Consider the following 50948-nt stretch of genomic DNA (forward strand, 5'->3'; position numbering starts at 1 on the left):
ATGGCGGCCTATGAGCCGACCACTCTCCAACTGCCTGCACCCAATCCCGCTGTAGGAGTGAGCCTGCTCGCGATGGCGGTCTGTCAGCCGACCAATCTCCAACTGACCGCAGCCAATCCCATTGTGGGAGCTGGCTTGCCAGCGATGGCGGCCTATGAGCCGACCAATCTCCAACTGCCTGCACCCAATCCCACTGTGGGAGCTGGCTTGCCAGCGAAGAGGCCCGACCAGCCAGTCAACCTCTTTGATCTGTTTAAAAATGTTCCAGATAACCAGAACCTTCCCACAAGGTTTTCAGGTTGCCCGTCGGAAGCGCGATCTCTAGCCTGAGTCTGTCGCTGCCAATTCAGCGACCGGGTCTGCAAGCCCGCCGATAGTTTGTTAGGTACTGATCAGCGCCCCTATAATCGTGGCGCTTTTTAGCAGCCATCGTTTTATGGTGGCTGTGTGCGGGATACCTTTGGGTATGCCGAGGGCCTAACAACTCGGTCTTGCAGACCCGTGCACAGCTGCCACCCGTCATCTGCAAGTGATGGTGGTAGCTCCACTTGAATAGTTAGGAGTTCCACCATGTTCAAACACACCCCAAATCCCCCAGAATCCGAACCCGAAACCACCCCCGAACGGCCAACCGACCCCGTCTCGCCCTACGCCTTCCTCGATTCGCGCAAGCTCCACGACGCAGCCCTGCGTGCGCTCGATCACTACCTCCTGCCCCAGCCTGAAAAACAGCCCAAGCCCGTCAATCAGCCGAGCACAATCTTCACTGTCCTCCCCGAAGTCGATTCCGAGACCCTGCTGACCCATGCCTGTGAAACGCTGGCGTCGGCCAATGTCATGGCCAGTGAGTTGGCGTTTACCCTGAGCGGCCCGACGTGCAGTCAGCTGCTTGGCATTCAGCAGATGATTTCGCTCGCGGAGCTGTCGGTTAACCGCGTCCTCGATCAGGTCGATCCGCAAGGCTGACACGCAACAAAAAGCCCGCTGACCTTCACCGGTTCAGCGGGCTTTTTCGTGCGGCAAAAATTACAAAGTGCCGAACACTTTCTTCGCAAGGCCCGTCGCTGCAGCAGCCGGATTCTTGCGGATGGTTTCTTCCTGTTTGCCGATCATTTCGAACAGGCCATTGAGCGCTTGTTCGGTGACGTAGTTTTCGACGTTGGCGCTCTTTGCATCCACCACGCCGAGGGTCGCAGCCTGGCCGGCGAAGGCGTTGTACTTTTGTGCGACGCCGACTTTGTCGGTGGCTTGTTTGACGATGGGCAGGAACTTGGCGCGGATCTGCTCGCGGCTGGTCTTGTCCAGGTATTGGGTGGCCGAGTCAGTGCCGCCGCTGAGGATGCCCTTGGCGTTGGCCACGGTCATTTTCTTCACGGCGTCGACGAGGATCGGTTGGGCCTGGGTCACGGCGCTTTCTGCGGCCTTGTTCATCGCGGTTTCGAGTTCGTCGACCTGGGCGCCCATGCCGAAGGCTTTCATCTTGCCGGCGACTTTGCCGAGTTTGCCCGGCAGTTCGATTTTCACTTCCGGGTTGTTGCTGAAGCCGCCCGGGGTGCCGAGTTGTTTGACGGCGATTTGCGCGCCTTGGGTCAGGGCGTCCTTGAGGCCGCCGGTGGCGTCTTGTTGCGAGAGGTCGCTGAGCGACAGCGCCAGGGCGCTGGCAGAGATCATCAAGCCCGCGCACAGGCCGGCGAAGCGAAGGGTAGGGCGGAGCATGGCAGCTTCCTTGAAAGACAATTAGCGAATCGCGTCGACGCGGATTTTCAGCGGCTGCGGATCGTTGCCGTCCAGTTGCACGGCGTGGTTTTCGGTGGTGATGAACATCAACTCGCCGTTGACTTCGATGCGCGCGCTGACCGAGTAGCGGTGGCCGGGTTTGACCTGGGCCGGATCGTAACTCAAGTGGAACGGCAGCGGCACCTGGCCTTTGACCGGGCCTTTCTGTTCGTCGATGACCACCGCCGGTGCGTCGGCCAGCGACACGTCCTGCAGGCTCACGCTCAGGGTCGCGCTTGGTGGCAGGGCGATGCGTTGCAGGTAGAACACTTCGCCGTCGAGGCCGACTTTGCCGGCGGGGGTGGTCGACTGGCAGGCGCTCAACAGGGTGGCTGCGGCGAGAAGGGTGAGTTTTTTCATCGGGACCTCTGAGACGGTTGCGCCGGAAGAATCCCGGCGCCGAAGGAAATCTAGCGGATTTTGGTGCCAGCGTCAGTGAACAAACGTAAGGGTTTTCCCAGCCACTGCATTAATTTCTGAAACGACAGCGCGCTTGTGTTGGGCATCGCGGGAGCCAGTTCGACTTGTTCAGGCGAGATCACAAGACGCTGATGGTAGCGGTTTTCAATACCCGTCAGTGCATAGCGTTTACCGGGTATAACGCTGTCAGGATCATATTTCAGATAAAACCCGGAGACTGACTGTTCGTCCTGTTTGACATGCACCAGCTCAACTTCGGGAGACTCTGCTTCATGCAGACTGATGGTGACCGCTTCTTCTGGCGCAACAATTTCGGCTTCTTGAGCCTCGACATATAGAAAACCGATCGGGCTCAGGTGCAGGGTTTGCCGATGGGGAGTGTTGTTGACAGTGACGAAGTAGTCCTGCTCGATCAGCAAGGGTATTTGGTCATGAAGGATCTGCACATTGACTTGGTACCTGACGCCTACATCGCCGTAGTGATGAGGGAAGTCAAATTTCCAGCCGGCGTCGAAGATCGCAGCACGGTGCCAGTCCTTGATGTTAACAGGCGATTGGGAATTGAATACTTTGACGCTGACAATGGTTTCATTGACACCATCGGCAGGCGCATGGAATTCGGGCGGTAGGCGGAAGTCCAGGATTACTGCGCAATTTTCTTCGGTTAACAGGCTCATCTCGATATCCGTATCGTGATTGGTGGAGTGAGCCTATTAATCCATGAATCAACTAACGGGGCCATTGAAGTGCGCGCCCGTTAGTTGTCAGCAAGTTTCAGACTTGTGGTGTATCCGCTGTTTCGGCGGCATCTTCACTGCGATGCAAGGCCACTTGACGAATCGACAGGCGAATCTCCGCCGGCAACACCCGTTTGGCAGCGCCTTCGGCCAGTTCTCCGAGCAGTTCGTGGTAGCTCAGCTTGCCCGCTTCGTCGCGGCGCAGCACGTCGAGGTCGAGCAGGGTCTGGATGAAGTGGCGGAACAGGCTCTTGTCGAAGAACTCCGGGGCGTTCAAACCGTGGAGGATCGACAGGCGCTGGGCCATGACCGTACACAGGTCTTCCAGCTCTTCGGCGCTGATGCTGTTCTGGCCGCTGTTGAGCAGCAGGGACACGGTCATGTAGAAGCGCTGCAGGGTCTGCGCGATGCTCTTCGACAGCAGGGTCAGCAGCACAAAGTGCCGTGAACTTGGCGCCGGACGCATATACACGTCCTTCTCGAAACGCAGCAGGCCTTGCTCGACGAAGGCTTCCAGCCATTGATCGACCACGCCGTCCAGTTCTTCCAGCGACCAGCGAATGAACAGCTCCGCCTGCAGGTACGGATACAGCGCGCGGGTGTAACGCAGGATCTGTTCGCGGCTCATGCGCGAGGTGCTCTGGAAGAAGCTCGCCAGCAGCGCCGGCAAGGCGAAGATGTGCAGCACGTTGTTGCGGTAGTAGGTCATCAGGACGGCGTTCTGCTCGTCCAGATAGAGAATCTTGCCCAGCGCATCGTTTTGCTCGGACAGCAGATCCATGTCCTTCACATGCTCGATCAGCGCGCGACCATCGCCTTCCGGCAGGGTCGTGTGCGGCGAGTAAGGGACTTTGCGCAGCAGCGCCAGATACAGATCCAGCATCCGCTCCATGGCCCGATCGTCCAGTGCCAGGCGGGTGGTCGAGAGCAGCGCCAGCGCCACCAGGTTGACCGGGTTGATCGCCGCTGCTTCGTTCAAGTGCTGCGCGACTTTCTCGCCAAGGCGGTTGGTGGTCTCGTTGAGCCACGCCGGTTTGTACTGCGGGCCGAGTTCCTGCTGGCGCCAGTCTGGCTGTTCGCTGTCGAGGAATTCCGCGAGTTTGATCGGCTCGCCGAAGTTCACCGCGACCTGACCGAAGCGCTGCTTGAGCGCGCCGATGACTTTGAAGATGTCGAAGATCGACTCTTTCTTCTTGCTCGCGCCATGCAGTTCGCCGAGGTAGGTACGACCTTCCAGCACGCGCTCGTAACCGATGTACACCGGCACGAAAACGATCGGCATCCGCGACGAACGCAGGAAGCTGCGCATCGTGATCGCGAGCATCCCGGTTTTCGGTTGCAGCATGCGCCCGGTGCGCGAGCGGCCGCCCTCGACGAAGTACTCGACCGGGAAACCTTTGGTGAACAGGATATGCAGGTATTCGTTGAACACCGAGGTGTACAGCGGATTGCCCTTGAACGTGCGGCGCATGAAGAACGCGCCACCACGGCGCAGCAGGCTGCCGATCACCGGCATGTTCAGGTTGATTCCGGCGGCGATATGCGGCGGAGTCAGGCCGTTGCGAAACAGCAAGTACGACAGCAACAGGTAGTCGATGTGGCTGCGGTGGCATGGCACGTAGATCACTTCGTGACCCTGGGCGACCTTCTGCACGCCTTCGATGTGGTTGACCTTGATCCCGTCGTAGATCTTGTTCCAGAACCAGCTCAGCACCACTTCGAGAAAACGGATCGCGGTGTAGGTGTAGTCCGAGGCGATCTCGTTGCCGTAACGCAGGGCCTGGGCCTTGGCTTTTTCCGGGGAGATGTTCTCGCGCTCGGCTTCGTCGAGGATCGCTTGCTTGACCAAGGGCTGGTTGAGCAGGCCCTTGACCAGGTTACGGCGGTGGGAAATGTCCGGGCCGATGACGGCGGCTTTCAGATTGCGGAAGTGCACGCGCAGGATGCGCTGGGCCATGCGCACGGTGCGTTCGTGGCCCTTGTTGTGTTCGATCAGTTCGCGCAGGTGGATCGGCGCGGAGAACTGCACGCGAGTCTTGCGCCCCAGAACGATGATGCTCAGCAGTCGGCGCAAGCGCCCGGTGACCGCCCAGCTGTCGGCAAACAGCAGCTTCCACGGACTGTTTTCGCTGTCCGGCGACTGTCCCCAGAACACGCTGACCGGAATGATCTGCGCGTCTTCGGCGGCGTTCTGGGTCAGGGCGCTGACCAGGCGGGTCAGGGTCGGCGGTGCGCCGCGCTTGTCCTGACGACCGAGCCAGTCCGGATCCGGCGTCAGATAGAAAAACGCCGCCGGTTCGATCAACGGCCCCACCGACACCGGCAGCACCGGACGCGGCAGACCGGCCTTGCTGCACTCGGTGTCGACCACCGCCAGATCGGTGAGCGAAGGGTTTTGCAGGACGTAGAACACCGGACGACTGCGGTCGAGGTTGAGGGTGAACGACGACTGGTTGATCGTCTCGGAGCGAACCCAGAGGTACAACAGTCGGCGCAAGGTGCCAAACACAAGACGGCGGAACGGGGAACGGGTCATACGGCTTCTGCGTGAGTGAATAAAACCGAGCGTTTGCTCGGGAGGTCGACAGTTTGCCGTATTCACCGAAAATCGGCAAAAAAGCGGCGAAGTAATCTCCTGTTGAGACTTTTTGCGCCTGTCATATACTCGGCAATCTGTCGCCGGGGCCCTTTATGGACGTCGGGCGCAGTCTGACGTTCCGCAAAGGCTTTCCTGCGAAAAGCCTGTTCAATAATAAAAAAGGAGTATGAACAGATGGCAACACGTGAAACCGGCAATGTGAAGTGGTTCAACGACGCCAAGGGCTACGGCTTCATTCAGCGCGACGACGGGGTGGACGTGTTCGTGCACTACCGCGCGATTCGCGGTGAGGGGCATCGCTCGCTGACTGAAGGTCAGCAGGTTGAGTATGCGGTGATTACTGGCGAGAAGGGTTTGCAGGCTGAGGATGTGGTCGGTCTGTAACACAACCCTCCAAAACATCCCAAAACCACTGTGGGAGCGGGCTTGCTCGCGAATGCGTCGTGTCATTCAGCACATGTGTAGCTGATACACCGCATTCGTCGGAACGCCGCCCGGAGCAAGCCCGCTCCCACATTTGGATCTGCGTTGACTGTTGTTACGCGGTTTTCCAGGTGATTTCTTCTTCACCGTCGGCGCTGATGCGAATCCAGCGATCCGCCGTTTCCTCACCTTCTTCCTCGACCCACGTGCCCGGTGCGCAACGCACCTCGACGTTCAGCGCGGCAAAGGCTGCACGGGCGCAGGCGATGTCGTCGTCCCATGGAGTCGCATCGCTTTCCAGGTACAGGCTGTTCCACTTGCCCACGGCTTTCGGCAGCCAGGTCACCGGGATGTTGCCGGCCTTGCACTTGTAGGTCTGGCCTTTCTGTACCCAGTCGCTGCACGGGCCCAGAGCCTCACCGAGCCAGGCGGAAATCGCCTTGTGGTCGACGTCGGCGTCTTTCAGGTAAATCTCGATATCCGGTTGGCGCATGGATGTCCTCACTGCGGGTCTGAAAAATCCATTCGCGGATTTAGCCGGCCCCGGGCACTTGCCCGAGACCAAAAGTTATTGAAGAACGAAATAATCGTAGCGCATCGATACGGTGGTCACGAACGGCTCGGCCTGTTCGATCACGGCGGCGCGGCGTTCGGCACTGGCGCGCCAGCCGTGGGGCGTCATCGCCAGCAGGTTGGCGCGATCCTCGGGCTTGTCCAGCGTCAGTTTGAATTCCAGAGTTTCGCTGTGCGCCAGCGCCATGCCTTCCGGCACCAGGGCCAGATGCTTGTCGTCGGTGTATTCGCGCACTTCGTCGTACAGACGTTCGCGCAGTTCCATCAGGTGGCCGCTGGTCGGGCCGACCTTCATCAGGCCGCCGCCGACGCTGAGCAGGCGCTTGGCTTCTGCCCAGTCCAGAGGGCTGAAAACGCTGGCGAGAAACTGGCAACTGCCCGACGCCAATGGCACGCGGGCCATGCTGGCGATCAACCAGGTTAGCGACGGATTACGTTTGCAGGCGCGTTTCACCGCCTCGCGGGAGATGTCCAGCGCGTAGCCATTGGCATCCGGCAAGGCATCGGCAATCTGCGCGGTGTAGTAACCCTCACCGCAACCGATATCGACCCAGCGTGCCGGCGCATAACCCGCCGCCAGCTCGGCCAGACGCTTGGCCACTGGCGCGTAATGCCCGGCATTCAGGAAGTCGCGGCGCGCCTCGACCATCGCCTGATTGTCGCCAGGGTCACGGCTGTTCTTGTGCTGCACCGGCAACAGATTCAGGTAGCCCTGACGCGCACGGTCGAAGCGGTGGCCTGCGGGGCAGACCACGCCGTTGTCGACGCTGTTCAGCGGTTCACTGCAGATCGGGCACGCGAGCATCAGGCGAGCAACTTGATCAGGGTCTGGTAGTAGATCTCGGTCAGCACGTCGAGATCGGCCGCCAGCACACGCTCGTTGACCTGGTGGATGGTCGCGTTGACGGGGCCCAGTTCAACAACCTGCGTGCCCATGGTCGCGATGAAGCGGCCATCGGAAGTGCCGCCGCTGGTCGATGCCTTGGTCTCGCGGCCGGTGATGTCCTTGATGCTCGACGACACCGCGTCGAGCAGCGCGCCCGGCTCGGTGAGGAACGGCAGGCCGGACAGCGCCCAGTCGATGTGCCAGTCCAGACTGTGTTTGTCGAGGATGTCGGCCACGCGTTTCTGCAGGCCTTCGACGGTGGATTCGGTGGAGAAGCGGAAGTTGAACACCGCCACCAGATCACCCGGGATCACGTTGGTCGCGCCGGTGCCGGAGTTGAGGTTGGAAATCTGGAAACTGGTCGGCGGGAAGAAATCGTTGCCATGATCCCAGTGCTCGGCGGCCAGCTCGGCCAGCGCCGGAGCGGCGAGGTGGATCGGGTTCTTCGCCAGATGCGGGTAGGCCACGTGACCCTGCACACCGCGCACGGTGAGCTTGGCGCCCAGCGAGCCGCGACGACCGTTTTTCACCACGTCACCGACCAGCGTGGTGCTAGACGGTTCGCCGACGATGCACCAGTCCAGACGTTCCTTGCGCGCCACCAGACGTTCCACCACCGCTTTGGTGCCGTGGTGCGCCGGGCCTTCTTCGTCGCTGGTGATCAGGAACGCGACCTTGCCCTTGTGGTTCGGGTAGTCGGCGACAAAGCGCTCGGCGGCGACGGTCATCGACGCCAGGCTGCCTTTCATGTCCGCTGCGCCACGGCCGCAGAGCATGCCGTGTTCATCGATCACCGCGTTGAACGGGTCGATCTGCCAGGCGGTCACCGGACCGGTCGGCACCACGTCGGTGTGGCCGGCGAAGCACAGCACCGGGCCGTCGTCGTTGCCGTGGGTGGCCCAGAAGTTGTCCACGTCCTCGATGCGCATCGGCTCGAGGGTGAAACCGGCATCGCCCAGGCGCTGCATCATCTGCTTCTGGCAATCGGCGTCGACCGGCGTCACGGACGGACGGCGGATCAGGTCGATGGCGAGTTGAAGGGTCGGCGAAAGGTCGGCGTGGGCCGTCATGGAAAACTCCGGAGTCATGAATGTGGGCGCGGACTAACAATGTGGGAGCGAGCCTGCTCGCGAATGCGGTGTATCAGTCAACATAATCGGTGAATGTTACAAAGCCTTCGCGAGCAGGCTCGCTCCCACAGGGATTAGAGGAGTGCCCCGCAAAATGGCGGTTATCTTAAAGCAAAACGGCGACCATTGGCCGCCGTTTAGTGGATCAAAGAGGAATTAGACGACAGGCGCCGGTTCAGGCGCTGTCGCAGGTTTTGGCAGCGACGAGAGGAACGCCATGATCAGCGCGGCCAGGTATGGCAGCGACTGCACCAGCAGCATTGCGACCCAGAAGCGCATGTCGTTGCTCGGAATGCCCTGCACCAGGTAGATCCCCAGCGCCGCGCCCCACAACAGCAGCATGATGAACAGCTCTTCGCGAGCTTCGGAAATCGCCACCCAGAAGCCATGGTTGTCGGCGTTTTTCGGCGTGCGGAAGAACGGAATGCTGCTGGTGAAGAAGCCGTACAACACCGCTTTGGCGATGGTGTGCGACAACGCCAGTCCGGCCAGTGCGGCGCAGAACGCATCCTTGAGGTTCACGCCGACGGCGCGACGGTAGAGGAAGATGATCTTGCCGACCTTGAACACGAACAGCGCCAATGGTGGGATGGCGAAAATCAGCAGCGGCGGATCGACCCGTTGCGGCACGATGATCATCGCCGCCGACCACAACAGCGCGCCGACGGTGAAGAAGATGTTCATGCCGTCCGCGACCCACGGCAACCAGCCCGCGAGGAAGTGGTAACGCTGGCCACGGGTCAGTTCGGTGTCCTTGCCGCGCAGCAGGCTGCGGGTGTGGCGCTTGATGATCTGGATCGCGCCATAGGCCCAGCGGAAACGCTGCTTCTTGAAGTCGATGAAGGTGTCCGGCATCAGACCCTTGCCGTAACTTTCGTGGTAATACGCTGCCGACAGACCTTTCTCGAACACGCGCAGACCCAGCTCGGCGTCTTCACAGATGCACCAGTCGGCCCAGCCCAGCTCTTCCAGAACCGAACGGCGGGTCATGGTCATGGTGCCGTGCTGAATGATCGCGTCGCGGTCGTTACGGGTGACCATGCCGATGTGGAAGAAGCCTTTGTATTCGGCGTAGCAGAGCTTCTTGAAGGTACTTTCGTTCTGGTCGCGATAGTCCTGCGGCGACTGCACCACGGCGATTTTCGGATCGGCGAAGTGCGGCACCATGTGCTTGAGCCAGTTCGGATGCACGCAGTAGTCGGAGTCGATCACCGCGATCACTTCGGCGTCCTTGGCGGTGTGCGGAATCAGGTAGTTCAGCGCACCGCCCTTGAACCCGGCCAGTGGTGATACGTGGAAGAACTTGAAGCGCGGGCCGAGGGTTGCGCAGTAGTCGCGCACCGGCTCCCAGACGGCCGGGTCTTTGGTGTTGTTGTCGATGATCAGGACTTCGTAGTCCGGGTAATCGAGGGCGGCCAGGGCGTCGAGGGTCTGTTTGACCATCTCCGGCGGCTCGTTGTAGCACGGTACGTGGATCGAGACTTTCGGTCTGTAGTCCGAATCGCCCACCACCGGCAGGAATTCACGCCGGCGCTTGTGGGTCCAGACCGCTTCGGCCAGTTCATGCGCTTCGGTCAGCAGCACGATGAACACCCCGAGCGCACCCAGTGCCAGGAGGAAACCCACCGTCAGGCTGAACCACGTGCTGTATTGCTGGCTGTAGTCGTAACCGATCCACACCAGCACCGAACCGCAAAGGAATGCGATAAAGGTCAGGAAGGTGCGGCCACGCTGGCGCAGGGCCGAGCCGTCGATCATCAGCAGGGTCAGCGACAGCAGCGCCAGCACCACCGAACCGATGGCCAGCACGCGCCATTGCGGGATGGCGACGACCGGGCCTTCGAAGTTGAATTTCTGCTGGCGGGCGGCGTTGAACACGCCCCAGTAGGCGCCCACCGAACCTTCGTCACTGGCCTTCCACGGCTGGTCGAACGCTTCGATCACGAAGTAGTTGAAGCCTTGGCGGTTGAGCTTGTTGACCAGTGTGCGCAGGTAGATCGCCTGATCCGCTGGCGACGCATCGGCGCCACCGCGCATGCGCCCGTTGCTCGGCCAGCCGACTTCGGACAGCAGCAGCGGCTTTTTCGGGAACAGCTTTTTCAGGTCACGGGCGCGGTCGAAGACGAACTGTCCGGCCTTGTCCACGGGGATGAATTCCCAGTACGGCAGCACGTGCGCAGCGATCAGGTCAACGTGCTTGGCCAGTTCCGGGTGTTCTTCCCAGACGTGCCACTGCTCGGAGGTGGTCACCGGCACTTTCACCGCCGCGCGCACCCGATCCAGCAGCACGCTCAGTTGCTCGGCAGTGATTTCCTTGCGGAAGATCGCCTCGTTACCGACCACCACACGAACCACGCTGCGCGAGGTGTTGGCCAGTTCGATGGCGCGCTGGATCTCGCGCTCGTTGCGTTCCTGATCGGGGCTGATCCAGATCCCGAGGGTCACGCGCAGACCGAACTCTTCCGCCAGTTTCGGGATGTCCTGCAGCGAACCGTCGACCGAGTAGATGCGGATGTTGTCCGTCAGCTTGCTCATGATCTCCAGGTCACGGCGCATTTCGTCGTCAGTCGGATACTGATCCTTCTGTGGGAATTGGCCCTGCTGGAATGGCGAATAAGAGAAACCGGAGATCTGCTCCGGCCAGTTGGGCGCGGAGACCGGGCGATTGATCAGCGCCCAGAAACCGGTGAACAGGGCGGCGATTGCCAGAACCACCACCAGGTTGAGACCAAATTTACGCGATGACATAGCTATTTCGGGTTCCAAAGGCTGTGGAACGAAGGAACGGATCGGCTTACGCCAAAAGGGCGCGAATCCTACACCGGCAGTTCACTGCTCGTACACCGGGCAGGAAAATGCCTGACATTGGGCAGTCCAACCTGATTTAAGTTCTTTAGTAACAGCTTGTAAGAGAAAACTTTGTTGTTTAGTTATAGCAATTCCCAGTGGCGAGGGAGCTTGCTCCCGCTGGACTGCGAAGCAGGCCGCTTTTCAAGGGCCGCTTCGCGACCCGGCGGGAGCAAGCTCCCTCGCTACAAGGTTCGTGCAAACGGCTGCGTTCACCGTTCATAGCGTCAAAGATGCTCTTGGCCGCCGACGGCCCTATAATGCGCGCCGGTTTTTGGGGTAATGGTCATGAGTACAGAAGATCCGCGGTTTGCAGGCATCGCCCGTTTGTATGGCATCGAGGGCCTTGAGCGCCTGCGTGCGGCCCATGTGGCGATTGTCGGCGTCGGTGGCGTCGGTTCCTGGGCAGCGGAGGCCATGGCCCGTTGCGGCGTCGGCGAGATTTCGCTGTTCGACCTCGACGACGTCTGCGTCAGCAACGCCAACCGCCAGTTGCACGCGCTGGACAGCACCGTCGGCAAGCCCAAGGTCGAGGTGATGGCCGAGCGTCTGCGCGGGATCAACCCGGACTGCACGGTGCACGCGGTGGCGGACTTCGTGACGCGCGACACCATGGCCGAATACATCACGCCGAACATCGATTGCGTGATCGACTGCATCGACGCGGTCAACGCCAAAGCTGCGCTGATCGCCTGGTGCAAACGCCGCAAGATCCAGATCATCACCACCGGCGGTGCGGGTGGGCAGATCGATCCGACGCTGATTCAGGTCTGCGACCTCAACCGCACGTTCAACGACCCGCTGGCCTCGAAAGTGCGTTCGACGTTGCGTCGCGACTATGGCTTCTCGCGTACCGTGACTCGCCATTACAGCGTGCCGTGTGTGTTCTCCACCGAACAACTGCGCTATCCGAAACCGGACGGCAGCATCTGTTTGCAGAAGAGTTTTGTCGGCGACGGGGTGAAGCTCGACTGCGCTGGCGGGTTTGGCGCGGTGATGATGGTCACGGCGACGTTCGGCATGGTCGCGGCGACCAAGGCGGTGGACAAGATTGTGGCGGGTGTGCGGCGGCCAGCGGATCGGGTGAAGCCTCAGGTTTGATTCTGGGGCTGATGGCCTCATCGCGAGCAGGCTCACTCCTACAGGGGGACGCATTCCAATTGTAGGAGTGAGCCTGCTCGCGATGGCTGCGAAGCAGCCGCTTTATTTAGCCAACTCATTCATCCGCTGGAGCACGGCATTCAAGCCATTACTGCGCGACGGCGACAACTGCCGCGAAAGTCCCAGCTGATTGAACCACTCGGGCAAATCCACCTGCCGCAACTCGGCAGCGCTCAAGCCGTTGACCCGCAACAGCAGCAACGCCACCAACCCACGAATCATCCGCGCATCGCTGGCAGCGCTGAACTGCCAGTGACCGTCCTGCAACTCACCCACCAGCCACATTTGGCTCTCACAGCCATGCACCCGGTTGGCTTCGCATTTGTCCGCGTCATCCAGCGGCGGCAGACGATCGCCAAACTGCATCAGCAATCGCGCCCGTTGTTCCCAACCGGCAGCGTTCTGAAAGGTCAACAATGCTTCGGCAGCGGCGAGCGGCAGGCTCATCGCAGCAACTCCAGGGCCTGATCCAGCGCTTCGAAGAAACGCTCCAGATCCTCGGAGTCGTTGTACAGCGCCAGTGACACGCGAATAGCCCCGGCCAGTTCGAAGCTTTTCAGCAACGGCATGGCGCAGTGATGCCCGGCGCGCACGGCGATACCTTGCTCGGTCAGCAAGTGCGCCAGATCGGCGTTGTGCACGCCCTCGACGACGAAACTCGCCAGCGCCAATTGCGGCTTGCCCAGCAGACGAATGCCGTTGCGCGCGGCCAGGCCTTGCAGCAGGTAAGCGTGCAGCGCAGCTTCGTGGGCCGACACCGCGTCCTGATCCAGGCCAGCCAGATAATCGAGGGTTGCGCCGAGGCCGATCACGCTGGCAATCGGCGGCGTGCCCGCCTCGAAACCCAGCGGGGCAGGGCGGAAGCGTGCATCGTGATAGTTGGCTTCCAGCACCATTTCGCCGCCGAACTGCCATGGCTGCAGTTGCTCAAGCGCCTTATTGCGCCCGAACAGCACGCCGAGACCATCGGGGCCGTACAGCTTGTGGCTGGAAAACACATAGAAGTCGCAACCCAGCGCCTGCACGTCGTGGCGACCGTGCACCACACCTTGTGCGCCATCGACCACGGTCAGCGCGTTCTGCGCCCTGGCCATCGCCAGCAGCGCCGGTAACGGTTGCCAGGCACCGAGCACGTTGGACAGCTGACTGACCGCCAGCAAGCGAGTGCGCGGGGTGATCAGACGCACAGCGGCGCCGAGGTCGATCACGCCGTCGGCGTCCAGCGGCAGGATCACCAGTTTCAGCTCGCGACGCTGCGCCAGTTGCTGCCACGGCAGCAGGTTGGCATGATGCTCCAGGGCGCTGATGACAATTTCATCGCCCGGGTGGAAAAGATGTTCCAGGCCATATGCCAGGAGATTCAGCGCACTGGTGGCGCCATGGGTGAAGATGATCTGCCCGCTGTCACCGGCATTCAGCCACTGGGCAACCTTGAGCCGACTGTCTTCGAACGCCTGCGTCGCGTGCGCGCCGGGCAGATGCTGCGCACGGTGCACATTGGCTGCGCCGTTGGCGTAGTAATGCGTTAGTGCGTCGAGCAGGGCCTGGGGTTTTTGCGTGGTGGCGGCGTTGTCCAGATAGGTCTGGTCTTGCCGTTGCAGGGCGGCGATGGCCGGAAAGTCGGCGCGCCAGGGGGAGGGAATCATCATCTGTTCAGCCCTGTGAACTTGGGCGGGGTGTACACAAGACACTGTGGGAGCGAGCCTGCTCGCGAAGCTTTTTGCGACCTCAAGGACGCCTTCGCGAGCAGGCTCGCTCCCACAAGTGCCTGCGGCACTTAGTTGTGAGCGTGCAGCGCTTCGTTCAGCTCGATCGCCGATTTGTGGGTCTTGCACTCCACGGCACCGGTTTCCGAATTGCGACGGAACAGCAGGTCGGTCTGACCGGCCAGCTCGCGCGCCTTTACAACCTTGACCAGATTGTTGTGCTCGTCCAGCAGCGCGACCTTGGTGCCGGCGGTCACGTACAGGCCCGACTCGACGGTGTTGCGGTCGCCCAACGGAATACCGATACCAGCGTTGGCGCCGATCAGGCAGCCTTCGCCGACCTTGATCACGATGTTGCCGCCGCCCGACAGGGTGCCCATGGTCGAGCAGCCGCCGCCCAGGTCCGAACCCTTGCCGACGAATACGCCAGCGGAAACGCGGCCTTCGATCATGCCCGGGCCTTCGGTGCCGGCGTTGAAGTTGATGAAGCCTTCGTGCATTACGGTGGTGCCTTCGCCCACGTAAGCGCCCAGACGCAGACGTGCCGCGTCAGCGATACGCACGCCGGCCGGCACCACGTAGTCGGTCATTTTCGGGAACTTGTCCACCGAGAACACTTCCAGCAGTTCGCCGCGCAGACGCGCTTCCAGTTGCATTTCGGCCAGTTCGCTCAGGTCGATTGCACCCTGGCTGGTCCAGGCCACGTTCGGCAGCAGCGGGAAGATCCCGACCAGGCTTACGCCGTGTGGCTTGACCAGACGATGCGACAGCAGGTGCAGCTTGAGGTACGCCTCAGGCGTCGAGGTCAGCTGTGCGTCTTCGGCCAGCAGGGTGGCGACCAGTGGCTTGTGGCTCTCGGCCAGACGGGTCAGCAGCTTGCCTTGAACGGCGTCGATGCCTTTGACTGCTTCAGCCAGTTGCGCAGCCTGTGCAGTGGTGAAGGTGATGGCCTGGTTGCCTTCGGTGTAACCGAGGATCGGCGCAACAGCGGCGACCAGTTCGGCCGACGGGTTGAGCAGCGGCTGGGCGTAGAACACTTCCAGCCAGGCGCCTTGACGGTTTTGCGTGCCGACACCAAAGGCGATGCTGAACAGAGAGTTGGACATGTGAATACCTCTAGCAATAAGTGACGGGCTGCTTACTTGAGTGCGGCCGCGTAGATGTCTGGCTTGAAGCCAATCAGGGTTCGGTCACCGAGATCGAGCACCGGGCGCTTGATCATCGAGGGTTGAGCGAGCATCAGTTCGATGGCTTTCGACTGGTCGAGATCGGCTTTACGTTCGTCGTCGAGTTTGCGAAAGGTCGTGCCTGCACGGTTCAACACCGTTTGCCAGCCGTGCTCGTCACACCATTGGGTCAGGTGCTCACGGTCGATACCGGCGGTTTTGTAGTCGTGGAAGTCGTAGCTGACAGCGTGTTCATCGAGCCAGGTGCGCGCCTTCTTCATGGTGTCGCAGGCTTTGATGCCGAAAAGGTGCAACGTTTTACTTGAAACGGTCAAGGAATCGCCCCCTTTACAGGTGCTGGAAAAAAATGGTGTCGGATTATGCCATGACCAAAGCGTTTCGTCGGCCACGGTTGTCGTAACGCTGCAAAACCTGTGGGAGCGAGCCTGCTCGCGAAGGGGTCATGACAGGCAATATCTCTGTTGAAGGAGACACCGCATTCGCGAGCAGGCTCGCTCCCACGAGGGCAGTGCGACATAGGTGCAAACGCCAGACGCATCCTAAGCGGCTAATATGGCAGTTCAACGCTGTCGATTGTCTGAGATTTCCGCTTTATGCAAACCGCTTATACCGTCCTGATCCTGCTGATGCTGGTCAGCGTCTCCCGGCTGGTCGGACGGGTCATCCCGCTGCCGCTGCCCCTCGTGCAAATCGCCGCCGGTGCCTTGCTGGCCTGGCCGACACTGGGCCTGCACGTCGCGCTGGACCCCGAATTGTTCCTGTTTCTGTTCCTGCCCCCGCTGCTGTTTTCCGACGGTTGGCGCATGCCCAAACGCGAGTTCTGGCATCTGCGCGGGCCGATCCTGACGCTGGCGGTTGGCCTGGTGCTGTTCACCGTGGTCGGCGCCGGGTACTTCATTCACTGGCTGTTGCCGAGCATTCCGCTGCCGGTGGCCTTCGCGCTGGCCGCCGTGCTCTCGCCGACCGACGCCGTGGCGGTCTCGGCGATCTCGCAGAACCGCTTGCCGACACCGCTGATGCACATCCTGCAAGGCGAGGCGTTGATGAACGATGCCTCGGGTCTGGTGACGTTCAAGTTTGCCTTGGTGGCGGCGGTGACCGGGGTGTTCTCGCTGGCCAATGCCAGCCTGACGTTCGTACTGGTGGCGGTCGGGGGCTTGGCCGTCGGCGTCGCGCTGAGCTGGCTGGTCGGGCGCTTGCGCGCGTGGATGATTACCCGGGGCTGGGACGATCCGGCCACTCACGTGGTGTTCATGTTGCTGCTGCCGTTCGCCGCCTATGTATTGGCCGAGCGACTGGGCGCTTCGGGGATTCTTTCGGCTGTCGCGGCGGGGATGATGCAGAGCTGGCTCGATCTGCTGCCGCGGCAGACCAGCACCCGGCTGCTCAATCGCAGCGTCTGGTCATTGCTCGAGTTTGCCTTCAACGGCCTGATCTTTCTGCTGCTGGGTCTGCAATTGCCGGACATCATCAAGGCCGTGGTCAGCCACGAACCGACGTTGTGGCCGACGCTGCTGTACCGTGGCCTCGACGTGGTGGCGATTTTCCTCGCGCTGGTGCTGTTGCGCTTTATCTGGGTACAGAGCATCTGGCGTCTGTCGGTACTGCTGCGACGGCTGCGCGGCAAGGGCGACCTGACGCAAGTGCCGACCGCGCGATCCTGCTGGTTGCTGACTGTCGGCGGAGTGCGCGGGGCGGTGACGCTGGCCGGTGTGATGTCGGTGCCGATGTTGATGGGTAGCGAGGCGTTCCCCGAGCGCGATCTGCTGATCTTCATCGCCGCCGGGGTGATTCTGTTGTCGCTGATTTGCGCCTGCATCGCCCTGCCGTTGCTGCTGCGTGGCATCGAGAAAAGCCCGGACGACAAGCGCCGCCAGGAAGTGCGCGACGCGTGGCGCAAGACCGCCGAGGCGGCGATCCATGCGCTGGAAACCGAAGAGGTCGGCCCGCAGGATGCGGCGCAGGCCGCGCTCTCGGCGGAACTCAAGGCGCGGATCATGTCCGAGTATCGTCATCAGCTCGACGTGTTCAATGATTCGGCCGAAGCCCAGGCGCTGGCGTTCCAGATGGATCTGCTGGAACGCCGCTTGCGCTTGAAGGCGTTGCGGGCGCAGCGCCTGGAGTTGTATAGCCTCAGTCGTCAGCACCAGATCGGTGATGACGTGTTGCGCGAGGTTTTGGCAGACCTGGATTTAAGCGAAGCGAATCTGGGGCAGATCAAATAGCCCGACACGGACCTGATGCGCTCACTCACTCGCGGGGCAGGGATAAGCGTTCGCCATGAAGATTTTGTCCTTTTCGCTGAGATCCAGATTAATGAAGAGCTGGAAGTCTCCGATGGTCCAGGACTGGCTGATGCGATAGTGCATGATCGACTTTGGATCGTATTCCGAATAAATGCTTTCGTCGGGATTGCCGCGGTCAAAGTACCAGTCGTGCAGGCGTTTGCGCGTCACTCTGGCCTGGGAGTCGTCTTCTTCCGGGTCGGCGGTGATTCCAAATTGTGCATAGATGGCTGGCTTGTCCCAGGGAATGTCTGCCGTGGGATTGGTCTGTTCATGCTCCGCGCCCAGCATGTGACCGAACTCATGCATGACGTTGGCTGCGAAGTAACGTGGCAGACTCGGATGCGGCCACAGTGTCATGGTCGGCTCATCGGGATGTAGCAGAGCATCCGTGCCGATCAGGGAGGAAAAGGTTCCTTCCTGACTGAGTATGCGGATGTCGCCCACTTCACCTTCAACGAAATCGAATTTCAAGTTGATGTGCGGCAACCAGTTGCTGGCAGCGGCAATGGTCGCGTCCTTGAATTCCTGCGTGCCGTTGAGGAAGGCGATGCGAAGAGTGCTGCCGGGAGTCCAGAATTTTGCCGGATTGTTTTTAGCCCACATATTACTGAACCTCCGAAGTGCATTTGATGTTGCGGGAGGTGCGTATGGTTTCGGTTTTTTTGTTTGGCTGAAGCCGGATTGAGTGCATAACTGAACATCCATGTTTTCGTTCGTCATATGTAACTTCTCGGGTTGCTTGTTGTTCCCGGAAAGTCGCTTTGAATGAAGGATGCTAGTTGCTGCGCTTGGGCAGGTAAATTGGATATGTGTACGATTTTATGACGGATTACCGTGCCAACAGAACTGGCACGGTAAAGATGTGATTCAACGTGGGTAAATCAACCGCATGAGCTGTTTGTCTTTATCACTGATTTCGCGATTGATCGGATTCGCCCAATTGCCAAGCGTCAAATTGTTGGGAACAGGATGGTGCATGATGGATTTTCGATCGTATGGCAAGTAAAGCGCGTCGGCATCGTCAAAAGGCGTAAATATATTGTCGTCAACTTCGCCTCGCGACAGTGGATTCATCGGTCTGTTCTGGTAGTAGTTGTAAACATTTTCTTTATTCCAGGGGATTTGCGCCTTGGGGTGCTGGTGTTCGTGCATCGCGCCGAGTGCGTGGCCAAACTCGTGGATGACGACCGTCTCGAAGTCTTCGTGTTCGGGGTCGATGCCAAGGTTCATGGTTGGCGTGTCAGGAAACATATCCAGTGCATCGGTACCCAGAAATGAACTGTTCACCACACCCTCGGTGGCGATTCGGATCTCACCCTCTACGCCTTCAACGAACTCAAACTTCAAACTGATATAAGGAAGCCATTTTCCGGCGGCGGCAATGATTTTATTTTTGTGTTCCTGAGTTGGGTTGTCCATGAAAGCTATTTTTAGAGTGTGTCGGCTTGGCCAAAGTTTGTCGTAGTGTACCAGCGAGCGTTTTTTTCGGCTGTTGTTAAGGGCGCTGGATTTGAGTTCTTTAGCCGGTTTTTGCAGCGTGCAATATTGAAAGTTGTCCATGCTTTGTCTTGCTCCTTGATTTGTCTTTGTGGTTGTTTTGCGCATGCAAAAACCACTGCGCGAGATTAAGCTTCGGGCAGTGTCTGGAATAGTCGTAAAGTGGTTTTAAATGTAACTTGAGAGGTATGTCCGTGCCAGATGACTGGCACGGACATTAAAAACTCAGTGTTGGCGGGTGATGAAGTCGCGGATCCGTTCTGCAGCTTCAACACATTCAGCCAAAGGCGCAACCAGTGCCATGCGCACGCGCCCGGCGCCCGGATTCACGCCGTCGACCTCGCGCGACAGGTACGAGCCTGGCACGACAGTCACATGTTCCTGCTCGAACAGGTCGCGGCAGAATGCGGCATCGTCACCGGCCACGTTCGGCCAGAGGTAGAAGCTGCCGTCCGGACGCTGTACGTCCATCACCGGGCTGAGAATTGCCAGCACTGCGTCGAACTTCTCGCGGTACAGCGCACGGTTGGCGCGTACATGCACTTCGTCATTCCACGCCGCAACGCTGGCCAGTTGGGTTTGCACCGGCATCGCGCAACCGTGGTAGGTGCGGTACAGCAGGAAACCCTTGAGGATATCCGCGTCACCGGCGACGAACCCGGAGCGCAGGCCCGGCAGGTTGGAGCGCTTGGACAGGCTGTGGAACACCACGCAACGCTTGAAGTCCTTGCGGCCCAGTTCGACGCAGGCGCTGAGCAGGCCCGGCGGCGGGGTCTGTTCGTCGAAGTACAGTTCGCTGTAGCACTCGTCGGCGGCGATCACGAAGTCGTATTCGTCGGCCAGGGCGATGAGTTTTTTCAGTACATCAACCGGGATCAGCGCGCCGGTCGGGTTGCCTGGCGAGCACAGGAACAGGATCTGGCAGCGTTTCCAGATGTCTGGCGACACGGCGTCGAAATCCGGGTTGAAGCCGTTTTCGTCCAGGCACGGCAGGTAGTGCGGCTTGGCTCCGGCGAGGAACGCTGCGCCTTCGTAGATCTGATAGAACGGGTTCGGGCTGATCACCAGTGCATCGTCGCCACGGTTGACCACGGTCTGGGTGAAGGCGAACAGCGCTTCGCGGGTACCGTTGACCGGCAGCACATTGCGCGCCGGATCAATCCAGCCGCTCGGCACGCCAAAACGACGTTCGCACCAGCCGGCGATGGCTTCGCGCAGGGCCGGGATGCCGAGGGTGGTCGGATACACCGCCATCTGATCCAGATTGTTCGCCAGCGCTTCGGCGACAAAGCCTGGCGAGCGATGTTTCGGCTCGCCGATCGACAGGGCGATCGGGCGTTTGTCCGGGTTCGGCGTGACCGTGCCAAGCAGCGCGCGGAGTTTTTCGAACGGGTAGGGCTGGAGCTGGTTCAGAGCGTTGTTCATGGGGGGCCTCGTTCAATGTGGGAGCGAGCAAGCCCGCTCCCACAGGGGGGAATTGCTGGATCAAATACTGATGCGCGAAAGCTTGATATCCGGTTCCTGATTGACGCTCAGTTGCTCGACGATTGCGTCCTGCAGGCGACTGCACAGCAGCGGGTCGGAGAGCGGCTGGTTGTGGGCGTCGGTGATGAAGAACACGTCTTCTACGCGTTCGCCCAGGGTCGCAATCTTGGCGTTCTGCAGCGACAGGTCGAACTCGAGGAAGATCCCGCCGATCCGTGCCAGCAGGCCCGGGCGATCCGGTGCCGTCAGTTCCAGCACTGTCACCGGACGCTGGGCGTCGTTGTGGATCGTCACCTGCGGCGCGAAGGCGAAGTGCTTGAGCTGGCGCGGCACCCGGCGCTGGATGATCGTCGGGTAGTCGTCGGGGTTACGCAGGGCGTCGGTCAGGCCGTCGCGAATCTGTTTGACCCGCGCCGGGTTGTCGCCGATCGAGTCGCCGTCGGTGTCGAGCACGATGTAGGTGTCGAGGGTGAACTGGCTGCTCGACGTGATGACCCGGGCGTCGTGAATGTTCAGGTTGAGCTGGTCCATCGCGGCCACGGTTACGGCGAAGAAGTCGTGCTGGTCCGGGGCGTAGATGAAGATCTGCGTGCCGCCCTCGAACTCGCGCTGGGTGGTTTCCTTGATCAGCACCAGCGGACCGCCATCGGCCGGCTGCTGCAGGATCGCGTCACTGTGCCAGGCCACATCGCCGGCTGTGTGACGCAGGAAATAGTCATCGCCCAACTGTGCCCACAACTGCTCGACATCGTCCGGATCAGTGCCACCGCGCACGAGGATGTCCAGCGCCGCACTCTGGGTCTGGCGGATCTGCTCTTCGCGATCCACCGGGTTTTCCAGGCCACGGCGCAGAGCGCGTTTGGTCTCGGTGTAGAGCTGGCGCAGCAGGCTGGCGCGCCACGAATTCCAAAGCGTCGGGTTGGTCGCGTTGATGTCGGCCACGGTAAGCACATACAGGTAATCCAGACGGGTTTCGTCGCTGACGATCTGCGCGAAGTCGTGGATCACCTGTGGATCGGACAGATCCTTGCGCTGCGCGGTGGTCGACATCACCAGATGGTTCTGCACCAGCCAGACGATCAGGCGGCTGTCCCACAGCGGCAACTGATGGCGCTGGCAGAACGCTTCGGCATCGACCGCGCCGATGTCGGAGTGGTCGCCATGCCGGCCCTTGCCGATGTCGTGATACAGGCCGGCCATGTAGATCAGTTCGGGCTTGGGCAGTTTGGCCATTAGCTTGGCGGCCAACGGGAATTTTTCCGACACCTGGGTGTACTGCAACTTACGCAGGTGCTTGATCAGGTTCAGCGTGTGCGCATCGACCGTATAGATGTGGAACAGGTCGTGCTGCATCTGCCCGACGATGAAACCGAACTCCGGCAGATAGCGCCCGAGGATGCCGTAACGGTTCATCCGGCGCAGGTTGCGGTGTACACCGATCTTGCACTTGAACAGCTCGATGAACAGGCTGGTGTTGCGGATATCGTTGCGGAAGTTGTCGTCGATCAGGTGCCGGTTCTCGCGCAGCAGACGAATGGTGTCGGCGCGCACGCCTTTGATTTCCGGCTGCTGGGCCATCAGCACGAAGATCTCGAGCATGGCGAACGGCGTGCGGCGGAACACGTTGTCGTTGCGTGCTTCGATGTAGCCGTCGTGCAGCTGGAAGCGCGAGTTGATCGGCTGCGGCGGTGCTTCGTCTTCCGGGGCGAGGATGACTTCCTCGAAGTGCTGGATGATCAGGTCGCTGAGCTGGGCGATGCTCATGACCACGCGGAAGTACTGCTGCATGAAGTTTTCGACGGCCTGTTTGGCGTCGTCGCCTTCAAAACCGAGCAGGCCGGCGATGGTCCGTTGATGATCGAACAAGAGGCGGTCTTCCGAGCGCCCGGCGAGCATGTGCAGGGCGTAACGCACTTTCCAGAGGAATTCCTGGGACGACGCCAACAGGGCGTTTTCGCTCTCGACCAGGAAACCTTCACCGGCGAGGGCGCGCAGGTTCAGGGTGCCGTACTGACGCCGGGCCACCCACAGAATCGTCTGGATATCCCGCAGGCCGCCGGGCGAGCCTTTGACGTTGGGTTCCAGGTTGTATTCGGTGTCGTTGTATTTGTGGTGACGGGCCTTTTGCTCGGCGCGTTTGGCCAGGAAAAACTCCTTGGCCGGCCACATGTGCGCGGTGCTGGTGACATCGAGCATGCGCTGGCGCAGGCGTTCGGGGCCGCAGATGGTGCGGCTTTCCATCAGGTTGGTGACCACCGTCAGGTCGGCGCGGGCCTCTTCGGCGCATTCGTCGACCGAGCGTACGCTCTGACCGACTTCCAGGCCGATGTCCCACAGCAGCGTCAGAAAACGCTCGATGGAATCGCGGAAGACTTCGTGATCGGCGCTGTCCAGCAGGATCAGCAGGTCGATGTCGGAATAGGGGTGCAACTCACCCCGGCCGTAGCCGCCGACCGCGACCAGCGCGATGTCGGCGTCTTCGCTCCAGTTGAACTGCTCCCAGGCTTTTTGCAGGATGTTGTCGACGAACCACGCACGGTCTTCGATCAGTCGGCGGATGTCGCGGCCGCTGCGAAAACGCGTGTCGAGGACCTCGCGCGCCTGGCGGATCGCCTTCTTGAACGCCGCGATGGGACTCGCTTTCAGGGCCAGTTCCGCCTGGAACTGGCCGCGGTCGAAGAGTTCGGGATCCACCTGCGGCATCGATTGGCTTTCCTTCTATAAGGCTGGAAACGTTCTTAGGATCAGGCCGAGACGCGCGGGATGGTGTCGTCGGCGCGCAGGGTGAAAATCTCGTAGCCGGTGTCGGTCACCAGCAGGGTGTGTTCCCACTGCGCCGAGAGTTTGCGGTCCTTGGTGATCGCGGTCCAGCCGTCGCCCAGTACCTTGGTGTCGGCCTTGCCCTGGTTGATCATCGGTTCGATGGTGAAGGTCATACCGGCCTTCAGTTCCATGCCGGTGCCGGCGCGACCGTAATGCAGGATCTGCGGCTCTTCGTGGAACACCTTGCCGATGCCGTGGCCGCAGAACTCGCGAACCACCGAGAAACCGTTCTTTTCCGCGTGCTTCTGGATGATCTCACCGATGTCGCCGAGGCGGCAGCCAGGTTTGACGATTTCGATCGCCTTGTACATGCATTCCTGAGTGACCTGCGACAGGCGTTCGGCCCAGACCGGCACTTCGCCAACGTGGAACATGCGGCTGGTGTCGCCGTGGTAGCCGTCCTTGATCACGGTGACGTCGATGTTCAGCGTGTCGCCATTCTTCAGCGGCTTGTCATTCGGAATGCCGTGGCAGACGACGTGATTGATCGAGGTACAGATCGACTTCGGGTAGCCCTTGTAGTTGAGCGGGGCAGGGATGGCCTGCTGCACGTTGACGATGTAGTCGTGGCAGATCTGGTTCAGTTGATCGGTGGTCACGCCCGGTTTGACGTGTTCGGCAATCATTTCCAGCACATCGGCGGCCAGTTTGCCGGCGACACGCATGCCAGCGATGTCCTCGGGGGTTTTGAGGTTGACGGTCATACAGGCTCTCTCTGCGCTCGGCGGCGCTTGCTGATACGGATAGGGTGGCAGGTGTGGGATTTGCGACCCTGAAAAACGCGATTCTACCAGACGAAAGGAGCAAATCCGCGCCTGCGTGCGTCGCGTCTGTCTATACAATGGTGCGCTTGAAGGCGATTCCAAGGGGGCTGCGCCCATGTCCCTGGTGCGATTGCAGATTCCGGGTTCCGTTTCTGTGCACCCTATGGTATAAAATGCGCCGCTTTCCGGGGATACCCCGAAAAGCTTAAATCCACACACGTGTCGACACGATGACCTGGGTGCTTTTGGCTTTATGCCACTGGTTGGTCATTGGGATACGTGGAGGCCAAACCCGACTTATTAAGGAACTATCATGTCCCAAGTCAACATGCGCGATATGCTGAAGGCCGGTGTGCACTTCGGTCACCAAACCCGTTACTGGAATCCGAAAATGGGCAAGTACATTTTCGGCGCGCGTAACAAGATTCACATCATCAACCTTGAAAAAACCCTGCCAATGTTCAACGAAGCTCTGACTTTCGTAGAGCGTCTGGCCCAGGGCAAAAACAAGATTCTGTTCGTCGGCACCAAGCGTTCCGCTGGCAAGATCGTTGCTGAAGAAGCAGCACGTTGCGGTTCGCCGTACGTCGATCACCGCTGGTTGGGCGGCATGCTGACCAACTTCAAAACCATTCGTGCTTCCATCAAGCGTCTGCGTGACCTTGAAGTTCAAGCCGAAGACGGTACTTTCGCCAAGCTGACCAAGAAAGAAGCGCTGATGCGCTCCCGTGACCTGGAAAAGCTGGATCGTTCGCTGGGCGGCATCAAGGACATGGGCGGTCTGCCAGACGCACTGTTCGTGATCGACGTTGACCACGAGCGCATCGCGATCACCGAAGCCAACAAGCTGGGCATCCCGGTCATCGGCGTTGTCGATACCAACAGCAGCCCGGAAGGCGTTGACTACATCATCCCAGGCAACGATGACGCAATCCGCGCTATCCAGCTGTACATGGGTTCGATGGCTGACGCAGTGATCCGTGGTCGCAACAATGTTGCTGGCGGCACTGTTGAATTCGCAGCTGAAGAAACTCAGGCTGCAGCTGAGTAATCGACGCCCTGGCGTTGACTCAGTAAGCAAAAAGGGGGCTTGGCCCCCTTTTTGCCACCTCGAAAACCGTTTGTTGGCGCCCACTTGTGGCAGCGCACCTCCTGCATTTGTAACGTGCAGCAGCTACAAGGTGTTTCGGGAAGAATTGAACGCCCGTTCGATCGGGTGGAATGGTTGAAAACCTATCCAAGAGGAATTTGAAAATGGCAGCAATTACTGCAGCGTTGGTTAAAGAACTGCGCGAGCGTACCGGCGAAGGCATGATGGACTGCAAGAAAGCCCTGGAAAAGGCTGACGGCGACATCGAAAAAGCCATTGATGACATGCGTGCTTCGGGCGCGATCAAGGCTGCGAAAAAGGCTGGCAACGTTGCCGCTGAAGGCGCAATCGCAATCAAGGACGACGGTAAAGCTGCCGTTATCCTGGAAGTGAACTCGCAGACCGACTTCCTGGCTCTGCAAGACGACTTCAAAAACTTCGTCGCTGCCAGCGTTGAAAAAGCTTTCGCTGACAAGCTGACCGACGCTGCTCCGCTGATCGCTTCGCAAGAAGCTGCTCGCGAAGCACTGGTTGCCAAAGTAGGCGAGAACGTCAACATCCGTCGTCTGGCCCGTATCGAAGGTGACGTTGTCGGTTCTTACCTGCACGGCAACAAGATCGGCGTGGTTGTGGCTCTGAAAGGCGGTGACGTCGAGCTGGCCAAAGACATCGCGATGCACGTAGCTGCCAGCAACCCTGAGTTCCTGCTGCCTTCGCAAGTTTCGGCTGAAGCGATCGAGCGTGAAAAAGCTGTGTTCCTGCAGCTGAACGAAGAGAAGATCAAAGGCAAGCCAGAAAACATTGTTGAGAACATGGTCAAAGGCCGTATCAGCAAGTTCCTGGCAGAAGCAAGCCTGGTTGAGCAGGCGTTCGTCAAGAACCCTGAAATCAAGGTTGGCGAGCTGGCCAAGAAAGGCGGCGCAGAAATCGTTTCCTTCACCTACTTCAAAGTAGGCGAAGGCATCGAGAAGCCGGTCGACAACTTCGCTGAAGAAGTTGCTGCCCAGCTGGCTGCCGCCAAGCAATAAGACGGTTTTTCAACTGTCGCCCGAAAGAGGCTGCCCGCTCACGCGCGCAGCCTCTTTTCAGATGGGGTTACCATTTTTTAATTGGTTTCCACTGGGAACTGACTTACAAAGCCAGGTTCCGATGGCGCTGAAGCAGCGCCAAGCTAGAGTGAACGGCAGCTGTAAAACAGCTTGCACAGAATTTTTTAAATACGCCGCAGGAGAGATTCGCAATGGCTCAGCAGGGCAGTGGTTATCAGGCTCGCTATAAACGCATTCTACTCAAGCTTAGCGGCGAGGCCCTGATGGGCTCGGAAGAGTTCGGGATCGATCCAAAAGTGCTGGATCGGATGGCGCTGGAAGTCGGCCAACTGGTCGGCATCGGCGTACAGGTCGGTCTGGTGATCGGCGGTGGCAACCTGTTCCGTGGCGAGGCCTTGAGCAAGGCTGGCATGGATCGGGTGACAGGCGACCACATGGGCATGCTGGCCACTGTGATGAACGCCCTGGCCATGCGCGATGCGCTGGAACGTGCCAATATCTCGGCCATCGTGATGTCGGCCATTTCCATGGTTGGCGTGACCGATCACTATGATCGCCGCAAAGCCATGCGCCACCTGAACTCCAAGGACGTGGTGATCTTCGCCGCCGGTACCGGTAATCCGTTCTTTACCACGGATTCGGCAGCCTGCCTGCGTGCCATCGAAATCGATGCGGACGTCGTGCTGAAAGCGACCAAGGTTGATGGCGTTTACACCGCAGACCCGTTCAAAGACCCGCATGCCGAGAAGTTCGATCATCTGACTTATGATGAAGTGCTGGATCGCAAGCTGGGTGTAATGGATCTGACTGCTATCTGCCTGTGCCGCGATCACAAGATGCCGCTGCGCGTATTCAACATGAACAAGCCCGGCGCCCTGCTGAACATTGTGCACGGCGGCGCTGAAGGGACTTTGATCGAGGAAGGCCAACAATGATCAACGAAATCAAGAAAGACGCCCAAGCGCGTATGCAGAAATCCCTGGAATCTCTGAACCACGCGTTCGGCCAGATTCGTACCGGCAAGGCTCACCCGAGCATCCTCGGCAGCGTCATGGTGCCTTACTACGGCACTGACACTCCGCTGAGCAGCGTCGCCAACGTCACCGTGAAAGATTCGCGTACCCTGCAAGTCGTGGCCTTCGAGCGCAACATGCTCGCTGCCGTCGACAAGGCGATCCAGAGCGCCGGTCTGAACCTCAATCCGACCAACCTGGGTGAATTGCTTTTGATCCCGATGCCTGCCCTCACCGAGGAAACGCGCAAGGGCTTCACCAAGCAGGCCCGTAGCGCAGCGGAAGACGCGCGCGTTGCCGTGCGCAACATTCGTCGTGACGCATTGGGTGAGCTTAAAAAGCTGGTCAAGGACAAGGAAATCAGTGAAGACGAAGAGCGTCGTGCCATCGCTGATATCGATAAGCTGACCAAGGAATCCGAGGCCCAGATCACCAAGGCCACGGACGAGAAAGAAAAAGACCTGATGGCCGTATAAGGGTCGAGCTTTTAATGGACAAGACCAAGCAGTCTGCGCCGTCCGCGGTGCCGCGCCATGTCGCGATCATCATGGATGGCAATAATCGCTGGGCGAAAAAACGCTTTATGCCGGGTGTCGCCGGGCATAAGGCTGGCGTGGATGCTGTGCGGGCAGTGATCGAGGTGTGTGCCGAGGCCAAGGTCGAAGTGCTCACCCTGTTCGCCTTTTCCAGTGAAAACTGGCAGCGCCCGGCCGATGAAGTCAGTGCCTTGATGGATCTGTTCTTCAAGGCGCTGCGTCGTGAGGCCAAGCGTCTGAACGACAACAACATCAGCTTGCGCATCATTGGCGATCGCTCGCGTTTCCATCCTGAGCTTCAGGCAGCGATGCGCGAAGCCGAGGCCATGACCGCTGGTGCCAACCGCTTCATTCTGCAGATCGCCGCCAACTACGGCGGTCAGTGGGATATTGCCCAGGCTGCGCAGCGTCTGGCGCGTGAAGTCCAGGCCGGGCATCTGCGTCCGGAAGACATCACACCGGATCTGCTGCAAACCTGTCTGGCCACCGGCGACCTGCCGTTGCCGGACCTGTGCATCCGCACCGGTGGCGAGCACCGCATCAGCAACTTCCTGCTGTGGCAACTGGCGTATGCCGAGTTGTACTTCTCCGACCTGTTCTGGCCGGACTTCAAACACGAAGCCATGCGCATCGCGCTGGCCGATTTCGCTTCGCGCCAGCGTCGCTTCGGTAAAACGAGCGAACAGGTCGAAGCTGGAGCCCGGGTTTAATGCTTAAACAACGAATCATCACTGCGCTGATCCTGCTGCCGATCGCTTTGTGCGGGTTTTTCCTGCTCGAAGGCTCCGGTTTTGCGCTGTTCATCGGTCTGGTCGTAAGCCTGGGCGCCTGGGAATGGGCACGCCTGGCGGGCTTTACCGCGCAGTCGTTCCGTGTCGGCTTTGCCGCTGTCGTCGCGCTGATGCTGTTCGTCATGTACGTCCTGCCGGGCCTCGCCCCTTGGGTGTTGGGCGCTTCGGTGTTGTGGTGGGCGGTGGCGACGTACCTGGTGCTGACGTACCCGCGCTCGAGCGAGCACTGGTCTACGGCGGCCACCAAACTGGTGATCGGCTTGCTGATCCTGTTGCCGGCCTGGCAAGGGCTGGTGCAGATCAAACAGTACCCGCTGGGTAACTGGCTGATCATGGCGGTGATGGTGCTGGTCTGGGGTGCCGACATCGGTGCTTACTTCTCCGGCCGTGCTTTCGGCAAGCGCAAGCTGGCGCCGCAAGTCAGCCCGGGTAAGAGCTGGGAAGGCGTTTATGGTGGTCTGGCGCTGAGTCTGGTGATCACCGCGATCGTCGGCCTGGTGCGTGACTGGACCGTGGCCGAACTGCTCAAGGGCTTGATCGGCGCTGCGTTGATCGTGTTCATTTCGGTGGTGGGCGACCTAACCGAAAGTATGTTCAAGCGCCAGTCCGGCATCAAGGACAGCAGCAACCTGCTGCCCGGTCATGGCGGTGTGCTTGATCGCATCGACAGCCTGACCGCTGCGATCCCGATTTTTGCCGTACTGCTGTGGATGGCTGCACCGTGAGCCGCCCGCAACAGATCACTGTTCTGGGGGCTACCGGTTCGATTGGCCTGAGCACCCTCGACGTTATCGCTCGGCATCCCGAGCGTTATCAGGTTTTCGCCCTGAGCGGTTTCACGCGCCTGAGCGAGTTGCTCGCCTTGTGCGTTCGCCATGTGCCTCAATTCGCGGTAGTGCCTGAAGTGGCGGCGGCGCGTGGTCTGCAGGACGACTTGCGGGCTGCCGGTCTGTCCACTCGTGTATTGGTCGGCGAGGAGGGCCTGTGCCAGGTTGCCTCCGCCCCTGAAGTCGATGCTGTGATGGCGGCCATTGTCGGCGCCGCGGGCCTGCGCCCGACGCTGGCGGCGGTGCAGGCCGGGAAGAAAATTCTCCTGGCCAACAAAGAGGCGCTGGTGATGTCTGGCGCGCTGTTCATGCAGGCCGTGCACAAGAGCGGTTCGGTGTTGCTGCCGATCGACAGCGAACACAACGCGATCTTCCAGTGCATGCCGCAGGATTTTGCCCGTGGACTGGGTGCGGTCGGCGTGCGGCGGATTCTGCTGACGGCTTCGGGCGGTCCTTTCCGGCAGACGCCGATGAGCGAGCTGGCGCATGTTTCGCCTGATCAGGCGTGTGCGCACCCGAACTGGTCGATGGGTCGCAAGATTTCGGTGGACTCGGCCAGCATGATGAACAAGGGCCTGGAGTTGATCGAGGCCTGCTGGCTGTTCGATGCCAAGCCGTCGCAGGTGGAGGTGGTGATTCATCCGCAGAGTGTGATTCACTCGCTGGTCGACTATGTGGATGGCTCGGTATTGGCACAGTTGGGCAACCCTGACATGCGCACGCCGATTGCCAACGCATTGGCCTGGCCTGAACGGATCGACTCGGGTGTGGCGCCGCTGGATCTGTTTGCCGTTGCGCGCCTGGATTTCGAGGCGCCGGACGAACAGCGCTTCCCTTGTCTGCGCCTGGCGCGGCAGGCGGCGGAGGCTGGCAACAGTGCGCCGGCCATGCTCAATGCGGCCAACGAAGTGGCAGTCGCGGCGTTTCTCGACGGACGCGTTGGTTATCTGGAAATCGCGAGTATTATCGACGACGTGCTGAACCTCGAGCCAGTGGTTGCGCTTGAGGATCTGGATGCGGTGTTTACCGCAGACGCGAAAGCGCGGATTCTGGCCGAACAATGGCTTGATCGTCACGGCCGATAGCCGTTGCAGAACCATGGCTTCACGCGGCACTGAACAGGATTGCGGAGAAAGTAGATGAGCGCGCTCTATATGATTGCCGGCACCCTGATCGCTTTGGGTGTACTGGTCACCTTTCACGAATTCGGCCACTTCTGGGTCGCGCGTCGCTGTGGCGTCAAGGTTCTGCGTTTTTCCGTTGGCTTCGGCATGCCGTTGTTGCGCTGGCACGACAAGCAGGGCACCGAATTTGTCGTCGCCGCGATTCCGCTGGGTGGCTACGTCAAAATGCTCGATGAGCGTGAGGGCGAAGTACCGGCCGATCAGCTTCATCAATCCTTCAATCGCAAATCGGTTCGCCAGCGCATCGCCATTGTCGCGGCGGGACCGATCGCCAACTTCCTGCTGGCCCTGGTGTTTTTCTGGGTGCTGGCGATGCTCGGCAGTGAACAGATCCGTCCGGTCATCGGTGCCGTCGAGTCCGGCAGCATCGCGGCCAAGGCCGGTTTGAGTGCCGGTCAGGAAATCGTCGCCATCAATGGCGAGCCGACTTCCGGCTGGGCGGCCGTCAATTTGCAGTTGGTCCGTCGTCTTGGGGAAAGCGGTTCCCTGCAATTGCTCGTGCGCGAGCAGGGCTCTACCGCGGACACGCCCCGTGAGCTGGCGCTGGATCACTGGCTCAAAGGCGCCGATGAGCCCGATCCGATTCGCTCGCTGGGTATTCGCCCGTGGCGCCCGGCCTTGCCGCCGGTGCTGGCCGAGCTCGATCCAAAAGGTCCGGCGCAGGCCGCTGGTCTGAAAACCGGCGACCGCCTGTTGTCGCTCGATGGCCAGGCGCTGGGTGACTGGCAGCAAGTGGTTGATACCGTTCGTACGCGTCCTGATACCAAAATCTTGCTGCGCGTCGAGCGCGACGGTGCTCAAATCGACGTCCCGGTGACCTTGGCTGCGCGTGGCGAAAGCAAGGCGCCGAGCGGTTATCTGGGTGCTGGCGTGAAAGCAGTGGACTGGCCGCCGGAAATGATCCGCGAGGTCAGTTATGGCCCGTTGGCCGCAATTGGCGAGGGTGCCCGGCGTACCTGGACCATGAGCATCCTGACGCTGGACTCACTGAAGAAAATGCTGTTTGGCGAGCTCTCGGTAAAAAACTTGAGTGGGCCGATAACCATTGCTAAAGTGGCGGGCGCTTCTGCCCAGTCGGGCGTTGCTGATTTCCTGAATTTCCTTGCTTATCTGAGTATTAGCCTGGGGGTTCTGAATTTGCTGCCCATTCCTGTACTGGATGGGGGGCATTTGTTGTTTTATCTGATTGAGTGGGTGCGTGGTCGCCCCTTGTCGGATCGGGTGCAAGGTTGGGGGGTGCAGATCGGTATCAGTTTGGTGGTCGGAGTGATGTTGCTTGCTCTGGTCAATGATCTGGGTCGACTGTAAAGCTTCGCTGAATTGCGAATCTGCCGCATTTTGCGGCAGTTTGTTTATTGCCAGTTGGAATAAGAAAGGACTTCATGAAACGTCTGCTGCTAACTGCGGTTCTCACCGTATTGATGATCGCCGAAGTTCACGCCGAGTCCTTCACTATCTCTGATATTCGCGTCAATGGCCTCCAGCGGGTCTCCGCGGGTAGCGTCTTTGGTGCCTTGCCGTTGAACGTCGGCGAGCAGGCGGATGATCGTCGCCTGGTGGAATCCACTCGTGCGTTGTTCAAAACCGGTTTCTTTCAAGATATCCAGCTGGGCCGCGAAGGCAACGTTCTGGTGATCACGGTCGTCGAACGTCCGTCGGTCGCCAGTATCGAGATCGAAGGCAACAAGGCGATCTCCACCGAAGACCTGATGAAGGGCCTCAAGCAGTCCGGTCTGTCCGAAGGTGAAATCTTCCAGCGCGCCACCCTCGAAGGTGTCCGTAACGAGCTGCAACGTCAGTACGTTGCCCAAGGCCGTTACTCGGCGACCGTCGACACCGAAGTGGTCTCGCAGCCGCGCAACCGCGTCGCGCTGAAAGTGAAGATCAACGAAGGCACCGTGGCGGCCATCCAGCACATCAACGTGGTGGGTAACACGGTCTTCCCTGATGACGATCTGATCGACCTGTTCGAGCTGAAAACCACCAACTGGCTGTCGTTCTTCAAGAACGACGACAAGTACGCCCGTGAAAAACTCTCCGGTGACCTGGAGCGCCTGCGTTCCTACTACCTGGACCGTGGCTACATCAACATGGATATCGCTTCGACCCAGGTGTCCATCACCCCGGACAAGAAGCACGTCTACATCACCGTCAACATCACCGAAGGCGAGAAGTACACCGTTCGTGACGTCAAGCTCAGCGGTGACCTGAAAGTGCCTGAAGACCAGGTCAAGTCGCTGTTGCTGGTGCAGAAAGGCCAGGTGTTCTCGCGCAAGCTGATGACCACCACCTCCGAACTGATCACCCGCCGTCTGGGTAACGAGGGTTACACCTTCGCCAACGTCAACGGCGTACCTCAGCCGCATGACGACGATCACACTGTGGACATCCTGTTCGCCGTCGATCCGGGCAAACGTGCCTACGTCAATCGCATCAACTTCCGCGGCAACACCAAGTCCGAGGACGAAGTGCTGCGTCGTGAAATGCGTCAGATGGAAGGTGGCTGGGCTTCGACCTACCTGATCGACCAGTCCAAGACCCGTCTGGAGCGTCTGGGCTTCTTCAAGGAAGTGAACGTTGAAACGCCGGCTGTACCGGGTGTCGACGACCAGGTTGACGTGAACTACGCCGTTGAAGAACAGGCCTCCGGTTCGATCACCGCCAGTGTCGGTTTCGCTCAGAGCGCCGGTCTGATCCTCGGTGGTTCGATCACTCAGAACAACTTCCTGGGTACCGGTAACCGTGTGAGCGTGGGCCTGACCCGCAGCGAATACCAGAGCCGCTACAACTTTGGCTACGTTGACCCGTACTGGACCGCCGATGGCGTGAGCCTGGGTTACAACGCGTTCTATCGCACCACCGACTACAAAGACCTCGACGTCGACGTAGCAAGCTATGCGGTCGACAGCCTGGGTGCCGGCGTCAACGTTGGCTACCCGATCAGCGAGACTTCGCGTCTGACCTTCGGTCTGTCCGCTCAGCAGGACAAGATCAAGACCGGTCAATACACCGTTGACGAGATTTTCGACTTCGTTAACAAGGAAGGCGACAACTACCTGAACTTCAAGGCTTCGGCCGGCTGGTCCGAGTCGACCCTGAACAAGGGCGTGCTGCCGACCCGTGGCCGTTCGCAGAGCCTGACGCTGGAAACCACGATCCCGGGCAGCGACCTGTCGTTCTACAAACTCGACTACCGTGGTCAGTTGTTCCAGCCGATCACCGAAAACTACACCCTGCGTCTGCACACCGAACTGGGTTATGGCGACGGTTATGGTTCGACCGACGGCTTGCCGTTCTATGAAAACTACTATGCTGGTGGTTTCAACTCGGTACGTGGCTTCAAGGACAGTACGCTGGGTCCTCGCAGTACCCCGAGTCGCGGTTTCGACAAGACTGGTAATGTTGGCACTATCGCCGACCCGGATCAGGATCCACTGCCGTTCGGTGGCAACGTATTGATTCAGGGTGGTGTTGAAGTCCTGTTCCCGCTGCCGTTCGTGAAAGATCAACGCTCCCTGCGCACCTCGGTATTCTGGGATGTGGGTAACGTGTTCGATTCGACTTGCAAGTCGACCAGCAACGCTGACGGTACAAAAGCCAACACTCAGTGCAACGACATCAGCCTGAGCAACATGGCCAGTTCCGTCGGTGTGGGCGTGACGTGGGTAACCGCACTGGGGCCTTTGAGCTTCGCGTTGGCCATGCCGATCAAGAAACCGGATGACGCTGAAACTCAAGTGTTCCAATTCTCCCTCGGCCAGACGTTCTAAGCGTCTGACCCAAGATAACGACAATGGATTTTGTAGGAGTGCATCGTGCGTAAGTTGACTCAATTGGTTCTCCTGGCCTCCGTACTGGTGGCAGGCCCGGCGTTCGCCGACATGAAAATCGCCGTTCTGAACTATCAGATGGCACTGCTGGAGTCCGACGCGGCCAAGAAATACGCCGTGGATGCCGAGAAGAAGTTCGGTCCGCAACTGACCAAGCTCAAGACGCTGGAAAGCAGCGCCAAGGGCATTCAGGACCGTCTGATGGCCGGTGGCGACAAGATGCAGCAGGGCGAGCGTGAGCGTCTGGAGCTTGAATTCAAGCAAAAGGCCCGTGACTTCCAGTTCCAGTCCAAGGAACTGAACGAAGCCAAGGCAGTTGCCGACCGCGAAATGCTCAAGCAACTGAAGCCGAAACTGGATAGCGCAGTGGAAGAAGTCATCAAGAAAGGTGGTTTTGACCTGGTGTTCGAGCGTGGCGCAGTGATCGATGTCAAGCCTCAGTACGACATCACGCGCCAGGTTATCGAGCGCATGAATCAGCTGAAGTAACCCATGACCGTGACTATCAAGCTCGGCCAGTTGGCCGAGTTCCTCGGCGCCACCCTGCGTGGCGACCCCGAGAAGCAAATTACTGGGCTAGCCACCTTGCAGGAGGCTGGCCCAGCTCAGTTGAGCTTTCTGGCAAATCCTCAATACCGTAAATACCTGGCAAGTTCCCAGGCGGCTGCGCTATTGCTCAAGGAAGCCGACGCCGAAGGTTTTGCCGGTAACGCGCTGGTGGTGCCGGATCCTTATCTGGCTTACGCCCGTATCTCCCATCTGTTCGATCCCAAACCGAAAGCCACTGCGGGTGTTCATCCCACGGCGGTGATTGCACCGGATGCGGTGGTTGATCCAAGCGCCAGCATCGGTCCGTTTGTGGTGATCGAGGCCGGTGCGCGCATCGGTGCGCAGGTCACCCTGGGCGCCCATTGCGTCATCGGTGCCCGCAGTGAAATCGGCGAGGGCGGCTGGCTCGCTCCTCGGGTGACGCTGTACCACGACGTGCGCATCGGCAAGCGTGTAGTGATCCAGTCCGGTGCCGTTCTCGGTGGTGAAGGCTTCGGTTTTGCCAACGAGAAAGGTATCTGGCAAAAGATCGCCCAGATCGGCGGCGTGACCATCGGCGACGATGTCGAGATCGGCGTGAACACTGCCATCGACCGTGGCGCACTGGCGGATACCGTGATCGGCAACGGCGTGAAACTCGACAACCAGATCCAGATCGCGCACAACGTCCAGGTCGGTGATCACACCGCCATGGCGGCCTGTGTCGGTATCTCCGGCAGCACCAAAATCGGCAAGCACTGCATGCTCGCCGGTGGTGTCGGCCTGGTGGGGCACATCGATATTTGCGACAACGTTTTCCTGACCGGGATGACCATGGTGACCCACTCGATTACCGAGCCGGGTGCCTATTCTTCCGGCACAGCCATGCAACCGGCGGCCGAATGGCGCAAAAGCGCGGCCCGCATCCGTCAGCTCGATGACCTCGCGCGACGTTTGAAGCAGCTGGAAAAGCGCGTCGGAGAAGTGACCCCCGGCAGCAATGCTTCATCTGATGGCTGATACCATTTCCATATCAAGTGTGCACAGCCTCTAGACTGCCTCCTTGATTTGCTAGAGGAGTGCGCGTCAGTCGCGCTCCCAATCTTTACATAGGCTTCCCCCCGAAATGATGGACATCAACGAGATTCGCGAATACCTGCCTCACCGTTACCCGTTCCTGCTGGTGGACCGGGTGGTGGAACTGGACACTGAAGGCAAGCGCATTCGCGCCTACAAGAATGTCAGCATCAATGAGCCATTCTTCAACGGCCACTTCCCGGCGCACCCGATCATGCCGGGCGTACTGATCATCGAAGCGATGGCCCAGGCTGCCGGGATCCTCGGTTTCAAAATGCTCGACGTGAAGCCGGCCGATGGCACCCTTTACTACTTCGTCGGTTCCGACAAGCTGCGTTTCCGTCAGCCAGTGCTGCCGGGTGACCAGTTGATCCTGGAAGCCAAGTTCATCAGCTGCAAGCGCCAGATCTGGAAATTCGAATGCCAGGCTTCGGTCGACGGCAAGCCAGTCTGCTCGGCTGAAATTATCTGTGCGGAACGCAAGCTATGAGTTTGATTGACCCTCGCGCAATCATCGATCCGTCGGCCGTTCTGGCTGACGGCGTCGAGGTCGGCCCGTGGTCGATCGTCGGCGCAGGTGTGGAAATCGGCGAGGGTACTGTGATCGGACCGCATGTGGTCCTCAAAGGCCCGACCCGCATCGGCAAGCACAACCGCATCTACCAGTTTTCCTCGGTAGGCGAAGACACGCCGGATCTGAAGTACAAAGGCGAAGAAACCCGGCTGGTGATCGGTGATCACAACGTCATTCGCGAAGGCGTGACGATTCACCGTGGCACCGTGCAGGACCGTTCGGAAACCACTCTGGGCGATCACAACCTGATCATGGCCTATGCCCACATCGGGCATGACAGCGTCATCGGCAACCACTGCATCCTGGTCAACAACACCGCGTTGGCCGGGCATGTGCACGTTGACGATTGGGCGATCCTTTCCGGTTTCACCCTGGTGCATCAGTACTGCCACATCGGCGCCCACAGTTTTTCCGGCATGGGCACCGCCATCGGCAAGGACGTTCCGGCGTTCGTAACCGTGTTCGGCAACCCGGCCGAAGCGCGCAGCATGAACTTCGAAGGCATGCGCCGTCGTGGTTTCAGCGAAGACGCGATTCATGCGCTGCGTCGCGCTTACAAAACCGTGTATCGCCAGGGCCTGACCGTGGAGCAAGCGTTGGCCGAATTGGCCGAACCTGCTGCGCAGTTCCCGGAAGTCGCGCTGTTTCGTGACTCGATCCAGTCGTCGACTCGCGGCATCACCCGCTGATCATGGCCAGTCTGCGTATTGCGCTGGTGGCGGGCGAAGCTTCCGGCGACATTCTGGGCGCCGGCCTCATGCGCGCCCTCAAGGCTCAACATCCGGCAGTCGAGTTCATCGGTGTCGGCGGTCCGTTGATGCAGGCCGAGGGCCTGACGTCTTATTTCCCCATGGAACGTCTGTCGGTCATGGGGCTGGTGGAAGTCCTTGGGCGGCTGCGCGAGCTGCTCAAGCGCCGCAAGGAACTGATCGCCGCGCTGATCGCCGAGAAACCGGATGTGTTCATCGGCATCGACGCTCCCGATTTCAACCTCAACATCGAACTCAAGCTGCGTCAGGCCGGGATCAAGACCGTGCATTACGTCAGCCCTTCGGTGTGGGCGTGGCGCCAGAAGCGTGTGCTGAAGATTCGCGAAGGCTGCGATCTGATGCTCACCCTGTTGCCGTTCGAAGCAAAATTCTACGAAGAGCAGGGCGTGCCGGTGCGGTTCGTCGGTCATACGCTGGCCGATACCATTCCGTTGCAGGCCGATCGCGCCGCAGCGCGTGCCGAACTCGGCTTGCCCGACGGGCCGCTGGTGGCATTGATGCCCGGCAGTCGCGGCGGTGAAGTTGGCCGTCTCGGTGCGCTGTTCCTGGATACTGCCGAACGTCTGCGGGCCATGCGCCCCGGGCTGCGCTTCGTCATCCCGTGCGCCAATGCCGAGCGTCGCGCTCAGCTCGAAGAGTTGCTGGTTGGCCGCGACTTGCCAGTAACCCTGCTCGACGGCAAGTCGCATCTGGCCTTGGCGGCGTGTAACGCGGTGCTGATCGCCTCCGGCACGGCGACGCTGGAAGCGTTGCTGTACAAGCGACCAATGGTCGTTGCGTATCGCCTGGCGCCGCTGACCTTCTGGATTCTCAAGCGCATGGTCAAGAGCCCGTACGTGTCGCTGCCGAACCTGCTGGCCCAGCGTCTGTTGGTGCCGGAATTGTTGCAGGATGATGCGACAGTCGAGGCCCTGGCCCAGACGCTGTTGCCATTGATCGAAGGCGGCGAAGAGCAGACCCGAGGCTTCGACGAAATCCACCGCACCCTGCGGCTGGATGCTTCCAATCAGGCGGCGGATGCCGTCCTCAACCTGATCGGTCAGAAACAATGAGCAAGACGATGCAGATGGGCCTGGATTTCACCCTGGTCGCCGAAGTCGAAGAACTGGTGGCCGGTGTCGACGAAGTCGGTCGTGGCCCGTTGTGCGGCGCAGTGGTGACGGCGGCGGTGATCCTCGATCCGAACCGGCCGATCCTCGGCCTCAACGACTCGAAGAAACTCACCGAAGCCAAGCGCGAGAAACTCTACGACGAGATCATCGAGAAATCCCTGAGCTGGTGCATTGCTCGCGCCGAAGTCGAGGAAATCGACGAGCTGAACATTTTGCACGCGACCATGCTCGCCATGCAGCGCGCGGTGGCCGGGCTGCATATTCAGCCGAAACTGGCGATGATCGACGGCAACCGCTGCCCGAAACTGCCGATGCGCGCCGAAGCGGTGGTGCAGGGTGACGGCAAGGTACCGGCCATCGCTGCCGCGTCGATTCTGGCCAAGGTCAGTCGCGACCGTGAAATGGCGGCGTTCGAACTGATCTACCCGGGGTACGGCATCGGCGGTCATAAAGGCTACCCGACGCCCGTTCATCTGGAAGCGTTGGTGCGCCTTGGCCCGACCCCGATTCACCGGCGCTCCTTCGCCCCGGTGCGTCAGGCTTACGAGGCGCTTGAAGGCCTGACGCAGGTTTAGGCGCAAGGCTGATGTTTTGTTCGAGGCCCGGTACAATCCGGGCCTTGTTGTCTCTATGTAACTGGACAGGATCACTATGCCGGCTTCATTCGTTCATCTACGCCTGCACACTGAATACTCCCTGGTCGACGGGCTGGTGCGGATCAAGCCACTGGTCAAGGCGCTGACCGGCATGAACATGCCGGCCGTGGCGGTCACCGATCAGAACAACATGTGTTCCCTGGTCAAATTCTATAAAAACGCCATGGGCGCCGGCATCAAGCCGATCTGCGGCGCCGACCTGTGGCTGTCGAACAAGGATCCGGACGGGCCATTGAGCCGGATCAGCCTGTTGGTGATGAACGCCAAGGGTTATCGCAATCTCACCGAGCTGATCTCGCGCGGCTTCATCGACGGCCAGCGCAACGGCATGATCATCATCGAGCGTGAATGGGTCGCCGAGGCCAACGAAGGCCTGATCATGCTGTCCGCCGCCAAAGAAGGCGAGATCGGCATGGCCATGATCAGTGGCAACCCGGACGAAGCCGAAACGCTGGCGCGCGAATGGATGGCGGTGTTCCCGGATCGTTTCTATCTGGAGATCCAGCGCACCAATCGTCCCAACGACGAAGAGCAACTGCACGGTGCCGTGGCCCTGGCCGACAAGCTCGGCGCGCCGCTGGTGGCGACCAACGATGTGCGTTTCATCAAGCAGGAAGACTTCGCTGCCCACGAAACCCGCGTGTGCATCGGTGAGGGCCGTGCCCTCGACGATCCGCGGCGTTCGAAGAATTACAGCGACCAGCAATACCTCAAAAGCGCCGAGGAAATGGCCGAGCTGTTCAGCGACATTCCCGACGCGATCGAAAACACCGTCGAGATCGCCAAGCGCTGCAATATCGACGTGAAGCTGGGCAAGCACTTCCTGCCCGACTACCCGATTCCCGATGGCATGACCATCGACGAATATTTCCGCAAGGTGTCGTTCGACGGTCTGGAAGACCGCCTCAGCGTACTACTGCCCAAGGACACCACCGAAGACTACGAGGCCAAGCGTCAGGTCTATGTCGACCGGCTGAATTTCGAGCTGGATATCATCATCCAGATGGGCTTCCCCGGTTATTTCCTGATCGTGATGGACTTTATCCAGTGGGCCAAGAACAACGGTGTGCCGGTGGGCCCGGGCCGTGGGTCGGGTGCCGGCTCGCTGGTGGCCTATGTGCAGAAGATCACTGACCTCGATCCGCTGGAATACGACCTGCTGTTCGAACGTTTCCTTAACCCGGAACGGGTCTCGATGCCCGACTTCGACGTCGACTTCTGCATGGACGGTCGTGACCGGGTGATCGACTACGTGGCCGAGAAATACGGTCGCAACGCGGTAAGCCAGATCATCACCTTCGGTTCCATGGCCGCCAAGGCTGTGGTGCGCGACGTGGCGCGGGCCCAGGGCAAGTCATTCGGCCTGGCGGATCGTCTGTCGAAGATGATTCCGTTCGAAGTCGGCATGACCCTGGAAAAAGCCTACGAGCAGGAGGAGATCCTGCGCGATTTCATCAAGGTCGATGAGGAAGCGGCGGAAATCTGGGAGATGGCGCGCAAGCTTGAGGGCGTGGTGCGTAACGTCGGCAAGCACGCCGGTGGTGTGGTAATCGCCCCGACCAAGCTGACCGACTTCTCGCCGATCTATTGCGACGAGGCCGGCGATGGCCTGGTGACCCAGTTCGACAAGGACGACGTCGAGGCGGCCGGTCTGGTGAAGTTCGACTTCCTCGGCCTGCGGACCCTGACGATCATCGACTGGGCGCTGAAAACCATCAACCGTGACCGCGCCAAGGTCAACGAGCCGCCGCTCGATATCGCGTTTATCCCGCTGGATGACAAACCGACTTATCAGCTGCTGCAAAAAGCTGAAACCACCGCGGTATTCCAGCTCGAATCCCGGGGCATGAAAGAGCTGATCAAAAAGCTCAAGCCTGACTGTCTCGAAGACTTGATCGCACTGGTGGCCCTGTTCCGTCCGGGCCCGCTGCAATCGGGCATGGTGGATGACTTCATCAACCGTAAGCACGGTCGCGCCGAATTGGCTTATCCGCATCCGGATTACCAGTATGAAGGCCTGCAGCCGGTACTGGCGCCGACTTACGGCATCATTCTGTATCAGGAACAGGTGATGCAGATCGCCCAGGTCATGGCCGGTTACACCCTCGGTGGTGCGGACATGCTGCGTCGGGCGATGGGTAAGAAAAAACCCGAGGAAATGGCCAAGCAGCGCGGCGGCTTTATTGAAGGTTGTGCGTCGAACAATATCGACGCGGATCTTGCCGGTAACATTTTCGACCTGGTGGAAAAATTCGCCGGTTACGGCTTCAACAAGTCCCACTCCGCTGCTTACGGCCTGGTGTCGTACCAGACTGCCTGGCTGAAAGCCCACTACCCGGCGCCATTCATGGCAGCGGTGCTTTCGGCGGATATGCACAACACCGACAAGGTCGTGACCTTGATCGAGGAAGTGCGCACGATGAAGCTGCGCCTCGACGCGCCGGACGTGAACACTTCGGAGTTCAAGTTCACGGTGAACGACGAAGGCCGCATCGTGTACGGCCTGGGCGCGATCAAAGGTGTCGGTGAAGGTCCGGTGGAAGCGATTACCGAGGCTCGTCAGGCCGGTGCGTTCAAGGATCTGTTCGACTTCTGCGCCAGGGTCGACCTCAAGCGCATCAACAAGCGCACGCTGGACGGTTTGATCCGCAGCGGCGCGCTGGATCGCCTCGGGCCGTACTTCCACGATGAACAAAAGGCTTATCAGGCCAATATCGACCGCAACCGCGCCGTGCTGTTGGCGGCGATGGAAGAGGCGATCAAGTCGGCCGAGCAGACCGCACGCACCCGCGACAGCGGCCATGCCGACCTGTTCGGCGGGCTGTTTGTCGAGGAAGACGCGGACGTCTACGCGACGCACCGCAAGGCCAAGGAGCTGACCCTCAAGGAGCGGCTCAAGGGTGAGAAAGACACTCTGGGCCTGTACCTGACCGGTCACCCGATCGACGAGTACGAAGGCGAGATTCGCCGTTTCGCCCGGCAGCGCATTATCGACCTGAAACCGGCCCGCGACACGCAAACCGTGGCCGGGATGATCATTGCCCTGCGGGTGATGAAGAACAAGAAGGGCGACAAGATGGGCTTTATCACCCTCGACGACCGCTCGGGGCGGATCGAGGCGTCGCTGTTCGCCGATGCGTTCCACTCCGCGCAGTCACTGCTGCAGACCGACGCGATGGTGGTGGTTGAAGGCGAGGTCAGCAACGACGACTTCTCCGGCGGCCTGCGCCTGCGGGTCAAACGGGTGATGAGCATGGAAGATGCACGGACCAATCTGGCCGAGAGCCTGCGCCTGAAGCTGCACACTCAGGACTTGAAAGGCGATCAGCTACGCTGGTTGGGTGAGCTGCTCAAGCGTCACCGCGGGGCGTGCCCGATCACCATGGAGTACACCAGCCCCGATGCGAAGACCTTGCTGCAGTTTGGCGAGACCTGGCGAATCGACCCGGCGGATGCGTTGATTCAAGCCCTGCGTGACCAGTTCGGGCGAGACAACGTCTTCCTCCAATACCGTTGACCGGCAAGTGCCATCATTGCGCTTGCCCACAACCTGAATTTTTAATCTCGACCTCAGCGCGCCTCTCCCTTAAGGTAGGGCGCGAATAGACAACCGGCCGGCCCAAGCTCATTTGGGACACGACCCAAGACGGACGCCTATGAACCCGAATTTTCTAGATTTCGAACAGCCGATCGCCGACCTGCAAGCCAAGATCGAAGAGTTGCGCTTGGTCGGTAATGACAATTCGCTGAATATCGGCGATGAGATCTCCCGCTTGCAGGACAAGAGCCGCACGCTGACCGAAGACATCTTCGGCAAGCTGACCAGCTGGCAGATCGCACGCCTGGCGCGTCACCCGAAACGCCCGTACACCCTCGACTACATCGAGCACATCTTCACCGAGTTCGACGAACTGCACGGTGACCGTCACTTCTCCGACGACGCGGCCATTGTGGGCGGCGTTGCACGTCTGGAAGACCAGCCGGTGATGATCATCGGCCACCAGAAGGGCCGTGAAGTGCGCGAAAAGGTACGCCGCAACTTCGGCATGCCGCGTCCGGAAGGCTACCGCAAGGCCTGCCGTCTGATGGAGATGGCCGAGCGCTTCAAGATGCCGATCCTGACCTTCATCGACACCCCGGGTGCTTACCCGGGCATTGACGCTGAGGAGCGTAACCAGAGCGAGGCTATCGCCTGGAACCTGCGCGTGATGTCGCGCCTGAAGACCCCGATCATCGCCACCGTCATCGGTGAGGGTGGTTCCGGCGGTGCACTGGCGATCGGTGTCTGCGATCAGCTGAACATGCTGCAATATTCGACCTACGCGGTGATCTCGCCGGAAGGTTGTGCTTCGATTCTGTGGAAAACCGCCGAAAAGGCACCGGATGCCGCTGAAGCCATGGGCATTACCGCCGAGCGCCTGAAAGGTCTGGGTATCGTTGACAAGGTGATCGGCGAGCCTCTGGGCGGCGCCCACCGTGATCCGGCCGCTGCCGCTGCGTCGATCCGTGCCGAGCTGAGCTCGCAGCTGGCGATGCTGAAGAAGTTCGACAACGAAGCGCTGCTCAAGCGTCGTTACGATCGTCTGATGAGCTACGGTCTCTGACAGATCTCGCAATACCCAATGTGGGAGCGGGCTTGCTCGCGAAAGCGGTATAACATTCGACAGATGTGTTGAATGTTGAAACGCCTTCGCGAGCAAGCCCGCTCCCACATTTGATTTGGGCCAAGAGAAAGATATGGGTCAGTCCGTGAGTGATCTGCCTTCCCGGCTTCTGCTGAACCTTGCAGCCTGGCGCAATGCCAGGACCTGGCGCGTGGCTTTCTCCGGCGGTCTGGATTCCACCGTCCTGCTGCATCTGCTTGCGCATCTCGCAAAACACCATTCCCTGCCGGCGCTCAGCGCCATCCATATCCACCATGGCCTCCAGGCTGCGGCTGATGCGTGGCCGGCGCATTGTCAGTCGGTCTGCGATGCGCTGGGCGTTTCTTTGCAAGTGATTCGGGTGTCAGTACAACCCGGCGCCAGTCTGGAGCGGGCGGCGCGGGAGGCGCGGTATGCGGCGTTCACCTCGCTGACGGAGGCGGATGACGTGCTGCTGACCGGGCAGCACCGTGATGATCAGGCCGAAACCCTATTGTTTCGTTTAATGCGCGGTGCCGGCGTTCGCGGACTTTCGGCGATGCCGGCGCAGCGACCGTTGGGGCAGGGCGCGCTGCTGCGGCCATTGCTCGACGTGACGCGCGCCGAGCTTGAGGCTTACGCCCGCGCGCATCAGTTGAACTGGATCGAAGACCCGTCAAACCAGGATCGGCAGTTCTCGCGCAACTACCTGCGCCATCAGGTGCTGCCGTTGCTCACCGCGCGCTGGCCGCAGGCGCAGGCGAGCATGGCCCGCAGCGCGGCGCACCTGCGTGAGGCGCAAGGCCTGCTCGATGAGCTGGCGCAGCTCGATCTGGCGCAAGCCGCCACGCCGAGCGAGTTTTCATGGCTGGGCCTACCGTCGCTGGAGCTGGCGCCGCTGACGAGTCTGTCCGCCGCTCGTCAGCGCAATGCACTCAGCCACTGGCTCGAACCGCTGACCCGGTTGCCCGACACTGACCATTGGTCGGGTTGGAACGACCTATGCGGTGCTGCCTGCGATGCTTCGCCGGTCTGGCGTCTGGCCGACGGTGAGCTGCATCGCAGCGCCGGCCGGGTATGGTGGTTGAGCGGCGACTGGCTGCGGGCGCCAGCAGTCAGCGTCGAGTGGCCTGAGCCATCGACGCCGCTACGCTTGGCGAATAACGGGCGTGTCATGTTCAGCGGGCAGACTCCCGTCGGGCCGCTGCGCATTGGCTATCGGCAGGGCGGCGAGCTGATGCATCTGGCGGGGCGCGGCCACCGCGATCTCAAGCGCCTGCTCAATGAGCGCGCGGTGCCGGGCTTCGTCCGTGGCAGATTGCCGCTGCTGTTTCGCGGCGCAGAATTGCTCGCCGTGGCGAACCTGCCGGGGCTTGACGGGCAGGAGTCGGACGGCTGGAAATTGCATTGGCAGCCAACAGACGAAGATCAAGGTTTGAGATGAAAGGGGCATTCCGGTAGACTACGCTCCCTTCTTGATACAACTTCTGTGGATTCGCCTGAATTGCAGGAGTTGCCGATTACCAAGCAGTCTTTGCTGGGCGATTCCAAAAAATGTGTAGCGAGCAACGTACCGGTGTTTCATCTGCCGGTCTGTCCCAACGCGGCGGTTTTTTTGAAAGGTGCACTGTGATTAATGCAGGTGATCGGGGGCTTCGGCCTTCCTTCGCTTTCCCCGGCGGCTCGTACCGCTTTAACGCAGACTTCTAGGGTTTTTCATGACGCGCTACATATTCGTCACGGGCGGTGTTGTTTCTTCATTGGGGAAAGGCATTGCCTCGGCTTCATTGGCGGCCATCCTGGAGGCGCGGGGGCTTAAGGTCACCATGCTTAAGCTGGATCCGTACATCAACGTCGACCCGGGCACCATGAGCCCGTTCCAGCACGGTGAAGTGTTCGTCACCCACGACGGCGCCGAGACCGACCTGGACCTGGGCCACTACGAGCGGTTCATCCGCACGACCATGACCCAGAACAACAACTTCACCACCGGCCGTGTCTACGAGCACGTGCTGCGTAAAGAGCGCCGTGGTGACTACCTGGGTGCAACCATCCAGGTGATTCCGCACATCACCGACGAAATCAAGCGTCGCATCATCAAGGGTGCCGGCGATGCCGACGTGGCCCTGGTGGAAATCGGCGGTACCGTTGGCGACATCGAATCGCAACCGTTCCTCGAAGCCATCCGTCAACTGCGTGTGGAAGTCGGTTCCAAGCGCGCGATGCTGATGCACCTGACGCTGGTTCCTTACATCGCCACCGCTGGCGAGACCAAAACCAAGCCAACCCAGCACTCGGTAAAAGAGCTGCGTTCGATCGGCCTGCAGCCAGACGTGCTGATCTGCCGCTCCGACCATCCGGTGGATGTGTCGTCGCGTCGCAAGATCGCGCTGTTCACCAACGTTGAAGAGCGTGCGGTGATCTCCCTGGAAGACGTCGACACCATCTACAAGATTCCGGCCGTGCTGCACGCTCAGGGTCTGGACGATTTCGTCGTCGAGCGTTTCGGCCTGCAATGCAATGGCGCCGACCTGTCCGAGTGGGAAAAGGTCGTCGATGCCAAGCTCAACCCAGAGCACGAAGTCACCATCGCGATGGTCGGCAAGTACATGGAACTGCTGGACGCCTACAAGTCGCTGATCGAAGCGATGAGTCACGCCGGCATCACCAACCGTACCAAGGTCAACCTGCGTTACATCGATTCCGAAGACATCGAGAACCAGGGCACTGCGCTGCTCGAAGGTGTCGACGCGATCCTCGTTCCGGGCGGCTTCGGTCTGCGTGGCGTGGAAGGCAAGATCACTGCCGTTCAGTACGCTCGTGAAAACAAGGTTCCGTACCTGGGCATCTGCCTGGGCATGCAAGTGGCGGTTATCGAGTTCGCCCGTAACGTGCTGGGCTGGAAAGACGCCAACTCCACCGAGTTTGATCGCGCCAGCGGCCATCCGGTCGTGGGTCTGATCACCGAGTGGGAAGACGCCACCGGCGCAGTTGAAGTGCGTACCGAAGCGTCCGATCTGGGCGGCACCATGCGCCTCGGCGCTCAGGAATGCCTGCTCGAAGCCGGCTCCAAGGTGCACGATTGCTACGGCAAGGACGTGATCGTTGAACGTCACCGTCACCGCTACGAAGTGAACAACAACCTGCTGCCACAAATCATCGAAGCCGGCCTGAAAATCTCCGGTCGCTCCGCTGATGCCGCGCTGGTTGAAGTGGTCGAAGCGCCGGATCATCCATGGTTCGTCGCTTGCCAGTTCCACCCGGAGTTCACCTCGACGCCACGTGACGGTCACCCGCTGTTCAGCGGTTTCGTGAAAGCTGCGTTGGCTCAACACCAGAAGAAGGCGTAACCCGATGGCACAGAAGATCATCCGCGTCGGCGACATCGAAATCGCCAACGACAAACCCATGGTGCTGTTCGGCGGCATGAACGTGCTGGAAAGCCGCGACATGGCCATGCAGGTTTGCGAAGAGTACGTGAAGGTCACCGAGAAACTCGGTATCCCTTACGTGTTCAAGGCCAGCTTCGACAAGGCCAACCGGTCTTCTGTGACTTCGTATCGCGGCCCTGGCCTGGAAGAAGGCATGCGCATCTTCCAGGACATCAAACAAGCCTTCGGCGTGCCGATCATCACCGACGTCCACGAGCCTGATCAGGCCGCGGTCGTCGCTGAAGTCTGCGACATCATTCAGCTGCCGGCCTTCCTGTCGCGCCAGACCGATCTGGTCGTGGCGATGGCCAAGACCAACGCTGTGATCAACATCAAGAAAGCCCAGTTCCTCGCGCCTCAGGAAATGAAACACATCCTGAACAAGTGCGTGGAAGCGGGTAACGATCAATTGATCCTCTGCGAGCGCGGTTCGAGCTTCGGCTACAACAACCTCGTGGTCGACATGCTCGGCTTCGGCATCATGAAGCAGTTCGAGTACCCGGTATTCTTCGACGTAACCCACTCGCTGCAAATGCCTGGCGGTCGTTCCGACTCCGCCGGCGGTCGCCGCGCCCAGGTCACCGATCTGGCCAAGGCCGGCATGAGCCAGTCGCTGGCCGGTCTGTTCCTCGAAGCGCATCCGGATCCGGACAACGCCAAATGCGACGGCCCTTGCGCCTTGCGTCTGGACAAACTGGAGCCATTTCTGGCCCAGCTCAAAGCCTTGGACGAACTGGTGAAGAGTTTTCCGACGGTAGAAACCGCGTAAAGCTCATTTCTCCGGTAAAGTACCGCACGATTTGTCGCACATGCCCTCGGGCATGTGCGTTGTCGTCTGCAAGCTGCCCGCTGCACACCACTTGCCGACGGTCAAAAGATTTCCTCTAGCTGCGTCGTTTTCGTCAACTTTGGAGTGTTTACAACAATGGCAAAAATCGTCGACATCAAAGGTCGTGAAGTTCTCGACTCCCGTGGCAATCCCACCGTGGAAGCGGACGTGCTTCTCGACAACGGCATCATCGGCAGCGCTTGCGCGCCGTCCGGTGCATCCACTGGCTCGCGTGAAGCGCTCGAGCTGCGTGATGGCGACAAGAGCCGTTACCTGGGCAAAGGTGTGCTCAAGGCGGTAGCCAACATCAACGGTCCGATCCGCGATCTGCTGCTGGGCACCGACCCAAGCGACCAGAAAGCCCTCGACCACGCGATGATCAAGCTCGACGGTACCGAAAACAAGGCAACCCTGGGCGCCAACGCCATCCTCGCCGTGTCCCTGGCTGCGGCCAAGGCGGCTGCACAGGACCAGGACCTGCCGCTGTACGCACACATCGCCAACCTGAACGGCACCCCGGGTGTGTACTCGATGCCGGTGCCGATGATGAACATCATCAACGGTGGCGAGCATGCCGATAACAACGTCGACATCCAGGAGTTCATGGTACAGCCGGTTGGCGCCAAGACGTTCTCGGAAGGTCTGCGTATGGGCACCGAGATTTTCCATCACCTCAAAGCTGTGCTGAAGGCCCGTGGCCTGAGCACCGCCGTTGGCGACGAAGGCGGTTTCGCACCGAACCTGGCGTCCAACGAAGACGCGCTGAAAGTGATCTCCGAAGCCGTGGCCAACGCCGGTTACAAGTTGGGCACCGACGTGACCCTGGCGCTGGACTGCGCGGCCAGCGAATTCTACGAAGACGGCAAGTACAACCTGTCCGGCGAAGGCCAGGTGTTCACCGCTGAAGGTTTCGCCGATTATCTGAAAGGCCTGACCGAACGTTATCCGATCATCTCGATCGAAGACGGTCTGGACGAGTCCGACTGGGCTGGCTGGAAGATCCTCACCGACAAAATCGGCGAGAAGACCCAACTGGTCGGCGACGACCTGTTCGTGACCAACACCAAGATCCTGAAAGAAGGCATCGATAAAAAGATCGCCAACTCGATCCTGATCAAGTTCAACCAGATCGGCACCCTGACCGAAACCCTGGAAGCCATCCAGATGGCCAAGGCTGCCGGTTACACCGCGGTGATCTCGCACCGTTCGGGCGAAACCGAAGATTCGACCATTGCCGACCTGGCCGTGGGCACTTCGGCTGGCCAGATCAAGACCGGTTCCCTGTGCCGTTCCGACCGCGTTTCCAAGTACAACCAACTGCTGCGTATCGAAGAGCAGTTGAATGGCAAAGCCAAGTACAACGGTCGCTCCGAGTTCCGCGGTTAAGCAGTAGATGGTAAAAAGACACCGGATTGTGTCGGAAAAGTCGTGACAGCGATGGATTTGCCACTAATCTGATGCCTTACATGCACAAGCCTGGATCTTCCAGGCTTCGTGCTATCAGACGTTTCAAAGTTTTGGCGTGGCTGTCTTTTTTCACTGGATACCTGATATTCGATGCGCAGTCCTTACTGGTTGTTTCTCGTTTTGCTCTTGCTGCTGGCCGGTCTGCAGTACCGCCTGTGGGTGGGCAATGGCAGTCTGGCGCAGGTCGCCGAGCTGAAGCAGCAGATTGCTGATCAGCACGCCGAGAACGAAGGCCTGCTGGAGCGCAATCGGGTGATGGACGCCGAAGTCAGCGAGTTGAAGAAAGGCATGGAGACCGTTGAAGAACGGGCTCGCCATGAGCTGGGCATGGTCAAGGACGGTGAAACCCTTTACCAGCTCGCGCAATGATCGATTCTCTGCCGGCCTTCTGGGCCGTGATTCCTGCCGCGGGCGTCGGTGCCCGAATGGCCGCAGACCGTCCCAAGCAATACCTGCAACTGGGCGGGCGCACAATTCTCGAACACAGCCTCGGCTGTTTCCTTGATCACCCGAGCCTCAAGGGGCTGGTGGTCAGTCTGGCGGTTGATGATCCTTATTGGCCAAACCTGGCTTGCGCCAGCGACTCGCGGATTCAGCGGGTCGAGGGTGGCACGGAGCGTTCCGGGTCGGTGCTGAACGCTTTGCTGCATTTGCATGCTCAGGGTGCCGATGACGATGACTGGGTGCTGGTGCACGATGCGGCACGGCCCAACCTGAGTCGCGACGATCTCGACAAGTTGCTGGTTGAACTGGCGGATGATGCCGTCGGCGGTCTGCTGGCCGTGCCGGCGCGCGATACCCTGAAGCGGGTCGACAAGCACGGTCGTGTGCTTGAAACCGTGGATCGCAGCGTGATCTGGCAAGCCTATACGCCGCAGATGTTCCGTCTCGGTGCCTTGCATCGGGCGTTGGCCGACAGTCTGGTGGCGGATGCGGTGATTACCGATGAAGCCTCGGCGATGGAGTGGGCCGGTCTGGCGCCGCGCCTGATCGAAGGGCGGGCGGACAACCTCAAGGTCACCCGGCCGGAAGACCTGGAGTGGTTGCGTCAGCGCTGGGCCAATCGCCGCTGATTGCTGTGGAGCCTGTCAGATTGCCTTCGCGAGCAGGCTCGCTCCCACAGGGGATCGGCGGTGCATGCAAATTCGGGATCAGGCGCAAATCAAATGTGGGAGATTCTATGTTGCTCAGCAACCCTAGAATCTCAAACTGATCGGTATTCGCCCTGATTCTTCATCAGGGTGAATGCCACTCGGCAGA

The 50948-nt window shown here is 60.0% G+C and carries 45 protein-coding genes; 28 read left to right on the top strand and 17 right to left on the bottom strand.

All coding sequences use genetic code 11. The features are described from left to right. The coding region (locus tag HDC30_RS28995) for a hypothetical protein (protein WP_221303519.1) at positions 1 to 330 on the top strand (330 nt) is incomplete at its 5' end. Positions 331 to 570: 240 nt separating this feature from the next. Further along, positions 571 to 966, top strand: coding sequence for a DUF6124 family protein (locus tag HDC30_RS26100; RefSeq protein ID WP_183785750.1), 396 nt, complete (start codon positions 571 to 573; stop codon positions 964 to 966). 60 nt (positions 967 to 1026) lie between these two features. Here HDC30_RS26100 and HDC30_RS26105 read toward each other — a convergent pair whose 3' ends face one another. The 4 genes from HDC30_RS26105 to plsB form a co-directional block, all read right to left on the bottom strand. Beyond that, positions 1027 to 1716 carry a DUF4197 domain-containing protein gene (locus HDC30_RS26105; protein WP_183785752.1) on the bottom strand — a complete coding sequence of 230 codons (690 nt, stop codon included), beginning with the start codon at positions 1714 to 1716 and terminating at the stop codon, positions 1027 to 1029. A gap of 21 nt (positions 1717 to 1737) precedes the next feature. Next, the gene (locus tag HDC30_RS26110; protein WP_098967439.1) at positions 1738 to 2136 is read right to left on the bottom strand and encodes a YbaY family lipoprotein; all 399 of its coding nucleotides are present in this window, start codon (positions 2134 to 2136) and stop codon (positions 1738 to 1740) included. 50 nt (positions 2137 to 2186) lie between these two features. Then, positions 2187 to 2873, bottom strand: a complete 687-nt coding sequence (locus HDC30_RS26115; RefSeq protein WP_183785754.1) for a hypothetical protein — start codon at positions 2871 to 2873, stop codon at positions 2187 to 2189. 97 nt (positions 2874 to 2970) lie between these two features. Further along, positions 2971 to 5469, bottom strand: a complete 2499-nt coding sequence (plsB, locus tag HDC30_RS26120) for a glycerol-3-phosphate 1-O-acyltransferase PlsB (RefSeq protein ID WP_183785760.1) — start codon at positions 5467 to 5469, stop codon at positions 2971 to 2973. Positions 5470 to 5706: 237 nt separating this feature from the next. Between plsB and HDC30_RS26125 the strand changes: the two genes are divergently transcribed. Continuing rightward, positions 5707 to 5916 carry a cold-shock protein gene (locus tag HDC30_RS26125; protein WP_016771489.1) on the top strand — a complete coding sequence of 70 codons (210 nt, stop codon included), beginning with the start codon at positions 5707 to 5709 and terminating at the stop codon, positions 5914 to 5916. Positions 5917 to 6070: 154 nt separating this feature from the next. On the opposite strand, the gene HDC30_RS26130 is transcribed toward HDC30_RS26125, so the two are convergent. The 4 genes from HDC30_RS26130 to HDC30_RS26145 form a co-directional block, all read right to left on the bottom strand. Continuing rightward, the gene (locus tag HDC30_RS26130) at positions 6071 to 6448 is read right to left on the bottom strand and encodes a hypothetical protein (RefSeq protein ID WP_007964251.1); all 378 of its coding nucleotides are present in this window, start codon (positions 6446 to 6448) and stop codon (positions 6071 to 6073) included. Positions 6449 to 6523: 75 nt separating this feature from the next. After that, a complete protein-coding gene (locus HDC30_RS26135; protein WP_183785761.1) occupies positions 6524 to 7333 on the bottom strand; it encodes a putative RNA methyltransferase in 810 nt (269 codons plus the stop codon). Then, complete coding sequence (gene dapE / locus HDC30_RS26140) at positions 7333 to 8484, bottom strand: succinyl-diaminopimelate desuccinylase (protein ID WP_103368420.1); 1152 nt, start codon at positions 8482 to 8484, stop codon at positions 7333 to 7335. Before dapE ends, HDC30_RS26135 begins: the two co-directional genes overlap by 1 nt. Before the next feature lie 216 nt (positions 8485 to 8700). Further along, the gene (locus HDC30_RS26145) at positions 8701 to 11292 is read right to left on the bottom strand and encodes a glycosyltransferase (protein WP_183785762.1); all 2592 of its coding nucleotides are present in this window, start codon (positions 11290 to 11292) and stop codon (positions 8701 to 8703) included. 381 nt (positions 11293 to 11673) lie between these two features. On the opposite strand from HDC30_RS26145, the gene tcdA reads away from it, so the two are divergent. Beyond that, positions 11674 to 12492, top strand: coding sequence for a tRNA cyclic N6-threonylcarbamoyladenosine(37) synthase TcdA (gene tcdA, locus HDC30_RS26150; RefSeq protein ID WP_003222099.1), 819 nt, complete (start codon positions 11674 to 11676; stop codon positions 12490 to 12492). A 102-nt stretch (positions 12493 to 12594) separates the two neighbouring features. On the opposite strand, the gene HDC30_RS26155 is transcribed toward tcdA, so the two are convergent. The 4 genes from HDC30_RS26155 to HDC30_RS26170 all read right to left on the bottom strand — a co-directional run bounded on the left by HDC30_RS26155 (position 12595) and on the right by HDC30_RS26170 (position 15759). Beyond that, a complete protein-coding gene (locus HDC30_RS26155) occupies positions 12595 to 12999 on the bottom strand; it encodes a SufE family protein (protein WP_103368418.1) in 405 nt (134 codons plus the stop codon). Further along, positions 12996 to 14201: an aminotransferase class V-fold PLP-dependent enzyme gene (locus HDC30_RS26160; protein WP_183785763.1), complete on the bottom strand. Its 1206-nt coding sequence runs from the start codon at positions 14199 to 14201 to the stop codon at positions 12996 to 12998. The genes HDC30_RS26155 and HDC30_RS26160 overlap by 4 nt, the downstream gene beginning before the upstream one ends. Positions 14202 to 14329: 128 nt before the next feature. Then, entirely contained in the window at positions 14330 to 15364 is a 1035-nt protein-coding gene (dapD, locus tag HDC30_RS26165) for a 2,3,4,5-tetrahydropyridine-2,6-dicarboxylate N-succinyltransferase (RefSeq protein ID WP_183785764.1), read from the bottom strand. A gap of 32 nt (positions 15365 to 15396) precedes the next feature. Continuing rightward, positions 15397 to 15759: an ArsC family reductase gene (locus HDC30_RS26170; RefSeq protein ID WP_003222107.1), complete on the bottom strand. Its 363-nt coding sequence runs from the start codon at positions 15757 to 15759 to the stop codon at positions 15397 to 15399. Between the two features lie 279 nt (positions 15760 to 16038). Here HDC30_RS26170 and HDC30_RS26175 point away from each other — a divergent pair, with 279 nt between their 5' ends. Continuing rightward, positions 16039 to 17670: a Na+/H+ antiporter gene (locus HDC30_RS26175; protein ID WP_183785765.1), complete on the top strand. Its 1632-nt coding sequence runs from the start codon at positions 16039 to 16041 to the stop codon at positions 17668 to 17670. Between the two features lie 21 nt (positions 17671 to 17691). Here the strand turns inward: HDC30_RS26175 and HDC30_RS26180 are convergent, their stop codons facing one another. The 5 genes from HDC30_RS26180 to map all read right to left on the bottom strand — a co-directional run bounded on the left by HDC30_RS26180 (position 17692) and on the right by map (position 24242). Then, positions 17692 to 18453, bottom strand: coding sequence for a hypothetical protein (locus tag HDC30_RS26180; protein ID WP_260320020.1), 762 nt, complete (start codon positions 18451 to 18453; stop codon positions 17692 to 17694). Between the two features lie 147 nt (positions 18454 to 18600). Beyond that, positions 18601 to 19293, bottom strand: a complete 693-nt coding sequence (locus HDC30_RS26185; RefSeq protein WP_183785766.1) for a M12 family metallopeptidase — start codon at positions 19291 to 19293, stop codon at positions 18601 to 18603. A gap of 162 nt (positions 19294 to 19455) precedes the next feature. After that, a complete protein-coding gene (dapC, locus tag HDC30_RS26190) occupies positions 19456 to 20655 on the bottom strand; it encodes a succinyldiaminopimelate transaminase (protein ID WP_183785767.1) in 1200 nt (399 codons plus the stop codon). Positions 20656 to 20715: 60 nt separating this feature from the next. Next, positions 20716 to 23418: a [protein-PII] uridylyltransferase gene (locus HDC30_RS26195; RefSeq protein WP_097086441.1), complete on the bottom strand. Its 2703-nt coding sequence runs from the start codon at positions 23416 to 23418 to the stop codon at positions 20716 to 20718. A gap of 41 nt (positions 23419 to 23459) precedes the next feature. After that, complete coding sequence (gene map, locus HDC30_RS26200) at positions 23460 to 24242, bottom strand: type I methionyl aminopeptidase (protein ID WP_007964271.1); 783 nt, start codon at positions 24240 to 24242, stop codon at positions 23460 to 23462. A 373-nt stretch (positions 24243 to 24615) separates the two neighbouring features. Between map and rpsB the strand changes: the two genes are divergently transcribed. The 23 genes from rpsB to ispD all read left to right on the top strand — a co-directional run bounded on the left by rpsB (position 24616) and on the right by ispD (position 50761). Then, on the top strand, positions 24616 to 25353 hold the full coding sequence (rpsB, locus tag HDC30_RS26205) for a 30S ribosomal protein S2 (RefSeq protein ID WP_003222119.1): 738 nt from the start codon (positions 24616 to 24618) through the stop codon (positions 25351 to 25353). A gap of 203 nt (positions 25354 to 25556) precedes the next feature. Next, positions 25557 to 26420 carry a translation elongation factor Ts gene (tsf, locus tag HDC30_RS26210; protein ID WP_027611027.1) on the top strand — a complete coding sequence of 288 codons (864 nt, stop codon included), beginning with the start codon at positions 25557 to 25559 and terminating at the stop codon, positions 26418 to 26420. Between the two features lie 212 nt (positions 26421 to 26632). Continuing rightward, positions 26633 to 27376 carry a UMP kinase gene (pyrH, locus tag HDC30_RS26215; protein WP_003222124.1) on the top strand — a complete coding sequence of 248 codons (744 nt, stop codon included), beginning with the start codon at positions 26633 to 26635 and terminating at the stop codon, positions 27374 to 27376. Next, positions 27373 to 27930 (top strand): ribosome recycling factor, encoded by a 558-nt coding sequence (gene frr / locus HDC30_RS26220; protein WP_047291868.1) that lies wholly within the window; start codon positions 27373 to 27375, stop codon positions 27928 to 27930. The genes pyrH and frr overlap by 4 nt, the downstream gene beginning before the upstream one ends. A 14-nt stretch (positions 27931 to 27944) precedes the next feature. Beyond that, on the top strand, positions 27945 to 28700 hold the full coding sequence (gene uppS, locus HDC30_RS26225) for a polyprenyl diphosphate synthase (RefSeq protein ID WP_183785768.1): 756 nt from the start codon (positions 27945 to 27947) through the stop codon (positions 28698 to 28700). Then, entirely contained in the window at positions 28700 to 29506 is an 807-nt protein-coding gene (locus HDC30_RS26230) for a phosphatidate cytidylyltransferase (protein WP_007964272.1), read from the top strand. The genes uppS and HDC30_RS26230 overlap by 1 nt, the downstream gene beginning before the upstream one ends. Beyond that, positions 29503 to 30693 carry a 1-deoxy-D-xylulose-5-phosphate reductoisomerase gene (gene ispC / locus HDC30_RS26235; protein ID WP_027611030.1) on the top strand — a complete coding sequence of 397 codons (1191 nt, stop codon included), beginning with the start codon at positions 29503 to 29505 and terminating at the stop codon, positions 30691 to 30693. Before HDC30_RS26230 ends, ispC begins: the two co-directional genes overlap by 4 nt. A gap of 54 nt (positions 30694 to 30747) precedes the next feature. Continuing rightward, entirely contained in the window at positions 30748 to 32100 is a 1353-nt protein-coding gene (gene rseP / locus HDC30_RS26240; protein ID WP_183785770.1) for a sigma E protease regulator RseP, read from the top strand. A 74-nt stretch (positions 32101 to 32174) separates the two neighbouring features. After that, positions 32175 to 34562: an outer membrane protein assembly factor BamA gene (bamA, locus tag HDC30_RS26245; protein ID WP_027611032.1), complete on the top strand. Its 2388-nt coding sequence runs from the start codon at positions 32175 to 32177 to the stop codon at positions 34560 to 34562. Between the two features lie 45 nt (positions 34563 to 34607). Next, complete coding sequence (locus HDC30_RS26250; protein WP_003222140.1) at positions 34608 to 35111, top strand: OmpH family outer membrane protein; 504 nt, start codon at positions 34608 to 34610, stop codon at positions 35109 to 35111. A gap of 3 nt (positions 35112 to 35114) precedes the next feature. Beyond that, positions 35115 to 36170: a UDP-3-O-(3-hydroxymyristoyl)glucosamine N-acyltransferase gene (gene lpxD / locus HDC30_RS26255; protein WP_027611033.1), complete on the top strand. Its 1056-nt coding sequence runs from the start codon at positions 35115 to 35117 to the stop codon at positions 36168 to 36170. A gap of 106 nt (positions 36171 to 36276) precedes the next feature. Beyond that, the gene (gene fabZ, locus HDC30_RS26260) at positions 36277 to 36717 is read left to right on the top strand and encodes a 3-hydroxyacyl-ACP dehydratase FabZ (protein WP_003222142.1); all 441 of its coding nucleotides are present in this window, start codon (positions 36277 to 36279) and stop codon (positions 36715 to 36717) included. Beyond that, a complete protein-coding gene (lpxA, locus tag HDC30_RS26265; RefSeq protein ID WP_007964278.1) occupies positions 36714 to 37490 on the top strand; it encodes an acyl-ACP--UDP-N-acetylglucosamine O-acyltransferase in 777 nt (258 codons plus the stop codon). Before fabZ ends, lpxA begins: the two co-directional genes overlap by 4 nt. A gap of 2 nt (positions 37491 to 37492) precedes the next feature. Next, positions 37493 to 38623, top strand: coding sequence for a lipid-A-disaccharide synthase (lpxB, locus tag HDC30_RS26270; RefSeq protein ID WP_221303520.1), 1131 nt, complete (start codon positions 37493 to 37495; stop codon positions 38621 to 38623). An 8-nt stretch (positions 38624 to 38631) separates the two neighbouring features. After that, positions 38632 to 39258 carry a ribonuclease HII gene (gene rnhB, locus HDC30_RS26275; protein WP_027611036.1) on the top strand — a complete coding sequence of 209 codons (627 nt, stop codon included), beginning with the start codon at positions 38632 to 38634 and terminating at the stop codon, positions 39256 to 39258. A 76-nt stretch (positions 39259 to 39334) separates the two neighbouring features. Beyond that, on the top strand, positions 39335 to 42856 hold the full coding sequence (gene dnaE / locus HDC30_RS26280) for a DNA polymerase III subunit alpha (protein ID WP_183785772.1): 3522 nt from the start codon (positions 39335 to 39337) through the stop codon (positions 42854 to 42856). A gap of 139 nt (positions 42857 to 42995) precedes the next feature. Continuing rightward, positions 42996 to 43943: an acetyl-CoA carboxylase carboxyltransferase subunit alpha gene (locus HDC30_RS26285; protein WP_064586192.1), complete on the top strand. Its 948-nt coding sequence runs from the start codon at positions 42996 to 42998 to the stop codon at positions 43941 to 43943. Between the two features lie 133 nt (positions 43944 to 44076). Then, positions 44077 to 45405, top strand: a complete 1329-nt coding sequence (tilS, locus tag HDC30_RS26290) for a tRNA lysidine(34) synthetase TilS (RefSeq protein WP_183785774.1) — start codon at positions 44077 to 44079, stop codon at positions 45403 to 45405. Between the two features lie 274 nt (positions 45406 to 45679). Further along, positions 45680 to 47311: a CTP synthase gene (locus HDC30_RS26295; RefSeq protein ID WP_003222153.1), complete on the top strand. Its 1632-nt coding sequence runs from the start codon at positions 45680 to 45682 to the stop codon at positions 47309 to 47311. Between the two features lie 4 nt (positions 47312 to 47315). Then, the gene (gene kdsA / locus HDC30_RS26300; protein WP_007954807.1) at positions 47316 to 48161 is read left to right on the top strand and encodes a 3-deoxy-8-phosphooctulonate synthase; all 846 of its coding nucleotides are present in this window, start codon (positions 47316 to 47318) and stop codon (positions 48159 to 48161) included. A 156-nt stretch (positions 48162 to 48317) separates the two neighbouring features. After that, on the top strand, positions 48318 to 49607 hold the full coding sequence (gene eno, locus HDC30_RS26305; protein ID WP_003222156.1) for a phosphopyruvate hydratase: 1290 nt from the start codon (positions 48318 to 48320) through the stop codon (positions 49605 to 49607). A gap of 171 nt (positions 49608 to 49778) precedes the next feature. After that, complete coding sequence (ftsB, locus tag HDC30_RS26310) at positions 49779 to 50057, top strand: cell division protein FtsB (RefSeq protein WP_007964293.1); 279 nt, start codon at positions 49779 to 49781, stop codon at positions 50055 to 50057. After that, positions 50054 to 50761 (top strand): 2-C-methyl-D-erythritol 4-phosphate cytidylyltransferase, encoded by a 708-nt coding sequence (ispD, locus tag HDC30_RS26315; protein WP_027611041.1) that lies wholly within the window; start codon positions 50054 to 50056, stop codon positions 50759 to 50761. Before ftsB ends, ispD begins: the two co-directional genes overlap by 4 nt. Positions 50762 to 50948 lie beyond the last annotated feature (187 nt).

It is taken from the genome of Pseudomonas sp. JAI115 (assembly GCF_014200835.1).
Classification (GTDB): Bacteria; Pseudomonadota; Gammaproteobacteria; order Pseudomonadales; family Pseudomonadaceae; genus Aquipseudomonas; species Aquipseudomonas putida_A.

What these genes read in the sequence shown, in the direction of transcription:
- kdsA (WP_007954807.1), top strand. Translation starts at nt 47,316, where the DNA reads ATGGCACAGAAGATCATCCGCGTCGGCGACATCGAAATCGCCAACGAC.
- HDC30_RS26295 (WP_003222153.1), top strand. Translation starts at nt 45,680, where the DNA reads ATGACGCGCTACATATTCGTCACGGGCGGTGTTGTTTCTTCATTGGGG.
- HDC30_RS26180 (WP_260320020.1), bottom strand. Translation starts at nt 18,453, where the DNA reads ATGACGAACGAAAACATGGATGTTCAGTTATGCACTCAATCCGGCTTC.
- plsB (WP_183785760.1), bottom strand. Translation starts at nt 5,469, where the DNA reads ATGACCCGTTCCCCGTTCCGCCGTCTTGTGTTTGGCACCTTGCGCCGA.
- dapE (WP_103368420.1), bottom strand. Translation starts at nt 8,484, where the DNA reads ATGACGGCCCACGCCGACCTTTCGCCGACCCTTCAACTCGCCATCGAC.
- tsf (WP_027611027.1), top strand. Translation starts at nt 25,557, where the DNA reads ATGGCAGCAATTACTGCAGCGTTGGTTAAAGAACTGCGCGAGCGTACC.
- ispD (WP_027611041.1), top strand. Translation starts at nt 50,054, where the DNA reads ATGATCGATTCTCTGCCGGCCTTCTGGGCCGTGATTCCTGCCGCGGGC.
- dapD (WP_183785764.1), bottom strand. Translation starts at nt 15,364, where the DNA reads ATGTCCAACTCTCTGTTCAGCATCGCCTTTGGTGTCGGCACGCAAAAC.
- tilS (WP_183785774.1), top strand. Translation starts at nt 44,077, where the DNA reads ATGGGTCAGTCCGTGAGTGATCTGCCTTCCCGGCTTCTGCTGAACCTT.
- lpxA (WP_007964278.1), top strand. Translation starts at nt 36,714, where the DNA reads ATGAGTTTGATTGACCCTCGCGCAATCATCGATCCGTCGGCCGTTCTG.
- rnhB (WP_027611036.1), top strand. Translation starts at nt 38,632, where the DNA reads ATGCAGATGGGCCTGGATTTCACCCTGGTCGCCGAAGTCGAAGAACTG.
- HDC30_RS26145 (WP_183785762.1), bottom strand. Translation starts at nt 11,292, where the DNA reads ATGTCATCGCGTAAATTTGGTCTCAACCTGGTGGTGGTTCTGGCAATC.
- HDC30_RS26130 (WP_007964251.1), bottom strand. Translation starts at nt 6,448, where the DNA reads ATGCGCCAACCGGATATCGAGATTTACCTGAAAGACGCCGACGTCGAC.
- HDC30_RS26125 (WP_016771489.1), top strand. Translation starts at nt 5,707, where the DNA reads ATGGCAACACGTGAAACCGGCAATGTGAAGTGGTTCAACGACGCCAAG.
- tcdA (WP_003222099.1), top strand. Translation starts at nt 11,674, where the DNA reads ATGGTCATGAGTACAGAAGATCCGCGGTTTGCAGGCATCGCCCGTTTG.
- HDC30_RS26160 (WP_183785763.1), bottom strand. Translation starts at nt 14,201, where the DNA reads ATGATGATTCCCTCCCCCTGGCGCGCCGACTTTCCGGCCATCGCCGCC.
- HDC30_RS26185 (WP_183785766.1), bottom strand. Translation starts at nt 19,293, where the DNA reads ATGGACAACTTTCAATATTGCACGCTGCAAAAACCGGCTAAAGAACTC.
- rseP (WP_183785770.1), top strand. Translation starts at nt 30,748, where the DNA reads ATGAGCGCGCTCTATATGATTGCCGGCACCCTGATCGCTTTGGGTGTA.
- bamA (WP_027611032.1), top strand. Translation starts at nt 32,175, where the DNA reads ATGAAACGTCTGCTGCTAACTGCGGTTCTCACCGTATTGATGATCGCC.
- uppS (WP_183785768.1), top strand. Translation starts at nt 27,945, where the DNA reads ATGGACAAGACCAAGCAGTCTGCGCCGTCCGCGGTGCCGCGCCATGTC.
- frr (WP_047291868.1), top strand. Translation starts at nt 27,373, where the DNA reads ATGATCAACGAAATCAAGAAAGACGCCCAAGCGCGTATGCAGAAATCC.
- HDC30_RS26175 (WP_183785765.1), top strand. Translation starts at nt 16,039, where the DNA reads ATGCAAACCGCTTATACCGTCCTGATCCTGCTGATGCTGGTCAGCGTC.
- dnaE (WP_183785772.1), top strand. Translation starts at nt 39,335, where the DNA reads ATGCCGGCTTCATTCGTTCATCTACGCCTGCACACTGAATACTCCCTG.
- HDC30_RS26100 (WP_183785750.1), top strand. Translation starts at nt 571, where the DNA reads ATGTTCAAACACACCCCAAATCCCCCAGAATCCGAACCCGAAACCACC.
- lpxD (WP_027611033.1), top strand. Translation starts at nt 35,115, where the DNA reads ATGACCGTGACTATCAAGCTCGGCCAGTTGGCCGAGTTCCTCGGCGCC.
- eno (WP_003222156.1), top strand. Translation starts at nt 48,318, where the DNA reads ATGGCAAAAATCGTCGACATCAAAGGTCGTGAAGTTCTCGACTCCCGT.
- HDC30_RS26105 (WP_183785752.1), bottom strand. Translation starts at nt 1,716, where the DNA reads ATGCTCCGCCCTACCCTTCGCTTCGCCGGCCTGTGCGCGGGCTTGATG.
- dapC (WP_183785767.1), bottom strand. Translation starts at nt 20,655, where the DNA reads ATGAACAACGCTCTGAACCAGCTCCAGCCCTACCCGTTCGAAAAACTC.
- HDC30_RS26135 (WP_183785761.1), bottom strand. Translation starts at nt 7,333, where the DNA reads ATGCTCGCGTGCCCGATCTGCAGTGAACCGCTGAACAGCGTCGACAAC.
- fabZ (WP_003222142.1), top strand. Translation starts at nt 36,277, where the DNA reads ATGATGGACATCAACGAGATTCGCGAATACCTGCCTCACCGTTACCCG.
- pyrH (WP_003222124.1), top strand. Translation starts at nt 26,633, where the DNA reads ATGGCTCAGCAGGGCAGTGGTTATCAGGCTCGCTATAAACGCATTCTA.
- HDC30_RS26110 (WP_098967439.1), bottom strand. Translation starts at nt 2,136, where the DNA reads ATGAAAAAACTCACCCTTCTCGCCGCAGCCACCCTGTTGAGCGCCTGC.
- rpsB (WP_003222119.1), top strand. Translation starts at nt 24,616, where the DNA reads ATGTCCCAAGTCAACATGCGCGATATGCTGAAGGCCGGTGTGCACTTC.
- HDC30_RS26195 (WP_097086441.1), bottom strand. Translation starts at nt 23,418, where the DNA reads ATGCCGCAGGTGGATCCCGAACTCTTCGACCGCGGCCAGTTCCAGGCG.
- HDC30_RS26115 (WP_183785754.1), bottom strand. Translation starts at nt 2,873, where the DNA reads ATGAGCCTGTTAACCGAAGAAAATTGCGCAGTAATCCTGGACTTCCGC.
- HDC30_RS26230 (WP_007964272.1), top strand. Translation starts at nt 28,700, where the DNA reads ATGCTTAAACAACGAATCATCACTGCGCTGATCCTGCTGCCGATCGCT.
- HDC30_RS26285 (WP_064586192.1), top strand. Translation starts at nt 42,996, where the DNA reads ATGAACCCGAATTTTCTAGATTTCGAACAGCCGATCGCCGACCTGCAA.
- lpxB (WP_221303520.1), top strand. Translation starts at nt 37,493, where the DNA reads ATGGCCAGTCTGCGTATTGCGCTGGTGGCGGGCGAAGCTTCCGGCGAC.
- HDC30_RS26155 (WP_103368418.1), bottom strand. Translation starts at nt 12,999, where the DNA reads ATGAGCCTGCCGCTCGCCGCTGCCGAAGCATTGTTGACCTTTCAGAAC.
- ftsB (WP_007964293.1), top strand. Translation starts at nt 49,779, where the DNA reads ATGCGCAGTCCTTACTGGTTGTTTCTCGTTTTGCTCTTGCTGCTGGCC.
- map (WP_007964271.1), bottom strand. Translation starts at nt 24,242, where the DNA reads ATGACCGTCAACCTCAAAACCCCCGAGGACATCGCTGGCATGCGTGTC.